The sequence below is a fragment of the Treponema sp. Marseille-Q4523 genome (assembly GCF_016901105.1).
Lineage (GTDB): Bacteria > Spirochaetota > Spirochaetia > Treponematales > Treponemataceae > Treponema_D.
In genome coordinates this window covers 1-40,665 of record NZ_JAFEVM010000027.1, presented here as the reverse complement: position 1 = coordinate 40,665, position 40,665 = coordinate 1, and the positions used below count along the sequence as shown (strand labels likewise).

Here is a 40,665-nt window from a genome sequence, read left to right as displayed (position 1 = left end):
AATGCGTACATGGCAAGTACACTTTCACTTATCCTTGTGTTCTATGCACTTGTAATAATGTGCATACAAAAGTTTTATATATCAAAGAAAAATTATGTAATGAATGCGAATCGTGTTCCTAAAATTGAAATCATACATGGTGTAAAGCTATTTTTTCTTACATTCCCTATTTATCTAGTTGTATTTATCAGTATGCTGCCTCAAGTTGTTGTTACGATATGTTCGTTTTTGCCGTGGAATTTTACTCGTTTTGAAAAAGGATTCACGTTTAATAATTATGCGATTATATTTAAAAGGCTCGGTGTAAATATTAAAAATACATTTTCATTTTCAACAGCCGCTATCATTGCCATTATTGTTTTGGGACTGATGATAAGTTATATCGTAACGAAACGTAAAACTTTAATAAGTTCAATTATGGATTTGCTTGTTATGTTTCCGTATGTTATACCCGGTTCTGTTCTTGGTATTTGTCTTATCGTCGCGTTTAATAAATCACCATTCATATTGACTGGTACAAGTTTTATAATGATCATATCGTTCATCATTAGAAAACTTCCATTTACTGTACGTTCTGGCAGTGCTTACCTTTATCAAATGGATTCATCAATCGACGAAGCGTCCATAAGTCTCGGTGTCAGCCCCATGAAAACATTTTTTATTTTGACCAGCCGACTCATGTTGCCGGGTATTTTATCAGGAGCAATTTTAAGTTGGATAGCCTGTATTAATGAACTTTCATCGAGTATTATGTTGTATGCAGGTAGAACATCGACAATTGCCGTGACGATTTATACGGAAACATTTCGAAATGCACATAATACTGCAGCGGCACTTGCCACTATTCTTACATTTACAACAGCCATTGCACTGATAGTATTTTTAAAGCTCAGCAAAGGTAAGGTTTCGGTAATTTAAATGAGTCAGATTTTTAGATTGCTTGATAAACTTACCCAGTATGGAATTGCACTTGGCTTACTTCCGAAAAGCGAGCGTGTATATGCAACAAATCTAATGCTCGATATTCTTCATCTTGATAATTATGATGGAAAATTTGTTGATGATGTCGAGCTTGCAAAAGAATTAAAGTCGTGTAACTACGGAGATATACTCGATAAAATTCTTTCAGAATTCTTGAAGTATGCGCTTGCTAATAAACTCATCGAAGATTATTTACCGTTTTACGATATATTCGATACGAAATTGATGAATTGTATGATTCCGCGCCCGGATGTAGTTATTGAACGATTTAAGGAAGATTTGAAAATATCCGCCGTATTTGCAACTGAAAATTATTACACATTTTCACAAAATACGAATTATTTACGACGATATCGTCTTGCAAAAGATGTACGATGGTCGGTATCGACCGAATACGGTATTTTTGATATTTTAATTAGTTTATCTAAACCGGAACTTGATCCCAAAACGATTGCGCTTGCAGGCAAAGTAAGATCTAGCGGATATCCTCAGTGTGTACTCTGTAAAGAGAATGAAGGGTATGCAGGGCGTATTGATTTTGCTGCGCGACAAAATCATCGGATAATTCCATGCGTATTATGCGGAGAGAATTTCAGTTTTCAGTTTTCGCCCTACGGGTATTGTTATCATCATTGTATTATTTTGAATAATGTTCATACACCGATGATCATAAACGTTTTAACAATTCGTAAACTGTTGGAAGCAGTAACTTTATTTCCGCATTATTTTGTCGGTTCGAATGCAGATTTGCCGTATGTCGGGGGATCTGTATTATCGCATGAGCATTTCCAAGGCGGATGGTATGAACTTCCGATAATGCGTGCGAAAAGTTTGAAACGCTTTAGTTTTAATAATGTACAGGTGGAGATATTGTATTGGCCGCTTTCTGCAATTCGTTTGATTGGAGATACGATTGATGTTGTGGTTGATATTGCGCAAATCGTTATCGATGCATGGTATACATACTCTTGTGGAGATATCATAGCAGAGACAGATGGGGAACGTCATAATACAATTACACCTCTTGCTCATCGATTTGGTAATCGATATGTATTATATCTAATATTCAGAAATAATCGTTGTACAAAAGAATATCCCGACGGACTTTTTCATACGCGACCAGAATATTTTCATATAAAAAAAGAAGGGATCGGTATTATGGATGCACCTGGACTTGCCATATTACCATCGCGCTTAAAGCGTGAGTTACTAATGATAAAAGCATGCCTATTGGAGCATACAAGTCTTGATGCTGCTGAAGAGACTGCAAAGCATTCAAAATGGGTACGGTCATTTATATCAAAATATAATACGATTGATAATACGACAATTGATATGATTTTACAAACAGAAGTAGGTATTGTATTTAAGAATATGCTTGAAGATTGTGCCGTGTTTAAACATACAAAACAAGGAGATGAGGAATTTGTACATTTTATAGAGGCAATACATGTATGATTATCTTGTAGTCGGAGCAGGACTTTTTGGTGCGGTGTTTGCCCATGAAGCTACGATGCATCAGCGAACATGCCTTGTCATTGATAAAAGAAATGCAGTAGGAGGCAATTGTCGAACGTATGACCAAGACGGCATCATCGTACATAAATACGGTGCACACATATTTCATACAAGTAATGAAAAAGTCCAATCATATATTACACGTTTTGCAAAATTTAATCGTTTTGTCAATACGCCAATTGCATCTTACGGTGGCAAGTTGTATAGTCTCCCTTTTAATATGCATACGTTTTACGAATTATGGGGAACAAAGACGCCGGCAGAAGCAAAAGAAAAAATACGATTACAAACCGAGAAATATCATATCGAAAATCCTTTAAATCTGGAAGAGGCCGTTTTATCGACGGTTGGCGAAGATATATATGAAATACTGATAAAGGGCTATACGACCAAGCAATGGGGGAAGTCGCCGAAGGATTTACCGGCATCAATTATTAGGCGTATTCCGTTACGGTTTACATTTAATGGTGATTATTTTAATGATTCATTCGAAGGAATTCCGATCGGTGGCTATACTCCGATTGTTGAAAAGTTACTGGAGCATTGCGATATAAAACTTAATACAGATTTCTTTAATTTTCAAACGGAATTAATGAAGTCGGCAAAAAAAATAATTTTTACGGGACAGATCGATGCATATTTTCAGTATCGGTTTGGTCCCCTTGAATATCGGAGTCTTTTGTTTAAAACAAAAAAAATTGCTGTTGATAATTTTCAAGGTAATGCTGTTGTTAATTATACGGACGAAGAAATCCCCTATACGCGAATTATTGAACATAAGCATTTTGAATTTGGTATACAGCCGTTTACTATCATTACATACGAGTATCCTTTGTCTTGGGATAAAGGGAAAGAACCGTTTTATCCGATAAATGATAAAAAAAATACGGTTTTATATGAATCCTATAAAAAACTTGCATCAGTAAATCCGTCCCTGATTTTTGCAGGACGACTCGGTTCGTATCGGTATTATGATATGCAGGACACAATAGCGGCCGCTCTTGATCTCGCCGCAAAAGAATTTACGTAAAAATTTACTTTCCCGAGTATACGGCATCGGTTCGGTAAAAGCCGACCGCTTCGGAAACGCGATCATACGCATCGTGAAAAATGAGTAAAAATCGACATGGTTGATTTTGTTGTGCTATATGGCGCCTCCGCCCGATATGCATTATACTATGGTCGCACGGCGCGCGTCGAAGCGGGATTCCGACGTGTTCGGCGATCGGAAAAAATTCGATGTTTTGGACATATTTTTTGGAGGTATATATGGCATTGGTAACGATGAAGTATGAAATGACGAAAGCGGAAAAAGGAAATTACGCCGTTCCCGCGTTTAACTTTTTTTCGTTTTCGAATCTTATCGGCATCGCACAGGGAGCGAAAAATAAAAACAGCCCCGTCATCGCGATGGCAACGGTAAACGGCATGAAGATCATGGGCGAAAAAGCGACGGTGAAGATGTGCGAAGGCGTTTCCGAAGATTACGGGATCAATATGGTACTGCACCTCGATCACTGTCAGGATTACGACATGATCCGCCGCTGCATCGACAACGGTTTTACATCGGTTATGATCGATGCGTCTTCGAAAAGCTATCAGGAAAACGTCGACATCACTTCCCGCGTCGTCGAATACGCTTCCAAGTACGGCGTAACGGTTGAAGCGGAACTCGGCCACGTTGGCGGAAAAGAAGACGACATTTCGGTGGATGAAATGTCCGCGCTTTTTACGCAGCCGGAAGAAGCGGTCAAATTCGTCAACGCGACGCACGTCGATTGCCTCGCCGTCGCAGTCGGAACCGTACACGGTTTTTACAAAGCGACGCCCAAACTCGATTTCCCGCGCATTGCAAAGATCCACGAATTGCTTCCGAACGTTCCGCTCGTGCTGCACGGCGGGACGGGAGTGCCCTATGACGACTTCCGCGAATCGATCAAACGCGGCGTGCGCAAAATCAATATCGGCACGGAATTTAAAGTGCACGGCGTTTTCGACGTTGCAAAAAAAGGATTTGCGGAATCGCAGAGCGAAGATCCGCGCGCCGTTGCAAAGCCGGTTATCGCAAAGTGCGCGTCCATCGCGGAAGAATTGATCGACGTGATGGGCAGCGCAAATAAAGCAGGCTGAGGCGAGATCGCCGCTTTAGGTCTTACGGGTATGTCGTATTTTAATAATTTGGAGGATACAATACTATGAGCGAAAAAAATGTACTTGTCGTCTGTTTGAATCCGACGTTTGAGCTGACCGTCATACTCGATTCGTTTTATGAAAACGAAGTGAACCGCAGCGGCAATTATTTTACCTTTCCTTCGGGAAAGGGCGTAAACGTCGTGCGCGTGCTGACGCAGCTCGGCACCGAAGCGACCGCGCTGACGCATTTAGGCGGAAACAGAGTGCAGGAATTTATCGACCTGTGCGATGCGGAACATATCAAGCTTGCGTATTTTACGGCGGAGAGTCCCATACGCACGTGCATCAATATCGTCAACAATGAAAAAAAGACGAGTACGGAAATCGTGGAGGAGCCGCTGCCGGTGGAAGAAGGCGCCGGAGCGCGCGCATTCGATGTATTCGATTCGCTGCTTCCGAAAACCGACGCCCTCATCATTACCGGCACTCGCGCCCGAGGTTACGGAGCCGATCTCTATCCGCGTATGGTGCAGAGGGCAAAAGAAAAGGGAAAACTCGTCGTACTCGATATGCGCGGCGAAGACTTGCGCCTCTCGCTTGCTTCGCGTCCCGATGTCATCAAACCGAATCTTTCCGAATTGATGGCGACGGTGGAAAACGGACGCGTTGTTTTGGAAAACGAAAATTCCGATGCGCTCCGTGAAACCGTTCGCTCCGTTACGAAAAACATATTCGATACCTACGGGGCCAAGAGCGTTATAAGCCGAGGCAAATTCGATACGTGGGTGTACGACGGAAGCGAGTTTTTCGCTCTTCCGAATAAAGACGTACCCGTCGTCAATACGATAGGCTGCGGAGATGCGCTCACCGCGGGTATGACGCATCGACTGCTTGCAGGCGATTCTCTGAAAGAAGCCGTGAGCTTTGGTATGGAGTGCGCGCTGAAAAATGCGCAGTCGCTCCGGCACGGATTGCGGTAACGGCGAATATAAAAAATAGAGGCTCCGAACGGCAACGCCACCCGGAGCCTCTACCGTCCAACATAGTTGGACATCGGAGAGAGTTTATCAGCTTATTTACAAGCTTGCATAAAATATACTATAGTGTCGGCGTAATGTCAAGCATTTTTTTTAATTTCTTTCGAAAAATAAAACTGATCGATATCGCCGTATTCGCCGTCTTTGCGGCCGTCACGGTGTATGCGTTTTCTTTTGCGTATCGAGGCGGTGCGTCGCGCAGGGAACTCGTCGTGCATACGCCTCGCGGCATCTTTGCGTACGATATGTCGAAAGACAGAATTATCGATATCGAAGGTGCTATCGGCATATCCCGCATCGAAATCTCAGGCGGTACCGCGCGTTTTCTCGATTCACCGTGTCCGAATAAAACCTGCGTGCAGTCGATGCCGATACGTGAAACGGGCGAATGGTCTGCGTGCCTTCCGAACCAAGTGTTCCTCAGAATAGAAGGCGGCAGCGCAGGGGCGGTCGACGCGACGGTTCGGTAAGCGCAAAACGCCGCATTTGTTTTTAATAACCGGACACTTCAAAAAACTCGGTTAGATTTTAGAGGTTTTTATTTTTGCGTTTTTGCTTTTTATTTTCCATCCGGTTCGCGAATCAACTGAATGTTGCGTTTCGAACACACATAACAGTGTGCGGAGCGACCTTCCGGTTGCGTGACAAAACGGTCGGAAAAGTGCGCGATGCGGCGTAACAGCGGGAGACTCGCGTGCGACTTTATATGTTCAGCTTGCGGAAGCGGCGACTACCGTTTTTGCATAATCGTATTTTCAGGCGAAATCCCTGCGTGATATACGTGTTTCCGCCGATTTACAAAACTCGACGTTCGCTCTACAATATACTCGTTGCGAGGTACGCGCACGACTAAAAACTTTTTCGGATGTTGCAACATCCTGCAAAAGTTTTTATAGGAGATGTCGTATGAAACATATTGAAAAAGGTATTGCCGTTTTTGCAATTTTTGCCGCACTCGGTGTTTTCGCTTCGTGCAAATCGACAAAGCGGGGCGGAGCCGTGACGGAGTACCGATACGGCAGGGCCGGCGGCGATAAAGCCGGTTATACCTTTTATCGATTTTACGGAAACGATACGTTTTCGCGTGGTGCCTACGGCAGGGACGGTTCGAAATCGGGAGAGATCGAAACGGAGCGGGGGACGTATTCGGGCGATGCGGCTGCCGAAGGGACGCTGACGCTTACCGTAACGTCGACGTTTAATGCGCTCGGCAGCACATGGCTCAGCGTATCCGCGCCCGAAGCCGAAAGCGGAAAAATTGCCGGCGATACGTTTGAATTCAACGGCATCCGCTATGTGCGCTACGACGGCAAAAACGTCGGCGAACGCTGATTTTGCTGCGTATCGGTATTACACATTAGAAATTGAAAAAAACGTTACCGGTTTACACGGAACCGACCGTTTTCAAGTCGGAAAATCTTCGGCTTGAGGGCGGTTTTTTTTGTTCGAGAAGACGGCAGCAAAAACCGATTTCCATACGGTGCCTTTTCGAACGATTGCTCTTTCCGCCGCGATCCGCTATACTATAAATTATTATTGAAACACGGATATGAGTCTATGGCGAAAAAAATCGAAAAGCCGGTGATATATTCCGCCCTTGAAGTTGCGAATATCTGCGGCGTTGTAAATCAAACGGCGATCAACTGGATAAACAGCGGCTATCTCAAAGCGTTCAAAACGCCCGGCGGTCAGTACCGCGTGTACCCCGACGATCTTGCCGATTTTATGAGCGAGCGCAATATGCACATCCCGATGAGACTGCTCAGTGCGTGCACGGATCGCGCGGCATACAATTCTTCGACGCTGCTCGTCATCGACGACGACAAAACCTTTAATACGCTCGTCGCACAATTTCTTCGCGACCGTTTTCCGGAGCTTGAGATAATTCAAGCCTTTGACGGCTTCGATGCGGGCGTGCAGCTTTTTTCGAAAAAAACCCGATGTATCGTTTTGGATCTCAATCTTCCCGGTGTCGACGGCTTCGAACTTTGCCGCAAAATCAACGCCGACAATTCATACGGAAAACCCGCCGTCATCGTCGTAACCGCGCTGGAAAGCAAAGAAGATGAAAACCGCATCGTCGATCTCGGCATCGAAAAGTTTTTCCGCAAACCGCTGAAACTCGAATTGCTCGCCGACGCGGTCGACCGCGTATTCAAAGATTGATACAAGGCTTTATAAGGGCGGCTTTTTGCGATTGCATCGCAAAAAACAGGCTTTTCGGGGTTCCGCCTTTCGGCTTCATTCCTGCGCTCGCTTTATGCTCGCTTCGGAACTTTCGCCCCTCCAATCCTTGCCGCATTTACTTTCGATAAATATACGCCGGATATGAAATGCCGAGCATGAGTTCGCTTCGGATCGCATCGGGGATGAGTGCGTCGGTTTTTCCCGCTTTGCTCGCCGCTTCCGAAAGCCTTTCCAAAAGCGATTCTTTTTTTTCGTAGCGATACGTCGTTACGACGCTTTCATCGTCATCGAGTTCTTGTCGAAGAGAAGCGAGCGCATCTTCCCACGTTCCGATTTCATCGACGAGTCCGTTTTTTTTCGCTTGGGACGCGGTATAGATGCGGCCGTCGGCAAGTTTTTTCACTTCGCCGATTTTCATGCCGCGGCTTTTTGCGACGATGGCGGTAAACTGTTCGTACGCTTCGTCCGCGATCGATTGCATGACGGCTCTCTGTTCGTCGGTGAGCGGCGAGTTGATGTTGAGCATGTTTTTGTTTTTTCCCGCGGTGATCGTTTCGACTTTTACGCCGAGCTTTTTAAGCAGTTCGGTCATATCGACCGATTGACTTGCGATGACGCCGATCGAACCGGTGAGCGTATTGCGGTTTGCGTATATCGTTTCGGCGGCGCACGAAATATAATAACCGCCGGAAGCTGCGAGCGTCGCCATGTACGCATAGACGGGACGGCCGGTGTGCTCCGTATAATCGCACAGTGCGAGATACACTTCGTCCGATTCGTAGACGCCGCCTCCGGGAGAGTCGACGGTCAGCAAAATCGCTTTGTTTTTTTCGTCGTCTTCGAGAGAGCGGATCGTGTCGATGAGCCACTCGTGATTGTACGTTTTGTTTGCACTTTCGATGACGCCTTCGATATACAGCGATGCGATGTAATTTTTCCGCACGATAAAATTGTTAAAAAATCCCGTGCTGCCGTCGTATCGCGATTTGTCCGTTGCGATCGTGTAGACGCCGATGCCCGCCGCAATGAACAAAATGACGATGAATACGATGATGCCGCCGCGTTTTTTATTTTTTGCCATAGTGTTCTCCGTTAACGTCTCCGATATCTTCAAGCGTGACGACGCCCGATTCGAGCGCGCCTTTCATAAGCGCGTGATACGCGTTTACGCATGTCATCGTTTGATACGGTATGACCCACAGCGATGCGATGCCGAATGTTAAAACGCAAAGCAGTGCCCATCCTAAAAAACTCAAATACAAAACGAATAATTCCCCTTTATGCCCTTGAGTGATTTTTTTGCTGATGTCGAGCGCCTGCACTACCGATACGTGAGGGAATTCCGCAACGATAAAAAAGGTCTGCGAATAGGCTATTAGTTTGACGATACCGGGAATGATAAAGAGGAGCATCCATAAATACGTCCAAAGCCGGCACCACAGCGCCGCTCCGATCGCGCGGAGCCAGTATGCAAAGCCCGCAAAAAAATCTCCGAACGATACGGGTTCGGGACCTCGCGACATTTTCAAATACACGCAGAATTGCGCGATTGCACAGACCGCTATTGTAAAAAACACGAGCCACGGTAAAAATGCGATACGTTCGATCTCTTTTTGATAGTTGCTTATGATCTTTTGAAGCACGTAGCGGCTTGATTGCGCGGCTGCGGCATTCAAAAGTTCGCTGTACATTGCAAGCCACAGTTTAATTAAAGGAAGCGATAAGAGGAGTACGACGAGCACTGTGATGAGCGTCATAAGCGCGGGCACCGTCCGCCGCTTTTTTAATTGGATGCGCGCAAACGATTTATACTTTTTTCTGTCGAACATAATTTCTGCCTCTTGATGATGATAAACGATAATACACCTTTCTTCAACCGACGTGTGCGACCGTCTGCGATTTGTCATCGTTTGCCGCCTGCGGTTTATCGAGGACACGTGACCGTGTGCGATTTATTGTCGTTTGCCGTGTGCGGCTTGCGAGTACCGGCATCCGTAGTTTTCCGTTCATTCGCTTCGTCGAGCATATCGCTGTAATAGCGTCTTTCGAGCGCGCTTTCATCGATACCGCACTTTTTGAAAATAGACAGGATCGCGCGTTTCGCGTCTTCCGTATGCGCATCGTCTTTTGCGAGCACTTCGATTTCGAGAAAGTCTCCGAGCGGCGGTACGGTACACAGCTCGATGTGCGCTTTTCCCGCCTCCGTTTCGGCATACCACTCTTTAATAATTTTTTCTTTTACGTGCGAAATGCCGCCGCCTGAGTCTTTGATAAACGATTCGATCGCATCCGTTTCGGAAAGCGTACATTCTTTTTCGTCGTTCACTTCGATGGCGATGCCGTCCGCATCTTTACGCAATTCTTTCCGTTTATACGTGAACGTGATTTTTGTTTCGCCCGTTTTTTTGAAAACCGTTTTCCGTATGCGGCAGCCGATATGGTCCTGCACCGCTGTATTTTCCGAATGCACTTTTGTGTCAGTGCGCTTCGAGGGTGACCTCTCCGTATCGGTCGGCACGCAAGCGAGGGGCAGCCGGTAATAGGTATCGCGTTTTGTGAGCATGCCTGTATATTCGGCAAAAGAATCGAGTGTGCGGGCGACTTCCCGGCGGTCTTCGACATGCGCTTTCAGTTCGATTTCGTACATAGCGCATTGTAGCACGGGAGCCCCTTTTGCAAAAGCGCCCGCATTGTCCGCACAGCTTGCAACGGGCGCTGAGCGCGAAGTTTTCCGAGCAGCTTGCAACGGCCGCGGAACGCGAAGTTTCCCTGCGGCTATTTTATCGATTTTTGATACGTGATATAGTAGCGCTATGAAATTGATCTGCGCGCCCGTCGCGACGGTTACGCACGCGGCGTTCCGCACCCTCGTCGAACGCTTCGGCGGCTGCGACGAATATTATTCCGAAATGATAAACGCGGCTACCTTCGTCAACGGCGGCCCCTTTGAAAAATACTATGTCATTCCCGATCCTGCGCCGGAAAAAACGGTGTGGCAGATCACCGGACGGAAAGCCGAACACCTTGCGGAAGCCGCTTCGATGATCGGCAAGCTTCCGGGAATCGGGATCGATATCAATATGGGATGCTCGGCTCCGGACATCGTTAAAAGCGGAGCGGGTGCGGCGTGGCTTTCGAAAGATGCTTCCGAAACTCGCGCTATGGTGCGGAGCGTAAAAGATGCGCTTCAGGCTTCGGGAAAGAGGCTTTCGGTAAAGCTCCGCCTCGGCGATGAACACTTTACCGACGAGCGGTTTTTTTCGTTGTGCGATATGCTCGTTTCCGAAGGCGTAACGCTTTTTGCATTGCACCCGCGCACGAGCAAAGAAAAATACCGCTCGCCTCTCAGATGGGAATACGTCGAACGCCTTGCCCTGCGATATGCGAAAGAAGGTGTTTCCGTCGTTTTGAACGGCGGCGTACGCGGTGTGCCGTCGATGCGCGATGCCCTGTGCGCCTCCCCTCACGCTTCGGGCATTATGATCGCACGGGGAGCGATCGAAAAACCGTGGCTCTTTGCCGAACTTGCCGCCGACTTGCGGCACGAAAGCTTCGATGCGGTGATCGACCGCGAACGGCTCGCCCTCGATTTTATCGATATGCTTGAAAAATATCAGCCCCAAGAATTTTGGAAAACCCGTATGCAGCGTTTTTTCGCGTATTACTGTCTCGGTTTTTCGTTTGCGCATTATTTTCAAACGCGGATGCGAAACGCAAAAGACACCGATGATGCCCGCGCCCGCATCCGCGATTATTTTCAAAAACAGGCAGACGACGTACTGCTTTATACGGGAAATGCGAAGCGCGCCTGATGCCTTTGTTCCGAGACGCAAGATGCGGCGCATACAAAAATATCACGTGTCTTTGATAGCACGGAAATCAATTTTTACCTAAAAAGCCCGGATATCGAGCTTCACATATTACAGTTTTCTAATTTCCGCTTCCGAGAGACCGGTCATAAGGCGAATCTCAGAGAGCGGGTATTTGCGTTCAGCCATCAGCTTTGCCGTTTCCCGTGCTTTTTGATATGATCCCGCGGCGATGCCGTCGCGTCGACCTTTGCGTATTCCCCGCTCAAAACCGATCTTTTCACCCTGCTGTGAACCCTCTCTTAGTAAATCATCTTTCCAAATATTCAACGACATATATACGCTCCTGAACTTTTCGTTCCGTTTCGCTTTTTCGACAAGCTCATCGATGTGCTGTGTAAAACCGCTCGTCGCCCGCCTCTCGCAAAGATACTCCAACAAAGCGCTCAATTCAGGCTCTCCCTCTTTACCGTAGGCACCCACATTATAAAATACTTTATACGATTTGTCATCAAGAAAAAGCGTACCGTCAGCGGTACAGATATTACGAAACTCGTAGACAGGCAAGCCTTTGCCGAAGGGATCCTGCGTACAGATAAAAATGACGTAGCTCTCTTTCAGTTCGGCGTAGCTTTGTCCTCTCAAGAGGTTATCGACATCCATAAGACTTTGGTAATAGCGCGTGCGTTTGGGAAGAGAGGGCGGGATCGACGTTTGTATTTCGATATCGAAGATGCGCTCGGGGTCTGAGACATAGACGTCGAGGCGTATGCCCTTGCTTTCGTAAAAAGGCGCGATCGTTTTTTGCAGCGAGGGATATTCGATTTTACCGACTTTGATGTGTAATAAGCGCTCCAATACGCCTTTACAAATTCTTTTGTTTTTCATAACAGTGCCGAACATAAAGTCGTCGGTAAAGGAGAGTTCGTCGACGGGTTTATGGGTATATTCCATAGCTGCACCTTCGATTGTTGAGATAGCGCGGCAAGGAAGCCGCTGCAATATATATCGTTTACAAAGTGATAAATTACGCGGTTTTTTGTAAAAATAAACGGAAACATCGTTTCCTGCGCGGGGAACTTCGCACTCCGTGCTCGTTGCAAGTTGCGCGGGGAACTTTGCTTAATGTACGGCACATGCCGTATCGTGTCTCTTTTCCAAATAATTACCCATTACGCATTACCAATTACAAATTGATAAAGCACATTACCCATTAACAATTACTCATTGAAATTCCGTGTAAACGGCATCCGCACCCTTGCAAATCCCTGCCATCGGGTGTAAAATAGACGGTGCGAATTGATACTCGTTTCAAATCAATACATTTCAAGAAAAGGAAGCTGCCATGGCAACAGAAGAACAGAAAGTAACGCTCGACGCCAACACTGCGGTCGGACGCGTTGCACATGCGCTGAGCGAAGTAATTTCGATTTATCCGATTACTCCGTCCAGCCCGATGGGTGAGGTTGCCGACGATCTGTCGGCAAAGAACGAAAAAAATATTTGGGGCACGGTGCCGACGGTTGTCGAAATGCAATCGGAAGCGGGAGCGGCGGGCGCCGTACACGGTGCGCTGACGGCGGGCGCATTGAGCTCGACGTTTACGGCTTCTCAGGGCTTGCTCCTGATGATCCCGAATATGTACAAAATCGCGGGCGAACTGACGAGCACGGTATTTCATATTGCGGCACGTGCCGTCGCAACGAGCGCCCTGTCGATTTTCGGCGATCATTCGGACGTTATGGCGTGCCGTCAAACCGGCTGGGCTATGCTCGCGTCGAACTCCGTGCAGGAAGCGCAGGATATGGCGGTCATCGCGCATTCGGCGACGCTTCGTTCGCGCATTCCGTTTTTGCACTTTTTCGACGGATTCCGCACATCGCATGAAATCCAAAAATACGATGAAGTTTCGTTCGATGAGATGCGCGGCATGGTGGACGACGAACTCGTGCGCGCTCACCGCGCCCGCGGTTTGAATCCCGAACGGCCGGAAATCCGCGGTACCTCGCAAAATCCCGACGTATACTTCCAGAGCCGCGAAGCGGTCAATAATTATTATAAAGCGGTCCCGGCGATCGTGCAGAGCGAAATGGCAAAATTCGCAAAGCTTACCGGACGCAAATACAAACTCTACGATTATGTCGGTGCAAAAGACGCGAAATCGGTTATGATCATCATGGGCTCGGGCGCGGACACGGCTCACGAAACGGTCGAATATCTGTGCAAACAGAAAGGCAAAAAGGTCGGCGTTGTAAAAGTACACCTGTACCGTCCCTTCGCTGCGGATAAATTCCTCGCGGCGATCCCGGAAACGGCGAAAAAGATCGTTGTACTCGACCGCACGAAAGAACCCGGCTCTTTGGGAGAACCGCTCTACGAAGACGTGTGCACGGCATTCGAAGAAGCCGGACGCAAGGCTCTGATTGTCGGCGGCCGCTACGGTATCGGCTCGAAAGAGTTTACGCCGGCGATGGTCATTTCGTGCTTCGAAAATCTCGACGCGAAAGACAAAGTGAAAAATCACTTTACGATCGGTATCAACGACGACGTATCGAAGACGTCGCTGAAATACGATCCCGATTTTTTCATCGCCGAACAGGGTATGACCGAAGCGATGTTCTACGGTCTCGGTTCCGATGGTACGGTCGGCGCGAATAAAATCGCAATCAAAATCATCGGCGACGCGCGCCCCGACCTCAACGCTCAAGCGTATTTTTCGTACGACTCGAAAAAATCCGGCGGCATCACGGTGTCGCACCTGCGCTTCGGCAAGCGGACGATCCGCCGCCCGTATTTGATTACGGCCGCCGACTTCCTTGCCTGTCACAAATTCGCATACATGGACGTGTACGACATGCTCCAGTATCTGAAAGAGGGCGGAATCTTTTTGCTCAACAGCCGCTTCGATAAGGAGCATGTTTGGGAGGAGATCCCCGTCGAACAGCAAAAACGTATCCTCTCAAAAAAGGCGCAGTTCTACGTCATCGACGCGTTTAAGATCGCGGAAAAAGCCGGCATGGGCAACCGCATCAATATCGTCATGCTCGCTGCGTTCTTTAAGATTTCGGGCGTTTTGAAAGAAGACGTCGCCGTCGAATACATGAAGAAATTCATCGCGAAGACTTACGGCAAAAAAGGTCAGGACGTCGTCAACAAAAACATTTCGACGATCGAAATGGCGCTTGCCGCCGTCGAAAAAGTCGATCTCAAAGGCAAAAAGGTCGGCGGCAATTTCCACATGGAATCGGCGATGAAAAACACGAACGATTCCTTTATCAAAAACGTGCTCGGCGCTATGGCCGCTCAGGAAGGCGACAAACTGCCGGTCAGCAAATTGCCCGCCGACGGTACTTTCCCCACGGCGACGACGCAGTACGAAAAACGCGGTATCGCCGAACGGGTAGCGTGCTGGGATGAAGCGACGTGTATCCAGTGCGGCAACTGCGCTCTCGTGTGTCCGCACGCGTGTATCCGCATGAAAACGATGACCGACGATGCGGCGGCGAAAGCTCCGGCGGGATTCAAGAGCATCGAACTGAAGCCTGCAAAGCCCGGACAGAAATTCGTGCTCGCCATCTCCGCCGACGACTGTACCGGATGCGGACTGTGTGTATATACGTGCCCGACACAGCCGAAAAAATCGCTGCACATGGAACTCTTTACGCCCGAATACAAAGAAGCCGAAAGCAAAAAATGGGACTACTTCCTCGGCTTGCCCGAAGTGGACGCTTCGACGCTCAACCTCGCATCGGCCAAAGGTCTTTCGATGAAGCGGCCGCTTTTCGAATTCAGCGGCGCGTGCGCGGGCTGCGGTGAAACGGCGTACATCAAAACGGTGAGCCAGCTTTTCGGCGACCGCGCGATGATCGCAAACGCGACCGGCTGTTCTTCGATTTACGGAGGCAACTTGCCGACGACGCCGTACGCGCAGAACGCGAACGGACAGGGCCCGGTATGGAGCAACTCGCTCTTTGAAGATGCGGCGGAATTCGGTTTCGGTATGCGCCTTACGGCGGAAAAGCTCGCCGAATATGCGCGCGAAGTTGCAGCCAAAGCGAAGGAAAAGGGCATTGCAGCAAAAGAGATCGATGCACTTCTTTCGAACACGCAGGCGGACGATGCGGCGATCGAAGCGCAGCGCAAAAACGTCGCGGCTCTGAAAGCGATTTTGAAAGACAAAAAAGACGCTCTTTCGAAAGAGCTTTTGTCGCTTGCCGATCACTTTATTAAAAAGAGCAACTGGATCATCGGAGGCGACGGCTGGGGCTACGATATCGGTTTCGGCGGCGTCGACCACGTACTCGCTCAGGGACGCAATATCAATATCCTCTGTCTCGACACGGAAGTGTATTCGAATACCGGCGGACAGATGTCGAAAGCGACGCCCTTCGGCGCGGTTGCAAAATTCGCGGCGGCGGGAAAAGACATCGCGAAAAAAGATTTGGGTATGATCGCGATGAGCTACGGCTATATTTACGTCGCAAAGGTTGCGATGGGCGCAAATGCCGCTCAGACGATCAAAGCGATCCGCGAAGCCGAAAGCTACGACGGCCCGTCCCTCATCATCGCTTATTCGCACTGTATCAACCACACGATCAATATGAGCGACGGTTTGAAGCTGCAAAAGCAGGCTGTCGAATGCGGACTGTGGCCGCTGTACCGCTACGATCCGCGCCGGAAAGAACAGGGACTCAATCCCTTCCAGCTCGATTCGCGCGAACCGAACTACCAGCTTGCCGACTATATGTATGCCGAAGGCCGCTTCAAAGCGCTGAAAGCCGCGAATCCCGAGCGTGCGAATATGCTGCTCGAAAAAGCGACTGCAGCCGCAAAGCGGACGTGGCAGGAGTACGACTACCTCGCCAAGCGCCCGTTCTGATCGGCGTATGTGCAGAGTACGCGTAAAGCGCATAAAAATCGTACGAATGTAATGTAACGAAAACGGCCGTCCGAAAAGGGCGGTCGTTTTTTTATGACTATGGTTTCAGATATCCTTGCCCCGTAAAAACCGTCCTTGATATACGGAAATCAATTTTTACCTAAAAGGCCGGATGTCGAGCTTTTTGAAAAGCAAATGACACTACAGTTTTTCGATTTCCGCTTCCGAAAGACCGGTCATAAGGAGAATCTCAGAGAGCGGGTATTTGCGTTCAGCCATCAGCTTTGCTGTCTCTCGTGCTTTTTGATACGATCCCGCGGCGACACCGTCGCGTATTCCCCGCTCAAAACCGATCTTTTCACCCAGCTGTAAACTTTCTCTGCGTAAGTCATCTTCATGAATATTCAACGACATATACCAGCTCCTGAACTTTTCGTTCCGTTTCGCTTTTTCGACAAGCGCATCGATGTGCTGTGTAAAACCGCTCGTCGCCCGTCTTTCGCAAAGATACTCCAACAAAGCGCTCAATTCAGGCTCATCCTCTTTACCGTAGGCACCCACATTATAAAACACCTTAGCGCTTTTGTCATCAAGAAAAAGAGTGCCGTCGGCGGTACATACGTTGCGGAATGTATAAACGGGCAAGCCCTCTCCGAAGGGATCCTGCGTACAGATAAAGATGACATAGCTTTCTTTTAGTTCGGCGTAGCTTTGTCCTCTCAAGAGGTTATCGACATCCATAAGGCTTTGGTAATAACGCGTACGTTTGGGAAGAGAAGGCGGGATCGACGTTTGTATTTCTATATCGAATACGCGCTCTGGGTCTGAGACATAGACGTCGAGGCGTATACCTTTGCTTTCATAAAAGGGTGCTATCGTTTTTTGCAGGGAGGGATATTCGATTTTACCGACTTTGATATGCAAAAGACGCTCGATGACACCTTTGCAAATTATTTTGTTTTTCATGACCGTGCCGAACATAAAGTCGTCGGTAAAGGAGAGTTCTTCGACGGGTTTATGGGTATATTCCATAGCTGCACCTTCGATTGTTGAGATAGTGCGGCAAGGAAGCCGCTGCAATATATATCGCCTGCAAAGTGATAAATTACGCGGTTTTTTGTAAAAATAAACGGAAACATCGTTTCCTGCGCGGGGAACTTCGCGCTCCGCGCTCGTTGCAAGTTGCGCGGGGAACTTCGCGCTCCGCGCTCGTTGCAAGTTGCGCGGGGAACTTCGCGCTCCGCGCTCGTTGCAAGTTGCGCGGGGAACTTCGCACTCCGTGCTCGTTGCAAGGTTGCGCGTGGAACTTCGCTCGATGTACGGCACGGTGTCACCTCGCGTTCTCATTGAAATGGGAAAGGCAATACCGCCTCATATTAACTATTGAACATTACCCATTACCAATTAAAGGAATTACCCATTACACATTAACAATTACCCATTAGAAAATATTCATTGAAAATTGATTTCCATGCTCTTGATAAAACCGTACGAAAAAGTTGTTTTTATTTATTATTTATGATATACTGCTAGCGGATGGTTTCGTTTTTGATAAAATGCGGAATCGAACCGTACGATATACCGTTTTCGATCGTTTCACCGGCGGGCGGTGAGCACGGTATGCGCGGAGGAGTGAGCGTTATGAAAAAATCGATTTTTGTCGCAGCTGCGGTTTTTTTCTGCCTCATCGTTTTGTCCTGCAGCGATGTGTTCGGCGGCCGCGAAACGGAGGGCATCGCCTTTACGGTTCCCCCGTTAGCGCCGCAAAGCGTTTCGTCCCCTGCAAGGGCGGCAGCCGGAGGCGCGGAAGGGCCGTGGTCGATCTACGGCTTTTTGTTCGGTGAAGATGCCGATCCTGCCGAGATCAACAATATTGTCACTAAGCGCAGCGATCCGCTGAGTCTCCACGAAGTGCAGGATTATAGGGGGATCATTCAAGCCGTATCGCGGAAGGGAGCCGATCTATCGCAGCCGCAGCCGCTCTTTTTTCAGCGCATACCAGCGAAGACGAAGTGCTTCGTATGCATTCTCGTCACGTATACGACTTCCGCAAAAACGGAGCATACCGTTTTTTACGGGATTTCGCCCGATTCCGTCCTAAATCAGTATGGAGCGAAACCCTCTTTTACCGATAATTTTTATACGCCCGATACGGGAGAAAACGAGATTTCCGTTACGCTGAAAAGGGATTCACAAGTGCCCGTCTGTTTTGCGACGCAAAACGGAGCGAGCTTACCGCAAGAAAGTACGCCGTATAAGCCGACGCACTTTTACGGGAGTCACGGCGGTAATATGACGGGTGCTTTGGGCGCTGTAAAGGGTTTACCGCCGGGCAAAGCGGGCGTCATCATATTGATGGACGATATCGACGTTTCCGGCAGCTCCGGCATTCCGATTACAACGGAGAGCGGTGCCATACCTTACTACTTAAACGGCCGTTCCGTCGATTTCGATTCGATTTCGGGAAAGCGATGCAAACTGAAAGCGAACGAGTTTTCCGTTTCCAGCGATACATATCTTTCTTTTAGAAATATCCTCATTGCCGCCGATGGGGGGGCCGTTTCGATAAACGAAAAAGGCGAGTTGCGGCTCGGCGGAGCTGTAAGTTTGGATACAGGAAAGAAGATAGTCTTGGAAACCATGCGGTCAACCGAGATCGGAAGCATCATCATAACGAGTCCCCTTTCCGGTAAAGTCGGAGAAGTAAGCGTATCGTTCCGAGATCCGACCAGCGTGGATGAGATGAAAGACTACTTAGAAGACCACCCCCTTGTGCGTGACGATACGGGAAGCGCGGATGTACCCGCCTGCTTCGGTTCCGTGGTAACGGTTACATGCCTGGTTCCCCCCACCCCGCATGCACAGGCTTCGTTTACCGCACGGTGGAAGCGTATCGGCGGAAATCGGTGGGCGTTGGAAGCCCGCGATTGAGCGTGCTTTATCCGAACGAAGGAGTCGTACGATCGAGCGCGCTGCCGCAAAGGTCGTGCGGTTTTTATTGCGGGGTGCGGCACAGGCGGCGCGAACGCAGAGAATGTGCATGTAGAGATGCTGTAATAAAGTGAGAGGAGATGCAAATGAAAAAAATGTTTGTCTTGCCGGCCGTCTTCGTGCTGTGCGTTACGGCGTATGCCCAGCGCGCGGATTTTGTCACCCGCCTCATCGGCGCGGATAAAGCGACGTACGGGGAAGTGTGCTATCTTTCGGCCGTGTATCAGGGCTTTGTTGACGAAAACGCTTCGTACGACGATGCGCTGCGCTCGCTTGCAGAGCGGGGGCAGGCGCCCGCCGGTGCCGACGTCAACGGGACGGTAACGCTGCAGGAGCTTTGCCGACTTATGACGAAATTGTGGGACATCAAAGGCGGACTTATGTATCGTGTGACCAAACATTCGGCACGCTATGCGTTTCGGCAGCTGAAAGCGGACGGCATCCTTCCTCCGACCGCCGATCCGTCGAAAAAAGTATCGGGCAGCGACGTATTGAATATGTATACCGCGTGCTTACGGAAGTACGGAGGTGCGGAATGAAAAAGATTTTATGTGCGGTCTTTGCCGCGTTTATACTTGTACCGCTGTCAGCGTTGGACTGGGGCGGTAAATTCAACACGACGACGAAATATCAAGGGAAAAAAGCCGGTTCGCTTTTTTGGAATGAAAGTCTTGGAGCCCATGCGTGGCTTACGACGCCGATCAACGAACAGCTGCGCTTCGGTGCCGACGCTTCGTATGAGTTCCGCTATGATCAGGACGGCGATCTCGTAAAAAATATTATCGATATAAATCTCTTAAAATTGTCGGGAACTTTTCACGTCGGTAAAACCGGTATGTTCGAATTCGGCGCCGGCCGCTTTTCGCTGAGCGATGCAACGGGCATCATCTTCAGTCAGATGAACGACGGCGTCTATGCGAAATATTCCATACCGCGCGTTTCGGCGAGTACCTACCTCGGCATAACGCGGCTGCTCAACAGCCACGATGTCGTCATCCTCCGGCACTTTTCCGATACGACGGTCAAAACCGAAGACGCATCAGCGGTCTACGTGTTAGGTCCTTCGTACATTCCGCTCGGTTTTTCGATAAACATTCCGTCCTTGTTTTTAAATCAGGATATCACGATCGAAGAATGGAACTTTATCGATTTTTCCGGCGACGACTATCATCGGCACTACGGTACCTTGATGTTTTCCGGCCCGATTTTGAGCAATCTGTTTTATTCCGCGTCGTCGACGCTCGGTACGGAAAATATGCGTACGATCTCCAATCTTATTAAATTGTCGCTGTCGTTTTATCCGGTCAAAGAAGCGTCCGTCGGATTTTCCGGCATATACGCGTCCGGCAATAACGGAGGATTTGATTCGTTTCGGGGCTTTTCGTCGCAGACTGCGGTTCTTGCGTCGGAAACCGCGGGCTTCGGTACCGAATACGACGGCAAGATCAAAACGATGCTCACGGGTTCGTACACCTTTTTGTCGAATATCTGTGTTGCGCCTTCGCTCGCGCTTGTGTTCGCTTGTCCTGAAAAGATTTCGTACAACGGTTTCCAATGGCGGCTCGATGCAATGTGGAATATTTTCCATGACCTGCAGCTTTCCTCGAGCATATATCAATATATAGGCAAAGACAAGGAAAACGATAAAATCTGTTTTTCGCTCGGAGGAACGTTCGTTTTTTAATCGAAACGAGTGTCTTCACGTTATAACGATAAATATTGACAACAGGAGGTTGTTTATGAATTGCGTTACGATGATCAAAAAATCGATTTGCGTTGCGTTTGCAGCGCTCTGTATTGCGCTTCCGCTGTGTGCGGCTTCGGCAACGGTCGTCTCTGCGGAAGGTAAAGTGGAAGTGGAGAGGGGCGGTACATGGGTGCCGCTTTCCGCAAACGATACGGTTTCCGAAGGTGAAACCGTTTCGACCGGATTTAAATCCAAAGCCCTGCTCCGTTATCAAGGTTCGGTGCTGCAGGTCGGCGCTTTGACGCGCATTACGCTCGAAAAGCTCGCCGAAGGTGAAAAAAACGATACGGTCGCCGTCTATTTGAACACGGGCGCGATAAAATCCACGGTGCAGAAAACTGAAAATCGCCGCGTAAACTACACGGTGCGCAATCCCGTCGCCGTCGCTTCCGTGCGCGGTACCGAATTCGATTTTGCAGGGGACGGTGCCATTTCATGTGCGGACGGTGCGGTCGTCACCTACAGTGCCCGTCTATTCGATGCATCGGCTGCGAGCGAAGCTCCCTCTGAAGGCGAATCGAATGCCGCAACGCCCGCAACCGATATAGCACCCGCAGCTCCCGCCGGAGCCGTCGTCGTGCTGCAGGGGCAGGCCGTCGCATTCACTTCCGACGGTATGAGTTCGAGTCCCGCTCAGTCCGCATCGGCAGCCGCTTCCCAAGTAGCCGCTACGGTCAGTACGCCGGTCGAAACCGAAAGTGTCAGTACGGGTGCTGCAGGTTCCGCCGGCGCCGCCGCCGCGAGCGAAGTCATAGCGAAAAATACCGGCACGATCAAAGTACGCGTTGCGTTCGATGACTGACGTGCGAAGCGCCGTATAAGGTCAATTTCGCGGAATTTGATCGATGACCTCGCCTCTCAAGGGCGAGGTTGTTGTTTTTTAAAGATAGTGCAGTCGAATTCGATTTTTTATTTTGACGATTTTAGGCTTTACCTTTGATCTTGCAAAGATAAATTGAGTAGTAACGAAATAGATTTCAAAATAAAATGAAGCGAGCCGATAAAGTGTAAAACTTTTCGGCTCGCCTGCGCGCCTCCCTCTCTTTTTACATGCACCGATTTTATTCTCCGGTTTGTGCCGTGCCGTTTCCGGATTGCGTGAGCGTTTTCAATATGTCTTCGAGTTCCTGTTTGTCGATCGGCCGCATGATCTTTATATCGTTGTCGTCGGTTTGCAGCGTTTTCGGAGAACCGTCCGTATCTTTTTCTCCGAGCAGCTGTACGATCGGATTTTTCGGATTGTCGGGATTGACATCGATAACCTGAGCCGTCTCCCCGTTTGAAAGGTAGACATAGGTGCCGATAGGGAACAGCGATATGCTGTATAAAAGCGCTTTGATGACGGTTTCATCGTATTGCCGGTTTTCGTTTTTGAGCATTTCGACCATTGCGGCGAAGGTGCTGCGTTCGGTCTTATATTGCCGCGGCGCGATGATCGATTCGAACGAACATACGACCGCAATTATCTTCGCGTAGAGCGAAATCTTATCGCCGGTAAGACCGCGCGGATAACCCGTGCCGTTTTCACGTTCGTGGTGCTCGAAAATGGCGAACTGCACCGCTACGGGAAACTGCAGCGTTTTTGCGATCTCGAATCCGATGAGCGGGTGTTTTGAGATTTCATCCCGTTCTGCGGGGGACAGCTGTTTGTTTGAAAGATAGAGCTGCGGCGGCAGGCGCAACATACCGATTTCGTGGAGCATACACGAAGCGCCGAGTTCGACGAGCTTCGACAGGCTCATGTGCAGCTGAAGACCGATCGCGATCGCGAGTACCGTCGAACGCATCGAATGCGTGACGATAAAATTTTTTTTGATCGTATCGTCGGACGGGGTGATCCTCAGTACGTATGTGCGGTTTTCACGGATAAAGACGCACAGGCTTCGAACCGTTTCTTCCAGATTTTTGTAATCGATTTGTTTATGCGTCGCATAGTGCGTATATATGTGATCGATATAATCCATATATTCGTCGTATACGTTTTGTACGGCGGCGAGGCGCGCTTGGTCACTGTTTTCGAGCGTGCGCATACGTTCGGCATCTTCAAGCGTACGTTTTATGCCGCTGCTGAGCGCAGGGGCGGGGTTATCCTGCGTCAGCACGACCGGTTCCGCTTTTACACGCTCTGACATCAGAGCATCGACATTTACATTGCCTTCGCTGACGACTTCACTGAACTCCCACTCGGCAAGAGCTGCAATCACCGTTTTAGGAATCGGAACTCCTGCCGGTTCGATGATGAACAGCATATCGAGGAGCACGTCCTTATTAAAGGAGATACCGTCTTTTATAACGCTCAACTCAAATGTATTCATATTACAATCTACGGTATATTGTAACGCGTTCCGACCGTTTTGCAAGCCGAAAATGCGAAAAGAGCAAAAAAAAGTTGAAAAACCTCACACGTTTTTCAACTTTTATAAACATGGAATCGGCATTCTGCAGGCGTCCGGATGTCGATGCGCCCGCGCCGTCCGACACTTCTATTATCGGGGGAAAAAAACGGAAACTTTAATTGGTAGGCAAGTATTTTTCGCATTCCGAAGCCGCTCGGGAGAGTTCTTCGTACATACGGCGTGCGCGCGAAAGGGTTTCCCGAAACGCATTGTCGGTTTTATCGCCCTTTTCGGCAAAATCGATAAAGAAGCGACCGTTCGGCAAGGCAAGCGACACGGCGTCTTTTACGCTGCTTTTGAGGATCACCGCATCTGTGTCGGCGAGGGCGCGGAGTGTCGTTTGCCGTACCGTACTGCCGGCCGCCGTATCGCGTTTATCAGTGATCGCATGCATGTCGGCCGCGATGTCCGTGCCGCACTTGCCCGCAGCTGCGATATCGGCCGCGGACATATTCATATCGTTCGCAAGTGCGTTTTCGCATATCCTCTTTCCGTCTTCCGCAATTTTTCGGAGAGAAGCGATTTCGCGCAAAAAATCGGCGAGGACGGATTCGAATCGCGCTTTATCCGGGACTGCGCCTTTTTCGGACGATCCGCTTTCTTTAATAAATTTTTCTTTTTGTACCGCGATGTCCGGCTTTTCCAAAAACGAGCGCACATCGACGGGCACGATGCCGGGTATCGCGATCCCGCATCGTGCGAATGTATATGTCTTCGCATCGGGACAGGATGCGAGTCTGCTTTCAAACCACCACGCGAACATCTTCATGCGCGAATCGGTCGGCACGGGCTTTCCGTCGTAATCGCATGCTTCCTCCGCACCTGCCGAAAAAAGAAGCGGGAGATTTTGCGTCTCCGCAGGAAACGTGCGCATCGAAGTCTCATGCGTTCCTTCTTCGAACATGCTGCCTCTGATGTGCGTTTTTTTTTCGGGAAAAGCGAAGTCGAGTCCGCAGCAGTAGATTTCACGCGCGCCCGCCGCATAGGCGAAATTCCACGCAGCCGATGCGACCGAACCCCCCGCACCCAAATCGCCTTTTTCTCCGATGCGCCGCTCGAACCATTTTCCGATCGGAAAAAGCGATGACGAAAGCGCAAAGCTCCTGCACGGAAAAGAAAAGACCGACGGGTACACTGCGACCTCCGCGACGAGCACGCTCGACTTCGACGTTAAGCCCGCTATGTGGCGGTACGCGTAGTACTGCGGATCTCCGACGACGATAAAATCCGGCTCCACGCCCGCTCTGAGGCACGCGCGGAGTGCCGTGTCCACGCACACGACGATACTCCGTTTTTTTATTTCCGAAAGATAGGGCAGCGTACTTTCAAGTGAGGGGCCTGCCGCAACGATCGTAAACGGAATACCGCGCGCGTTTCCGGCGTAGGCTGATACTCCGCGCATCCGTGCATAATTGTTAAGATTTTTGCAGCTGTTTTTAAGCCAGCGTTTTGCAAAGCGTTCGAGGGTTGCGGCATTGATATCGTCTTTGCGTCTGTTCCGTTCGACCAGCGTTCGAAGCGTGTCGAAGTAGTGCGATGCGTGAGAAGTTTGCGAAGGCACCGAAAAAAACGCACAGCGCGAGACACCGTAGTTTTCGATAAACGAAACGACGGTGTGCGGCGGACAGGCGAGGGCGGCGATGCAGTCTTTACACGCGAAAAATGCCGACCAGTCGGTAAGTGCGAGGGATGCGAAAAAGCGATCGGCATCCGGCTCGACGACGATGATCGCTCTGCCGGGAAAGCGGAGGGCATAGGCTTCGACCGCATAGCCGAGTCCGAAACCGAAAAAGACTGCGGCGCGGCATCCTTCAAAATCGGAATTTGCAACCGTCTGTTCCGCCTCCCGTTTCGGATTGTATGCCGAGTGGAGCAGTACGCCGTTTTCGTATGCGCTTACGCTTCCGTCTTTTGCCGAAACGATATTCCAAAACGGAAAGGGCTGTCCGATTGCCGGAGGATCATCGTTCGAACTGTCTTTGCAAATGGCGTCGACTTCGGCGATTTCGGACGCGAACATCTTTTCGAGCGAAGGAAAGCGGGAAACGAATGCGGATCGATTTTTATTCCAGATTGAGTTCAATGACCATATTCTCCGTGACGGGCGTTCCCGCAGGCGGCGTTTGGCTCGTAACCCAGCCGTTTCCGTGTATCGTGACACGAAATTTTCCGTCGTCGAACAGCGGCAAAAGATCGCGCTTGGACATATTCGTAAAGTCGGGAAGGAGGCTTCCGACGGCGAGCGTTTTGCCCGCGGGGATCACGATGCGACCCGAATGCAAAAGCGATTCCGCGCTGCCTCGGCTCATACCGAGGTGATTGATGATCGCGTCGGCGGCTTCGGCAATGACCGGAGCGACGATGCGCCCCGCATAGGTTTCGCCTTTTGCCTTTTCGATGACGATGTAGAGAATGATTTCGGGATCTTCGATCGGAAAAATCGCGATACAGTTCGATAAAAAATCGGTACTGCTGTATCCGCCGGATTTATCCGCCATCTGTGCGGTCCCTGTTTTTACACCGATCGATATATCGCCGAGCCTTGCGCGCGATCCGGTCCCCGTCGTCGCCGTCGTCTCCATGCAGCTCAAAAGATAATGCGCCGTCGCTTCGCTGAGCGCTCTCTCGCCTCGTTCGGCTTTGTGTTCGTAATACGTCGATCCGTCTTTGTTCGTGATCCGCTTGATCGTCGTGAGCTTTACGGGAATGCCGCCCGAAGCGAGGGATGTCGCCGCATACATCATCTGCAGCGCGGATACGCTTATCTCCTGCCCGATCGCGATCGTCGGCTTCGAGCGCGCAGACCACGAACGCGAATTCGGATCTTTTACCGAGCCGGCAGTTTCTCCCGGAAGCTCTATACCGGTGCGTCTTCCGAATCCGAGTGCGCGTATCTTTTCGATAAACTCGTCTTCATCGATGCGGTCGCTCATCTGTCCGAGCGCTGCGTTGCACGAAAGGCGGAGCGCATCGCGCGGCGTTACCCATCCGTGCGTGCCGAGACATTTGATACGGAGCGTTTCTCCGCTGCGCGTTTTCTTTTCATACATACCGTTGCAAAAAAAACTGTCGCCGCTGTGTATAAGCCCCGCGTCGTATAGAATAGCGACCGTAAATATTTTAAAAACGGATCCCGGCTCGTACGCCGTCATCGCAGGTCTGTCTATCGTTTCGTCGACGGTCGCTTTCCCGTATTCGTTTAAATTGACCGACGGCAGACTGATGTACGACAGGATTTCTCCGGTCTTCGCTTCGGCCGCAACGAGCATCATGCTTTCCGCCTGCGTATTTTTCATCGCGTTTGAAGCGATCTGTTCGAGCTTGTATTGGAGATTCGCGTCGATCGTCAGATACACGTTTTTGCCCGGCTCCATCTGCGCGGAACCCGAACTCACGGAAGGTGCGAGTGTCGACTGCATCGAATATTCGGTGCCGGAGAGCCCGTTTCCGTCGTCTCCCATATAGCCGACGAGCTGGGAAGCGAGGGAATTTTCGGGATAGACGCGGCCCGGGATCCTGTCGCATCGCACGAAAGTATAGCCCTTCGTATCGATGATCTGTTGGAGTTCATCGTATGCGGTCTGTCCTATCTTTTTTTTGAGGTAGACGAAGTGCGCCCCCTTTGCGTTTTCGATGATCGATGCGACTTCTCCTTCTTTCATGTCAAGGATCGATGCGACGTCTTTTGCAAAAGACGCGACATCCGCGATCATCTTCGGCGTTACGCCTACGTGATAAAAATTCGTCTGCACGGCAAGCGGTTTTCCCGAACGGTCTACGATCGCGCCGCGCTCCATGACGGGCGTGCGGGCAGCGATTTCGGCGACGGGCGTGAGCGCGAGGCGGACGTAGCGGAGCGTGATATAGGCGGCTGCGATAAAAACGAAAACGGCAAGGACGATGATCCGCTTCGTGTGAAAAAAATCGTTCATCTGTTAATAATCCTGCCGACGACATTTTTGACGGAAACGAAGCCGTAGTTCCTCGAATCGATCGATTCGGCGTAGTTGTCGCCGAGAGCGAGGATGTATCCGTCGGGTACGCGGGAAGAAGCGCGCATCAATTCATATTGTTCTTTCGTCAACTCGATTTTCAAATCTCCCACAAAAAGACTATATCCCGAATTCGACGAATATTCCAGATGCGCTCCTGCGACGGCGGCGCAGCGCTTGACGACGATGCGGTTCGCGTGCAGGTAGATCACGATGTCGCCTGCTTTCGGCTCCGCCCACGAAACGAAAAAGCTCGTGCTTCCGGGCTTTACGAGACCGTAGGCGAGTTTGTTGACGAGCACCGTTTCCCCGTCTTTGATCGCCGGTTCCATCGAGCGGCCGGAAATATGCAAAAAATCGATGACGAAGAGTTTGACGACGATGCCGATACACAAGCCGATGACTGCCGGAACGATGAAGTGCTGCGCTTTTTTTTCATCTTTTTGCATAGCTTTATTCTAATATGAGTGCGTTTTTATGTCGATAGAAATGATATGGAAATTATCAGCTACGTCGGTTTCGAGGGGAATCGGCCTTTTTCATCTATAAAACTACCGTTCCGTTTCAGAGAACGAAAAACACATATTTCGTGCGCTTTTACTCATTCTCCGCTTGCGCATTCGTTTGTCACCGCCTCCGTGCGTTCCGATTTTTCGCTGCGCTCGTTTTTGATTTCACTCGGACGCTCGGCGGAAAACATAGCGGCGCATTGGAAAGCGGGACTTGCAGCGCTCGCCGTATTCGCTTTTCTTTCGGGTGCCAAAGCGGCTCTTTCGTATGCGCTGAGCCACACCGGCCCGCTTGCGCTTAAAGACAGCGGAAAAGCGGAGCTTGAAACGCTCGATAAAGTGATGGCGGCCTTTGTCGCCGATGCGTCGATAAGCTATACCGACAGCGGCGATATAGTCGGAAGCGGAAAGTCCGAAGCGGAACTCGCAGCTTTGTTTAAAAAACCCGTTTCGTATCAAACCTATACGGTCAGATCCGGCGATACGCTCGGCGGCATCACGAAGCGTTTCGGCTTGACAAATCTTTCTACGCTCATCGATGTGAACGGTATTACAAACGCGCGTTCTCTGCACGAAGGGCAAAAGCTCCGCATCCCGTCGGTCGACGGTCTTATGTACACGGTGGCGAAAGGCAATTCTCTCGCAGGTCTTTCCGCAAAATTCAACGTGCCGCTTGAAGATCTTCTCGACGTAAACGATCTTGCAAGTCAAACCCTCACCGTCGGGCAGCAGCTGTTTATCCCGGGTGCGAAGATGGATGCGGCGAAACTGCACGAAGTGCTCGGCGATCTGTTTAAAATCCCGATTACCGCGGCGTACCGCATTTCATCGAAATTCGGCTGGCGTCCCGATCCCTTTACCGGCGTGCGCTCGTATCACACGGGAATCGATTTGGCCTGTCCCGATGGCACTCCGATCCGCGCGGCGATGAACGGCAAAGTCGCCTTTGTCGGCTGGTCGAACGTGTTCGGCAACTACGTCATCGTAAATCACGCGAACGGATATCAGACGCTCTACGGTCACATGGCTTCTTCGCGCGTAAAAAAAGGACAGAACGTGACGCAGGCGACGGTCATAGGGCTCGTCGGTTCGACCGGTTATTCGACGGGTTCGCATTTGCATTTTACCGTGTATAAAAACGGTCGGCTCGTCAATCCGTCTTCCGTACTGAAGTAATCGGTTCTGCGGAGAATTATCCGAAACGCTTTTGCAAAATATTACGATATGGTTTATACTTACAATGACGGAGGTCACCGTATGAAGCCGGTAACTGTGTGCCGAGGATGCGGACGCACGATCGACAACGATTTTATCTATTGCCCGTGGTGCGGCTATTCGCGCGTCGCTTCCGATGACAGCGCCTCTCTCGAAGCGGTGTTCAATCAGCTTGAACAGCTGCAAAACGATTCGCGCAACCGGCAGATCAGCGAAATGGAAAAGCAGCTCGACGATCTCGTGCACGAACTCGACGCGATCGTTTTGAGTGCGGAGCTGCATAAATGAAGAAGTTCCGCATCCTGTGCTGCATCTTCATAGCTCTTGCCGCGCTGCCGCTTGCAGCCGGCGTTTCCTTCGGCAGCGCCGATCTCAACGATAAGGATGAAATCCTCTTTACGGTGCGACGCGATTTTCCCGGCACCCCGTCCTACCGTACGCTCTTTTACGCAAAGCTTGTAAACGGCTCTCCCGCAGAAAGTCCTCGAGCGCTTACCTGCTATCCTGAGCGGATGGAACTGCTTTCGCACGGAAAAGTATTGCAGATACGGAACCGATACGGCACGGCGCGCTATTCTTTCGAAACGGATACTCTCGAATGGCTCGAACAGACTGATACGATACCGCTCGATTCGATGCCTCTTTTTCCTCGCGCGGTGAGTCCTGACGGAGTATGGAGCTGCTTTGTCGTCAAAACGGGATTCGCCGAAGGCACTTTGATGTTTGAAAATTCCGCGACAGGCCGGCGCACGTCGCTCGATCCGCACGCAGCCGTCAGCTACGATTCTCTTCCGGTCAAGTGGGCGCCCGACAGTTCGCTCGTCCTCTATGCGAAAGAGGGTACGGTGCGCTTTTGTAGCCCGGACGCGCTTTTCCGCGGCATCGAAATCGATGAAGCGTACCGAGAAATCGGACCGGGTTCGATCGATTCGGTATGCTGGGCGGGCGGCAGCGTCTTTTACATCGATGGAGACATGCTCTATAAAATCAGCGTAAAGGAATTGTATACGACGGGTTTGTATTCCCCCGTCATCGGCAGGGGAACGCCGGTCGGCCGTCTGCCCGAGTCCTTCGATCCTTCGCGCGATATGTTCAGTGTCGACAAAAACGGCACTTCACTTCTTTTAATAAAATCAGGGAAAACTTTTTCGCGCTATCGCCTGAGCGGAAACACGGCCGACTATCTGCCCGTCGTGTTTTCCCGCCCCTACGTGAGCGATTTCGGTCCCCTCGTCGATGCGGTCGTTCTGTGGAGTTCCGACGGAACACCCTATGTGTGGATGCGTCTTATGCCGTATTCGGGCGGCAAACCGATGGCCGCCGTATACCGCGCGTCCGATTCCCTTTCGCCCCTTCTCACTGCAGAAAATTCGTGCCGGCCCGTCGTTTCGCCCGACGGAAGCCGCGCGGCTTTTTTTTCCGGCAGCACCGTCTACGTATACGACGTTTCGTCGTGGAAGCGAATCGGTGAGCTTTCAGGGGAAAATACGGCGAGCGCGGTTTGGGACGGAAACGATACGCTCTATGTCGGCGGTGACCGGTCGGTGCGCCGTTGGAACGTCGCTTCGGGCACGAGCCGCGCCCTCGTGCTTTCATCCGCTTCATCCTGTTCGTGGGATCGCGAAACGGGGCGCGCGACGGTGACGGCGGGAGGCAAAACTTTTTCGCTCGATGCATCGCTGAAAGAATGGACGGAACTATCCGCTCCTCGCGAAAATACCGTTTCGGTTCAAAACGGCCGCTACCGCGTATTTTTCGGAACGACACCGAATACGCGATTTGAAAACGCGCTGTACGTGCGTATCCTTTCGGGAAAGGCGACTACCAAAGCGGCATTTCCCGAAAGCGTGCAAAAAACTCCCGCCCGGAAAAAAGCCGCACTCGCTTTCGACGCATACGACAGCGCGGACGGGCTTCCGCTTATCCTCGCCTCGCTCGATACCTATAACATACGCGGAACCTTTTTTTTCAACGGTGAATTTATCAGACGCTATCCGAAAGAGACAAAACAGATTTCGCTCACCGGTAATACCTGCGCCTCCCTGTTTTTTTCCGAGATGGATTTTACGAAAAGTCCCTTCGTCATCGATGAAGATTTTATCAGACGCGGTCTTGCGCGAAATGAAGACGAATTTTTCCGATGCACGGGAAAAGAGCTTTCGCTTTTGTGGCACGCGCCCTTTTACCGTGTGACCTCTGCCGCACGGAAAGCGGGCAAAAAAGCGGGGTACGCTTACGCCGAAGCCGTAAACGGCGATGGGGAACGAAGCACGAATGCAGGGCAAGCGGCGCCCTCAGCGCGCGATTCGAGCGCTTACGCCGAATACCCGAGTACCGCCGCCTTGATCGAAGCATGCATCACAGCTTTGACTGAAAACGGCGGCGGCATCGTGCCCGTGAGTGTCGGCTCTTCGCGAAAGCCTGCAAGCGAACGCGTGTATCAAAAACTCGATCTGCTTATAAGCGCAATCATCGATGCCGGTTTCGACATCGTCGATGCGGACGAACTTTCCGAATAACACCGCTCAAACCGAACGCCGCGTTTTATGCAAGCCGGCGTTTCGAAACCCGCATTCATCCTAATTGATAATGCCTTGTGCTTTCAATTCGTCTACGTTCAAACTCTTCGCGTACGGCACATCGAGTTTTCCGTCGTTGACCATTTTAATAATTTCATTGCGGTACGGAGAAGAGAGATCGACTCCCGTAATCGACCAGTTGTCGTCGACTTCGGGAGATATCGTGCCGTGCTCTTTGATGTACGCGACGAGCATATCGCGGATCGATTGCGACGATTCCCAGCTTCGCTTTCCTTCGACGAGCTTTTGCGTTTTGAGCGCCGACGAATAGCGGTAATTGTTTACGGCGAGTTTGAACCTTTGATCGCCGACGACCGGCTTGCCTTTAAACGTAAGATTCACGATGCGCTCGCCCGCAGGCTTTGAAAGATCTATTTGATAGTCGACGCCCGCAAACATATCGTAGAGATAGCCGGGTTTTTCGGGATTGAACGAAATCGAAATATCGCCCGGCTTCCACTGATTGTAACACGCTGCCGACCATTCCATATAGCGCTTCAGTTCCGCGCCCGTCACTTCGACGAGGTAAAGCGTATTGTCGAATTTATAGATGTCGAAGATATTGCCGTAATTGATCGGACCGGCTTTGATATCGCTCGTATCTTTAAATAACGCCGCTGCGGAAACGTCGGCACCGCTGTTCAAAAGCTGCACTTTGTTGATCAAATCAAGGACGGCAGTGTCGCGCAATTTTCCTTCGGGGATGCCGCGGATTTCGTTTTTCGGCTGAAAGTCGGCGGATGCCGTTCCGAAGACGCCGCCCGATACCGTGCCGTCGTTGTTTACGGTGCCGCCGGTTACGAATGCGATCGTTTTTTCGTGCGCTTCTTTTACGTCGGGCAGACTGCGGATCGCTTCGCTCGGCGCATAATCTTTCATGTCGACGATCGTACCGGTAACGTTCGTTATTCTTTTATGTGCGTCGAGCGTGATGTCGAAGCGTGCGACTTCGCGTGCGCCGTTTCTGCACGCCAATACCTGCGCGCCGCCGACCTTTTCGTTTACCGTTACGTGCGCGTGCCCCAGCATGAGCACTTTGATTTCGGGGCAGGCTTTCAAAATCGTTTCACCCGCATCGGTTCCGTGGTCTTCGTCGTATTCGGGGTGGAAGCCGACGTGGGCGACGGCGATGACGAAATCGCATTTGTTTTTGATCGCATCGTACGCTTCTTTTGCACCCTGCGCGACGCTTTCGAATTTGAGCGAGGCGACTTTTTCGCCGTCCCAGCGCGGAACGTCCGGATTCGTCAGTCCGATGATACCGATTCGCACGCCGCCTCGTTTAATAATCGTATACGCTTTGGCAAATTCTTTGCCGTTGGCATAGCGGACGTTTGCGCCGAGGATCGGAAAGTTCGCCTGAGATTGAATCCGTTTTATTAAACCGAGACCGAAATTGTATTCGTGATTGCCGAGCGCCATGGCATCGTATTTCATAAAATTCAATACGCTTACCATCGGGTGCTTTCCTTCCTGTTTGTTGTAGATGTCGTCGGTTAAAATCGTTCCCTGAAACGTGTCCCCGTTGTCGACGAGGACGACGTTGCCGGGATTTTCTTTGCGCACCGATTCGATATACGAATACACGCGTGCAATGCCGTTGTTTGTCGTCTCTTTGTTGTCTTCATAGCTGTAGCCCCAGATATTACCGTGCATATCCGTCGTGCCGAGCACCGTGATCGTTTTCGAAGCTTGAGCCGCGCTTTTGGCCGCACCCTGTGTCAAGCTTGCCGTAAAAATCGCCAAAACAGCGAATAGTATTCTTAATCGCTTCATAATGCCTCCGTAAAATTATTAATTATCGTATACGAGGGGCGGTGTTCTGTCAATGAAGAAAGCGATGAGCTGAAAAATGTGAAAAAAATGTTCGCATTATATACTGAATACTTCTGTAAAAGTATACAGGTATTATGAATCGAACATATTTAAAAACCGTCTTGCCAGTATAAATTCCGCAGTCTTTTCCTAATAAAAGCAGTCTTTCAAACGAAGATACACTTCTTTATATTTTTGAAAAAGAACATCGTACACGGCAACATTTTGAACAATCGGTGTGATAATCGTTCCCTTTACGGCAAGTGTTTTTCCGAAATCTACAGGAATCTCTTTTATCCCAATCGCTTGCGCTGCAATGATCATATCACCGAGCGTTTCCGTATCGTTTATTTTTAATTGAATTACAGTTTTATTAAGGACATCCGCAAATATCTGACACCAAAGCTTGCTTTTTGCGGCACCCCCGCCCAAAGGAATTTCATGCGATGAGGAAAACGAATTCTGCAGCAAAGTGCTGCAGTCCCGTATTGAAAAAGCGACGCCCTCAAGAATCGCTCTTACAAAAGAACCCAACGATGCATTTAAACCTATATTAAAAAAAACACCCTTCGCATGAGGATCCCAAATAGGACATTTTTCTCCGGAAAGATACGGAAGGTAAATCAAATTTTCCGCCGTAACTTTAACGTTCTCCGCAGCTTCGTCCAAAATTTGATAGATCGATTTATTTCGATCCGGCTGTATGAGTGATGTAAAATTATCGCGAAACCATTTTAGCGAGATTCCTGCATTATCGGTTGTTTGTACGATTACGGTATTGTCCAATACTCCGCTGCTTATATTTAAGAGCCTCGTATCTTGAACGGGCTCTTTTTCGACCGTGCATATACGTCCGCTGCTTCCTATCGTAACAGCTGAATCACCGAAATAAACGGCACCCGCTCCGACCGTTGCCGCAATGGTATCCACCGCGCCTGCATTAACCGGAGTACCGATCTTCAAGCCCGTCAATCCCGCAGCTTCTTTTGTAACCGTGCCGACAATATCCGTAGACCGGTACACTTTCGGCAGTAACTGCATCGGGATTTCCGCTTTCGCACAGATATTCTCATCCCATGTACCGGCAGTCATATTTGACAGGGAAGTCAAATCCATTCGGGATTTATTAATACTGAATTCTCCTGTCAGTTTTTGTATAATATATCCGCTCGGCATTAAAAATTTATAACAATTTTTAATAATATCCGGTCGATTATCGATAAGCCATCGTATTGTCGGAAGGGCAAACGTTCCCTTATCGAGTCTGTTTTTCGAAGAGGAAACAACTTCTTCTTCACCGACTTTATTTTTAAGCCATTCGACTTGCATCGAAGCTCTTTTATCGTGAAGCGTTATCGCATTATAAAGCGCATTACCGTCACGATCCACCAATGTAACGGCATTCGTACAGCTGATACCGATTACCGCAACCCTGTCGGGGGTAACAGCTTTTTCGGATATAAAGCATGTGCGAATATTTGAAATGACAGCTTGCCACCAAACATCAGGATTTTGTTCCGACCAACCGTTTTGAGGGACTACGGTTTTATATTCAGTGTATGCTTGCGCGGCAATCGACCCGTCGAATGTATAAAAAATACATTTCGTACCGGTCGTTCCTATGTCGATTCCTAAAATAATATCTTGCGATGCCATCAAAGCCCTTTTACCGAATTTACGATTCCCAGAGAAAGCTGAGGAAACATGAAAACGATAGCCGACATTAAGGTTACAATGCCAATAACGCTTAATGTATCGGGGAACGCTTCGTCTATACTCATATTCAATACACGGCATGAAGTAAACAGGTTTACCGATAACGGAGGCGTCAAAGAACCGACCATTAAATTCATAAGCATGGCGACCCCGTAGTGTATGGGATTCATTCCGAGACCGGTTACAATCGGCAATAATATCGGCGTTATTAAAATGATGATACATACGGTTTCCATAAAGCAACCGAGAAATAACAGGAGAATAAAAAAGAAAAGCAATATTAAAAATTTAGTATGCGCAAAAGATACAACCCATTCGGCAAACAGCTGAGGTACGTTTTGCGTAGATAAAATCCAGCCGAACGGCGTCGCGGCGGATATGATCAGCATTATGACGGCAGATGTTATAACACTGTCGGATGCGGCGCGTAAAAATTCGGAAAAGGTCAGTTCTTTGTAAACAAAGACCGCCAAAATAAAAGAATAAACAACCGCTACGACCGCAGCTTCCGTCGCCGTACAAATACCGGAAAAAACGCTTGCAAGCACAAATACAGGCATGAGCATCGGCAAAATGGCATCGATCGTTATTTGCAGCTTCTCTTTTGAAGAATATGAAGTCTTTTCAACGGTTTCTTTTTTTGCCCGCTTTTTTGCATATATCGTATTTAAGACAATCAGAGCAACGATTGTTAAGATACCGGGAACGACGCCGGCCAAAAACATATCGCCGACGGAAACGGAAGCGATGGAAGCATATATTACCATAATAATGCTTGGCGGTATAATACATGCCATAGTTCCGCCGGCTGCGATCAATCCGGCAGTAAAGCCTTTCGGATATCCCTGTTTTATCATTTCAGGAGCACAAGTCGATCCTATCGCCGCCGCACTGGCAACACCCGAACCCGATACGGCACCGAAAAATCCGCAAGCGGCGAGTGTCGCGGCTCCGAGTCCGCCCGGCATTTTACGCAATAACATATTCGCAAAACGCATCAAGCGAGGTGTACTCCCGTACATCATCAGAGATCCCGCAAAGACAAATAACGGCATAGCAAGCATACTGAATGAATTTGCCCCGCTCGTCATCCTTTGAACGATAATATCAAGCGGCGGATAACCGTTTGCCAAAAGAAAGGTCATACAGCTGATACCTATCGAAAATCCGATCGGAGTTCCGATAATCAAACACAGAGTAAGAGAAATAAAAAGAACGGCAAGCGGACTCATTGCAGTGCCTCTTCAATTGAAGATATATCTTTCGATCGCAATTCCAAAATTTTCAAATAAAATCGAAAGCCGAAAAACCATATCATAAAAAAAATACCGATGAACATACCGAAAAACTGGAATGAAACAGGCAGTTTCATCGCCGGAGTTAAATTATGCATATTGTTTGCCATAGCTTTCAAACAATATCGACCCAATATAAAAAGAAAACAGACGGACACGAAATCAGAAATCATCGCGGCGATTATCGTACCTTTCCGGGGAAGTAATTTAATAAAAAAATCAATCCGAGTATTCGAATTGTTTAAAGTCGCAAGCGCCGAACCGAGAAACGTCAGATAAATCATGCTTATGCCCGCCAACTCTTCGACCCAAACGAAAGATTTCCCAATGATATTCCGATTGAATATCTGCATCGCCAAAATGACAACGAGTATGCATAATGTAAAAGCTCCCAAAAAACGCAGAATATTCTTTAAGAGAACCAATACTTTCAAAACCGTAACCTCCCGTACCTGCTTTTATAAAAACTGAGACGGACTCGTAAATAAGAAAAAGTAAATCAATACGGCGCATACGGAAATCCGCAACGAATTTCTGTATGCGCCTGTATCATCATTTCGCAGACTTTGCCAATTTCAACCATTCATCGCCGTATTTTTGAGAAAACTCCGTCCAAACCGACTGGACTTTTTTTTGAAAAGCGACTTTATCTACTTCATTCACTTTGATGCCCGATTCTTTCAAAAGTTCAAGGAATCGTCCTTCATCATTTTCTTTGAGATCAACGGCACGGGCTTTATCGGCCTCTTCCATTAAGATATTTTGGTATTCGGAAGGCAGACCGTCGAACCACTTTTTACTGCATACAAAGGGTGCCGCATCGTACATATGTCCTGTCAGCGACAAATATTTTTGTACCTCCTGAATCGACGAAGTATAAATATTTGCAAGCGGATTTTCCTGCCCATCGATGGTTCCGTTTTGCAAAGCGGTAAATACTTCCGAAAAACTCATCATAATAACATTGCCGTCCAGAGCTTTGAACATCTTAACTTTCATATTATTATTGTTCGTTCGGAATTTTATGCCTTTCATATCCGCCGGAACTTTAACCGGACGTATATTATTCGTCATATGTCTGTACCCGCTTTCCCAAATGGACAGCACTTTACAGCCGGTAGGCTCGATGATTTCTTTCGCAAATTTCTTTCCGAATTCACCGTTCCATGCTTTTCGCGCCTTTTCAATATCGGGAAACAAAAAAGGCAAAAGTGCGACGCCGGCTTCTTCGTTATAGCCTTCCCAGTTTGCAGCGCCCATCTGCATTGATCCTTCAAGCGTTCCGGCTATGAGCTGAGAAATCATATCCTGTTCGCTCCCCAGAGCGCTGTTTGCATAGATATTTACTTTCAGTTTTCCGTTAGTCCGCTTTTCAACAGCGGTTTTAAAACTTTGTAATGCAAGCGTAGAAGGATTACTGTCCGATACCGCCGAACCGATATTCATGACAAAAGTATTCCCTCCTCCACTTTGTGTTCCGCCGTCATTTTGCCCCAATGCAAATACCGCAAGTCCACAAAAAAAGACTATCCCCGTCATAAAAAGCCGTTTTTTCATAATTTCCTCCTGATCTTAAGCTTTTATCCAAAAATAGCCAATATCATTCTTTAATTTTCATTGTAAACCACAATATTTCATCTGTCAATAAAAAAACATGAAAATTCAACTTGACCTTTTTCTTGTTAGAAATATAATGAAAATAAATGAAATATTTTGAATATTGACAAAGGGTCAACAATATGGAAAAACAACCGGATGTTCAAAATCTTGTCGATATCTGTCATCACGTACAGGAAAAAGGACTTGTCAGCGGTAGCGGCGGAAATATAAGCATAAAAACGGGTAACGTAATTTATATTACGCCGACATCCGTTGCGTTGGGAAAAATAACGGATAAATTGCTGAGTATCGTTTCGATCGAAACCGGAAAACCGTTAAACGATATAACACCGTCAAAAGAAATCATGATGCACCTGCTTTCGTATCGTGCAAATGAAAATATCCGCGCAATTGTGCATGTTCATTCCGTTTACACTGCAGCGATCGCGAGTATGCCTGACTTTATACATACCAAAGCGATCCCCGCCTATACTCCGGGCTACGGCTTACGAGTCGGCTGTCTGCCGGTGATTCCGTATGAAATGCCCGGTTCCATGGAACTAGCGCAATCCGTAGCTGCTGTACTGAAAGAGAGGAATTCCGTTCTTTTGGCGAATCACGGGAGTGTCGTTGCCGAAAACAATTTGGAAAAGGCTTTGGATCTGATTGAAGAAATTGAAGAAAACGCAAAACTGTTTTTTATTACAAACGGAAAAGCGACACCTCTGAGTCGCGAGCAAATAGAAAAGCTGCAGGAATATTATAAATAATATTTTTATGATACAATAAAAGCGGGAGGAATACCATCAAAAGTTTTGAACGCAAACAGCATATTTTAGATTTAACAAAAAAACATACATTTATTCTAATCTCCGACTTGATACGCGATCTGCACTCTTCCGAATCGACCATACGCAGAGACATAGAAGAATTGGTATCGAAAAATCTCGTAATCAGAAGTCAGGGCGCCGTTATTTGGAATGACAAGAGTAATTTATATAAGGAAAACGTTTATTTCCGTACCGAACAAAATCTTCTCACAAAAACGAAAATAACTAAAATAGCAGCCGAATTGATAGAACCCCGAGAAATGATCTTCATCGATACGGGGACAACAATGCTCGAGTTGGCAAAAAATTTAAGTGAAGACTGTAATCTTTCAGTTGTAACAAACGATTTAAAAATAGCATTGGAATTGGAAAACAAATACAATGTGACAACCATAATGCTCGGGGGTATCGTAAAAAGAGGTACGCATACAACAATCGAAAATACCGGCACGGAATTTCTAAACAATGTTTGTTTCCAAAAAGCATTTTTTTCGCCTGCAGGTATTTCAGATGAAGGATTTTATTTTTTGAATTTACAGGCAATGGATATCCGTACAAAAATAGCCGAAAAATCGGAAAAAATGATTATGGTAGCCGATTCCGCAAAATTCGATAAAAAAGCTACCGTATTGGGATTTCCGTTTTCCGAATGCGACATACTCGTAACCGATACATGTTCGCAAGAATGGAAAGATAAAATTTCACCCTCTACGCATATTATCATTGCGTAATAATTTCGAATAAAATTTTTATATAGCCTGAATGTCGAGTTCGGATAAATTTTGAGTTTTAAAAAAAACGAAATTAGAACTATATAATATCAATAGCGTAGAAATAAAAATAATTACTTTTCAACAGGCGTATATTTACTTGTTCCCCTACACCGGCTTACTTCCCCGCGCAGCGTTCCTGCAGCAAGCGGGAATGAAGGTTACCGAAGTGCGGTCTCGCGGAGAGACAACAGGTCAAGTATATCGCAGCTGTCATTGTATTTAATACAGGAGTAGCTCTCAAAAGATGAAGATTTATTGTTTTCATGATATAATGAAGAAAAGTAAAAAGAATCTCAGCTAAATGTCATACAGCGACACCTAAGGAGAACTGAAAAATGAAAGCAAGTGGAACAAGTGTTCTCAATTTTATAGGCGGATTGGATAAAGTTTTTATTATTCCTCCCTTTCAGAGAAATTATGAATGGTCAAATAAACAGTGTGAAGAATTATTCTACGATATAGAAAATGCTTTTAAAAAACAGAAAACACATTATTTAGGAAATGTGGTATATTATTTCGGTGAAAAAAACGGTGCCGAATTCCAAGAATTAATTTTAGTAGACGGACAACAAAGAATAAGTACTATTGTGTTACTTTTGTGTGCACTCCGTGATTGTGAAAAAGACGCAGGCCTTCAAAGTAAAATAACTGCAAGATATTTAAA

Annotated in this window: 35 protein-coding genes; 20 read left to right on the top strand and 15 right to left on the bottom strand. The window is 48.5% G+C overall.

Going from position 1 to position 40,665, the window contains the following annotated elements; translation table 11 throughout:
- The 8 genes from JSQ97_RS09310 to JSQ97_RS09275 form a co-directional block, all read left to right on the top strand.
- Window positions 1–918 (top strand): ABC transporter permease (locus tag JSQ97_RS09310; protein WP_205075802.1); only part of this gene is annotated, 918 nt, incomplete at its 5' end.
- Complete coding sequence (locus tag JSQ97_RS09305; protein ID WP_205075801.1) at window positions 919–2,439, top strand: UDP-glucose--hexose-1-phosphate uridylyltransferase; 1,521 nt, start codon at window positions 919–921, stop codon at window positions 2,437–2,439.
- Window positions 2,432–3,529 carry a UDP-galactopyranose mutase gene (glf, locus tag JSQ97_RS09300; protein ID WP_205075800.1) on the top strand — a complete coding sequence of 366 codons (1,098 nt, stop codon included), beginning with the start codon at window positions 2,432–2,434 and terminating at the stop codon, window positions 3,527–3,529. Before JSQ97_RS09305 ends, glf begins: the two co-directional genes overlap by 8 nt.
- Before the next feature lie 239 nt (window positions 3,530–3,768).
- Complete coding sequence (locus JSQ97_RS09295; protein WP_187383501.1) at window positions 3,769–4,629, top strand: class II fructose-bisphosphate aldolase; 861 nt, start codon at window positions 3,769–3,771, stop codon at window positions 4,627–4,629.
- 65 nt (window positions 4,630–4,694) lie between these two features.
- Window positions 4,695–5,612 carry a 1-phosphofructokinase family hexose kinase gene (locus JSQ97_RS09290; protein WP_205075799.1) on the top strand — a complete coding sequence of 306 codons (918 nt, stop codon included), beginning with the start codon at window positions 4,695–4,697 and terminating at the stop codon, window positions 5,610–5,612.
- Window positions 5,613–5,746: 134 nt separating this feature from the next.
- On the top strand, window positions 5,747–6,139 hold the full coding sequence (locus tag JSQ97_RS09285) for a NusG domain II-containing protein (protein ID WP_205075798.1): 393 nt from the start codon (window positions 5,747–5,749) through the stop codon (window positions 6,137–6,139).
- A gap of 436 nt (window positions 6,140–6,575) precedes the next feature.
- The gene (locus JSQ97_RS09280) at window positions 6,576–7,001 is read left to right on the top strand and encodes a hypothetical protein (protein WP_205075797.1); all 426 of its coding nucleotides are present in this window, start codon (window positions 6,576–6,578) and stop codon (window positions 6,999–7,001) included.
- Window positions 7,002–7,226: 225 nt separating this feature from the next.
- Window positions 7,227–7,835, top strand: coding sequence for a response regulator (locus JSQ97_RS09275; RefSeq protein ID WP_205075796.1), 609 nt, complete (start codon window positions 7,227–7,229; stop codon window positions 7,833–7,835).
- Between the two features lie 136 nt (window positions 7,836–7,971).
- Here JSQ97_RS09275 and sppA read toward each other — a convergent pair whose 3' ends face one another.
- The 3 genes from sppA to JSQ97_RS09260 all read right to left on the bottom strand — a co-directional run bounded on the left by sppA (window position 7,972) and on the right by JSQ97_RS09260 (window position 10,503).
- A complete protein-coding gene (gene sppA / locus JSQ97_RS09270; protein ID WP_205075795.1) occupies window positions 7,972–8,937 on the bottom strand; it encodes a signal peptide peptidase SppA in 966 nt (321 codons plus the stop codon).
- A complete protein-coding gene (locus tag JSQ97_RS09265) occupies window positions 8,924–9,685 on the bottom strand; it encodes a DUF975 family protein (protein WP_205075794.1) in 762 nt (253 codons plus the stop codon). The genes sppA and JSQ97_RS09265 overlap by 14 nt, the downstream gene beginning before the upstream one ends.
- A gap of 95 nt (window positions 9,686–9,780) precedes the next feature.
- The gene (locus tag JSQ97_RS09260; protein WP_205075793.1) at window positions 9,781–10,503 is read right to left on the bottom strand and encodes a CYTH domain-containing protein; all 723 of its coding nucleotides are present in this window, start codon (window positions 10,501–10,503) and stop codon (window positions 9,781–9,783) included.
- Between the two features lie 166 nt (window positions 10,504–10,669).
- Here JSQ97_RS09260 and JSQ97_RS09255 point away from each other — a divergent pair, with 166 nt between their 5' ends.
- Window positions 10,670–11,668 carry a tRNA dihydrouridine synthase gene (locus JSQ97_RS09255; protein ID WP_205075792.1) on the top strand — a complete coding sequence of 333 codons (999 nt, stop codon included), beginning with the start codon at window positions 10,670–10,672 and terminating at the stop codon, window positions 11,666–11,668.
- 108 nt (window positions 11,669–11,776) lie between these two features.
- On the opposite strand, the gene JSQ97_RS09250 is transcribed toward JSQ97_RS09255, so the two are convergent.
- The gene (locus tag JSQ97_RS09250; RefSeq protein ID WP_205075791.1) at window positions 11,777–12,619 is read right to left on the bottom strand and encodes an Rpn family recombination-promoting nuclease/putative transposase; all 843 of its coding nucleotides are present in this window, start codon (window positions 12,617–12,619) and stop codon (window positions 11,777–11,779) included.
- Window positions 12,620–13,010: 391 nt separating this feature from the next.
- On the opposite strand from JSQ97_RS09250, the gene nifJ reads away from it, so the two are divergent.
- Window positions 13,011–16,544 (top strand): pyruvate:ferredoxin (flavodoxin) oxidoreductase, encoded by a 3,534-nt coding sequence (nifJ, locus tag JSQ97_RS09245; RefSeq protein WP_205075790.1) that lies wholly within the window; start codon window positions 13,011–13,013, stop codon window positions 16,542–16,544.
- Between the two features lie 201 nt (window positions 16,545–16,745).
- Here the strand turns inward: nifJ and JSQ97_RS09240 are convergent, their stop codons facing one another.
- Entirely contained in the window at window positions 16,746–17,576 is an 831-nt protein-coding gene (locus JSQ97_RS09240; RefSeq protein ID WP_205075789.1) for an Rpn family recombination-promoting nuclease/putative transposase, read from the bottom strand.
- A gap of 504 nt (window positions 17,577–18,080) precedes the next feature.
- Here JSQ97_RS09240 and JSQ97_RS09235 point away from each other — a divergent pair.
- The 4 genes from JSQ97_RS09235 (at window position 18,081) to JSQ97_RS09220 (ending at window position 22,084) form a co-directional block, all read left to right on the top strand.
- Window positions 18,081–19,475 carry a hypothetical protein gene (locus JSQ97_RS09235; RefSeq protein WP_205075788.1) on the top strand — a complete coding sequence of 465 codons (1,395 nt, stop codon included), beginning with the start codon at window positions 18,081–18,083 and terminating at the stop codon, window positions 19,473–19,475.
- Between the two features lie 146 nt (window positions 19,476–19,621).
- Complete coding sequence (locus tag JSQ97_RS09230; protein WP_205075787.1) at window positions 19,622–20,074, top strand: hypothetical protein; 453 nt, start codon at window positions 19,622–19,624, stop codon at window positions 20,072–20,074.
- Window positions 20,071–21,219, top strand: a complete 1,149-nt coding sequence (locus JSQ97_RS09225; RefSeq protein ID WP_205075786.1) for a hypothetical protein — start codon at window positions 20,071–20,073, stop codon at window positions 21,217–21,219. The genes JSQ97_RS09230 and JSQ97_RS09225 overlap by 4 nt, the downstream gene beginning before the upstream one ends.
- 55 nt (window positions 21,220–21,274) lie before the next feature.
- Complete coding sequence (locus JSQ97_RS09220) at window positions 21,275–22,084, top strand: FecR family protein (protein WP_205075785.1); 810 nt, start codon at window positions 21,275–21,277, stop codon at window positions 22,082–22,084.
- A gap of 259 nt (window positions 22,085–22,343) precedes the next feature.
- Here the strand turns inward: JSQ97_RS09220 and JSQ97_RS09215 are convergent, their stop codons facing one another.
- The 4 genes from JSQ97_RS09215 to lepB all read right to left on the bottom strand — a co-directional run bounded on the left by JSQ97_RS09215 (window position 22,344) and on the right by lepB (window position 28,119).
- A complete protein-coding gene (locus tag JSQ97_RS09215) occupies window positions 22,344–23,597 on the bottom strand; it encodes an HD-GYP domain-containing protein (protein ID WP_205075784.1) in 1,254 nt (417 codons plus the stop codon).
- Window positions 23,598–23,793: 196 nt separating this feature from the next.
- Entirely contained in the window at window positions 23,794–25,761 is a 1,968-nt protein-coding gene (locus tag JSQ97_RS09210; RefSeq protein ID WP_205075783.1) for a motility associated factor glycosyltransferase family protein, read from the bottom strand.
- Complete coding sequence (locus tag JSQ97_RS09205; protein WP_205075782.1) at window positions 25,742–27,610, bottom strand: penicillin-binding protein; 1,869 nt, start codon at window positions 27,608–27,610, stop codon at window positions 25,742–25,744. The genes JSQ97_RS09210 and JSQ97_RS09205 overlap by 20 nt, the downstream gene beginning before the upstream one ends.
- Window positions 27,607–28,119 carry a signal peptidase I gene (gene lepB, locus JSQ97_RS09200; RefSeq protein WP_205075781.1) on the bottom strand — a complete coding sequence of 171 codons (513 nt, stop codon included), beginning with the start codon at window positions 28,117–28,119 and terminating at the stop codon, window positions 27,607–27,609. Before lepB ends, JSQ97_RS09205 begins: the two co-directional genes overlap by 4 nt.
- A 45-nt stretch (window positions 28,120–28,164) precedes the next feature.
- Between lepB and JSQ97_RS09195 the strand changes: the two genes are divergently transcribed.
- From JSQ97_RS09195 to JSQ97_RS09185, 3 genes are all read left to right on the top strand, one after another.
- Window positions 28,165–29,355, top strand: coding sequence for a M23 family metallopeptidase (locus tag JSQ97_RS09195; RefSeq protein ID WP_205075780.1), 1,191 nt, complete (start codon window positions 28,165–28,167; stop codon window positions 29,353–29,355).
- A gap of 81 nt (window positions 29,356–29,436) precedes the next feature.
- Window positions 29,437–29,682 carry a zinc ribbon domain-containing protein gene (locus JSQ97_RS09190; RefSeq protein ID WP_021330688.1) on the top strand — a complete coding sequence of 82 codons (246 nt, stop codon included), beginning with the start codon at window positions 29,437–29,439 and terminating at the stop codon, window positions 29,680–29,682.
- Entirely contained in the window at window positions 29,679–31,913 is a 2,235-nt protein-coding gene (locus JSQ97_RS09185; protein ID WP_205075779.1) for a polysaccharide deacetylase family protein, read from the top strand. The genes JSQ97_RS09190 and JSQ97_RS09185 overlap by 4 nt, the downstream gene beginning before the upstream one ends.
- 60 nt (window positions 31,914–31,973) lie before the next feature.
- Here JSQ97_RS09185 and JSQ97_RS09180 read toward each other — a convergent pair whose 3' ends face one another.
- The 6 genes from JSQ97_RS09180 to JSQ97_RS09160 all read right to left on the bottom strand — a co-directional run bounded on the left by JSQ97_RS09180 (window position 31,974) and on the right by JSQ97_RS09160 (window position 38,356).
- Entirely contained in the window at window positions 31,974–33,749 is a 1,776-nt protein-coding gene (locus JSQ97_RS09180) for a bifunctional metallophosphatase/5'-nucleotidase (protein WP_205075778.1), read from the bottom strand.
- Between the two features lie 189 nt (window positions 33,750–33,938).
- Entirely contained in the window at window positions 33,939–35,444 is a 1,506-nt protein-coding gene (locus JSQ97_RS09175) for a xylulokinase (RefSeq protein WP_205075803.1), read from the bottom strand.
- Complete coding sequence (locus JSQ97_RS09170; RefSeq protein WP_205075777.1) at window positions 35,444–36,736, bottom strand: TRAP transporter large permease; 1,293 nt, start codon at window positions 36,734–36,736, stop codon at window positions 35,444–35,446. Before JSQ97_RS09170 ends, JSQ97_RS09175 begins: the two co-directional genes overlap by 1 nt.
- Complete coding sequence (locus JSQ97_RS13145) at window positions 36,733–37,128, bottom strand: TRAP transporter small permease (protein ID WP_370590050.1); 396 nt, start codon at window positions 37,126–37,128, stop codon at window positions 36,733–36,735. The genes JSQ97_RS09170 and JSQ97_RS13145 overlap by 4 nt, the downstream gene beginning before the upstream one ends.
- Window positions 37,019–37,312 carry a hypothetical protein gene (locus JSQ97_RS12945; protein WP_239447067.1) on the bottom strand — a complete coding sequence of 98 codons (294 nt, stop codon included), beginning with the start codon at window positions 37,310–37,312 and terminating at the stop codon, window positions 37,019–37,021. The genes JSQ97_RS13145 and JSQ97_RS12945 overlap by 110 nt, the downstream gene beginning before the upstream one ends.
- A 39-nt stretch (window positions 37,313–37,351) precedes the next feature.
- Window positions 37,352–38,356: a DctP family TRAP transporter solute-binding subunit gene (locus tag JSQ97_RS09160; protein WP_205075776.1), complete on the bottom strand. Its 1,005-nt coding sequence runs from the start codon at window positions 38,354–38,356 to the stop codon at window positions 37,352–37,354.
- Between the two features lie 182 nt (window positions 38,357–38,538).
- Between JSQ97_RS09160 and JSQ97_RS09155 the strand changes: the two genes are divergently transcribed.
- The 3 genes from JSQ97_RS09155 to JSQ97_RS09145 form a co-directional block, all read left to right on the top strand.
- Complete coding sequence (locus JSQ97_RS09155) at window positions 38,539–39,168, top strand: class II aldolase/adducin family protein (protein ID WP_205075775.1); 630 nt, start codon at window positions 38,539–38,541, stop codon at window positions 39,166–39,168.
- Window positions 39,169–39,203: 35 nt separating this feature from the next.
- The gene (locus JSQ97_RS09150; RefSeq protein WP_370590049.1) at window positions 39,204–39,959 is read left to right on the top strand and encodes a DeoR/GlpR family DNA-binding transcription regulator; all 756 of its coding nucleotides are present in this window, start codon (window positions 39,204–39,206) and stop codon (window positions 39,957–39,959) included.
- A 377-nt stretch (window positions 39,960–40,336) separates the two neighbouring features.
- A partial coding sequence (locus JSQ97_RS09145) for a DUF262 domain-containing protein (RefSeq protein WP_205075773.1) occupies window positions 40,337–40,665 on the top strand: 329 nt, incomplete at its 3' end.

Excerpts from the sequence above, each read along its gene's own strand:
- JSQ97_RS09295 (WP_187383501.1), top strand. The coding sequence starts at position 3,769 with ATGGCATTGGTAACGATGAAGTATGAAATGACGAAAGCGGAAAAAGGA.
- JSQ97_RS09160 (WP_205075776.1), bottom strand. The coding sequence starts at position 38,356 with ATGAAAAAACGGCTTTTTATGACGGGGATAGTCTTTTTTTGTGGACTT.
- JSQ97_RS09215 (WP_205075784.1), bottom strand. The coding sequence starts at position 23,597 with ATGAATACATTTGAGTTGAGCGTTATAAAAGACGGTATCTCCTTTAAT.
- lepB (WP_205075781.1), bottom strand. The coding sequence starts at position 28,119 with ATGCAAAAAGATGAAAAAAAAGCGCAGCACTTCATCGTTCCGGCAGTC.
- JSQ97_RS09175 (WP_205075803.1), bottom strand. The coding sequence starts at position 35,444 with ATGGCATCGCAAGATATTATTTTAGGAATCGACATAGGAACGACCGGT.
- nifJ (WP_205075790.1), top strand. The coding sequence starts at position 13,011 with ATGGCAACAGAAGAACAGAAAGTAACGCTCGACGCCAACACTGCGGTC.
- JSQ97_RS09305 (WP_205075801.1), top strand. The coding sequence starts at position 919 with ATGAGTCAGATTTTTAGATTGCTTGATAAACTTACCCAGTATGGAATT.
- JSQ97_RS09265 (WP_205075794.1), bottom strand. The coding sequence starts at position 9,685 with ATGTTCGACAGAAAAAAGTATAAATCGTTTGCGCGCATCCAATTAAAA.
- JSQ97_RS09235 (WP_205075788.1), top strand. The coding sequence starts at position 18,081 with ATGGTTTCGTTTTTGATAAAATGCGGAATCGAACCGTACGATATACCG.
- JSQ97_RS09290 (WP_205075799.1), top strand. The coding sequence starts at position 4,695 with ATGAGCGAAAAAAATGTACTTGTCGTCTGTTTGAATCCGACGTTTGAG.
- JSQ97_RS09260 (WP_205075793.1), bottom strand. The coding sequence starts at position 10,503 with ATGTACGAAATCGAACTGAAAGCGCATGTCGAAGACCGCCGGGAAGTC.
- JSQ97_RS09195 (WP_205075780.1), top strand. The coding sequence starts at position 28,165 with ATGGAAATTATCAGCTACGTCGGTTTCGAGGGGAATCGGCCTTTTTCA.
- JSQ97_RS09180 (WP_205075778.1), bottom strand. The coding sequence starts at position 33,749 with ATGAAGCGATTAAGAATACTATTCGCTGTTTTGGCGATTTTTACGGCA.
- JSQ97_RS09250 (WP_205075791.1), bottom strand. The coding sequence starts at position 12,619 with ATGGAATATACCCATAAACCCGTCGACGAACTCTCCTTTACCGACGAC.
- JSQ97_RS12945 (WP_239447067.1), bottom strand. The coding sequence starts at position 37,312 with ATGCGCCGTATTGATTTACTTTTTCTTATTTACGAGTCCGTCTCAGTT.
- sppA (WP_205075795.1), bottom strand. The coding sequence starts at position 8,937 with ATGGCAAAAAATAAAAAACGCGGCGGCATCATCGTATTCATCGTCATT.
- JSQ97_RS09190 (WP_021330688.1), top strand. The coding sequence starts at position 29,437 with ATGAAGCCGGTAACTGTGTGCCGAGGATGCGGACGCACGATCGACAAC.
- JSQ97_RS09275 (WP_205075796.1), top strand. The coding sequence starts at position 7,227 with ATGGCGAAAAAAATCGAAAAGCCGGTGATATATTCCGCCCTTGAAGTT.
- JSQ97_RS09230 (WP_205075787.1), top strand. The coding sequence starts at position 19,622 with ATGAAAAAAATGTTTGTCTTGCCGGCCGTCTTCGTGCTGTGCGTTACG.
- JSQ97_RS09155 (WP_205075775.1), top strand. The coding sequence starts at position 38,539 with ATGGAAAAACAACCGGATGTTCAAAATCTTGTCGATATCTGTCATCAC.
- JSQ97_RS09280 (WP_205075797.1), top strand. The coding sequence starts at position 6,576 with ATGAAACATATTGAAAAAGGTATTGCCGTTTTTGCAATTTTTGCCGCA.
- JSQ97_RS09225 (WP_205075786.1), top strand. The coding sequence starts at position 20,071 with ATGAAAAAGATTTTATGTGCGGTCTTTGCCGCGTTTATACTTGTACCG.
- JSQ97_RS09170 (WP_205075777.1), bottom strand. The coding sequence starts at position 36,736 with ATGAGTCCGCTTGCCGTTCTTTTTATTTCTCTTACTCTGTGTTTGATT.
- JSQ97_RS09185 (WP_205075779.1), top strand. The coding sequence starts at position 29,679 with ATGAAGAAGTTCCGCATCCTGTGCTGCATCTTCATAGCTCTTGCCGCG.
- JSQ97_RS09255 (WP_205075792.1), top strand. The coding sequence starts at position 10,670 with ATGAAATTGATCTGCGCGCCCGTCGCGACGGTTACGCACGCGGCGTTC.
- JSQ97_RS09205 (WP_205075782.1), bottom strand. The coding sequence starts at position 27,610 with ATGAACGATTTTTTTCACACGAAGCGGATCATCGTCCTTGCCGTTTTC.
- JSQ97_RS09220 (WP_205075785.1), top strand. The coding sequence starts at position 21,275 with ATGAATTGCGTTACGATGATCAAAAAATCGATTTGCGTTGCGTTTGCA.
- JSQ97_RS09285 (WP_205075798.1), top strand. The coding sequence starts at position 5,747 with ATGTCAAGCATTTTTTTTAATTTCTTTCGAAAAATAAAACTGATCGAT.
- JSQ97_RS09240 (WP_205075789.1), bottom strand. The coding sequence starts at position 17,576 with ATGGAATATACCCATAAACCCGTCGAAGAACTCTCCTTTACCGACGAC.
- glf (WP_205075800.1), top strand. The coding sequence starts at position 2,432 with ATGTATGATTATCTTGTAGTCGGAGCAGGACTTTTTGGTGCGGTGTTT.